Origin of the sequence: Undibacterium sp. 5I2 (genome assembly GCF_035019605.1) — a bacterium.
Lineage (GTDB): Bacteria > Pseudomonadota > Gammaproteobacteria > Burkholderiales > Burkholderiaceae_D > Undibacterium.
Window position 1 is genome coordinate 1 of the sequence record NZ_JASJVS010000034.1, and the last position, 46,993, is coordinate 46,993.

A 46,993-nucleotide genomic window follows, 5' to 3' on the forward strand; every position below is an offset into this window, starting at 1 on the left:
ATCGTCCCTGCGGACGATTTTTAGCCTTCAAGCTCCGTGCGCATACTTGCGCACGGTGGATGATGCCCGGCGTTATACCAAGTTAGTTTTTCGATTGATCGACGAGTTTGTTTTTAGCGATCCATGGCATCATGGCACGCAATTTCGCCCCCACTTCTTCAATCGGATGCTCAGCAGTCAAGCGACGACGGGAGATCAGTGTCGGTGCGCCGGCTTTGTTTTCCAAGATGAAGCTTTTCGCGTATTCACCGGTTTGAATATCTTTCAAACATTGGCGCATCGCGTCTTTGGTTGCCGATGTAACGACTTTCGGGCCGGTTACATATTCGCCGTATTCGGCATTGTTCGAGATCGAGTAATTCATGTTGGCGATACCGCCTTCATAGATCAGATCGACGATCAATTTCAATTCATGCAGACATTCGAAATACGCCATTTCAGGTGCATAACCGGCTTCTGTCAATGTTTCAAAACCAGCTTTGATCAGTTCTACGGCGCCGCCGCAGAGAACTGCTTGTTCACCGAACAAATCAGTTTCAGTTTCTTCACGGAAATTAGTTTCGATGATACCGGCACGACCGCCACCATTGGCCATGGCATACGACAAAGCGATGTCGCGGGCCGAACCGGATTTGTCTTGGTACACGGCGATCAGGTGAGGCACGCCGCCGCCTTGAGCGTAAGTACCGCGCACAGTGTGGCCTGGTGCTTTCGGTGCGATCATGATGACATCGAGATCGGCACGTGGCACGACTTGACCGTAATGAACGTTGAAGCCATGGGCGAAGGCCAGCACCGCGCCTTGTTTCGCATGTGGTGCGACGTTTTCAGCATACACTTGAGCGATGTTTTCATCTGGCAGCAAAATCATGATGACATCAGCTGCTTTGACCGCGTCATTGACTTCGGCTACATTGAGACCGGCATTTTTTGCCTTATCCCATGAAGCGCCGCCTTTACGCAACGCAACCGTGACCTGGCAACCGGAATCATTCAGATTCTGTGCATGGGCATGGCCTTGCGAACCATAACCGATGATGGTGACTTTTTTGCCTTTGATCAGGGAGAGATCACAATCTTTATCGTAGAAAACTTTCATTTTATATCCTGTTTAATTTAAATGATTTTTGCAAACGGCTGTGTGAACAGCCCGGTTCATACTTTGAGAATGCGTTCGCCGCGTCCTATGCCCGAGCCGCCGGTACGCACGGTTTCGAGTATGGATGCGCGATCGATGGAATCGATGAAGGCGTCGAGCTTGCCTTTGTTACCGGTCAATTCTATCGTGTAGGTTTTTTCTGTGACGTCGATGATGCGGCCGCGGAAAATGTCGGCGGTACGCTTCATTTCTTCGCGTTCTTTACCAACTGCTCTGACCTTGATGAGCATGAGCTCGCGCTCGATGTGCGCACCTTCGGTCAGATCCACCACTTTGATCACTTCGATCAAACGGTTGAGATGCTTGGTAATTTGTTCGATGATGTCATCCGATCCGCTGGTGACGATAGTCATGCGCGACAAGGTGGCATCTTCGGTCGGTGCGACGGTCAGGGTTTCGATGTTGTAACCGCGGGCCGAAAACAAACCGACCACGCGCGACAAGGCCCCTGCTTCATTCTCAAGGAGAATGGAAATGATATGTCTCATCACAGATCCTCCGAACCGAGCAACATCTCCGTGAGGCCCTTACCGGCTTTCACCATAGGCCACACATTTTCAGTCTGATCAGTAATGAAATTCATGAACACCAGTCTATCCTTCATCGCAAATGCTTCACGTACCGCACCGTCAACGTCGGCTGGGTTTTCAATTTTCATACCGACGTGACCGTAAGCTTCGACCAGTTTGGTAAAATCAGGCAAAGAATCCATATAGGATTCCGAATAGCGCGAACCGTAATCGATTTGCTGCCATTGTCTGACCATGCCGAGCACACGATTGTTGAGCAGAATGATTTTCGGTGTCAGGTGATATTGTTTACAGGTTGCCAGCTCTTGGATGCACATTTGTATCGAGCCTTCACCGGTAATACAGGCGACCGTCGCATCAGGATTGGCCATTTGCACGCCCATCGCATACGGCAAGCCGACACCCATGGTGCCGAGGCCGCCGGAATTGATCCAACGACGCGGTTTGTCGAAACGATAGTACTGCGCTGCCCACATTTGGTGTTGGCCGACATCAGAGGTCACGAAGGCATCGCCTTTCGTTACTTCCCATACTTTTTCCACTACCGATTGCGGCTTGATGAGCAAATCCGAGCTTGGATACTGGAGACAGTCGCGACCACGCCATTCATTGATCTGCTTCCACCAGGCCGCCAAGGCTTTCGGTTCCGAACGCGTATCACTGGCACTCAGTTGGGCCAGCATTTCCTGCAACACGTCTTTGACATTGCCAACGATAGGAATGTCGACTTTGACGCGTTTCGAAATCGACGATGGGTCGATATCTATATGGATAATCTTGCGCGGGACTGAAGCGAAATGCTTGGTATTGCCGATCACACGGTCATCGAAGCGCGCGCCGATAGCAATGAGCACGTCGCAATGTTGCATGGCCATATTGGCTTCGTAGGTACCATGCATGCCCGGCATACCGACGAATTTATCGTCGCTGGCACGGAACGCCCCCAAACCCATCAGGGTATTGGTACATGGAAAACCCAAGGTGTCGACCAGTTTATTGAGTTCCGGTGAAGCGTGCGCGAGAATCACGCCGCCGCCGGTGTAAATCATCGGGCGTTCAGCTTGCAGCAACAATTGCATCGCCTTGCGAATCTGCCCGGCATGCCCTTTGTCGACTGGCTTGTACGAGCGCATCTCGACTTCTTTAGGATAAGAAAACGTGGTTTTGTGCATGCTGATATCCTTAGGGATATCCACCAGCACCGGACCAGGCCTACCTGTCGTGGCAATGAAGAAGGCTTTTTTGATCGTATCTGCCAGATCGCGCACATCCTTGACCAGGAAATTGTGCTTGACGCAGGGGCGGGTAATGCCGACGGTGTCGCATTCCTGGAAGGCATCTTGCCCGATCACGGCACTGGGCACCTGACCGGAAATGACGACCATCGGTATCGAATCCATATACGCAGTGGCCAGACCGGTCACTGCATTGGTGACACCGGGACCCGAAGTCACCAGCGCCACACCAACTTTATCAGAGGAACGAGAGTAAGCATCGGCCGCATGAATCGCCGCCTGTTCGTGGCGCACGAGAATATGCTGAAACTTATCTTGCTTATAGATTGCGTCGTAGATATAGAGTACGGCACCGCCCGGATAACCGAACACATGCTCCACACCCTCTTCGGCAAGACACTTGACCAGTATCTCTGCGCCTGTAAATTCTGTACTCATTTTATATTGTCCTTTCAAGGTCCATAGGAGATTGATCGGATGTTCTTTCCTGGCGAAATCGCCGTTCCAAAGCTTTTGAGCTGATCTTCCTTTATGCAGTTTCATCTTTTCCTTTACCTCTCCGTTGGAGGGGGTTCCAGACCAGACTTATCTGCTCGTTCAATCAGCGACAGGGCCAGACAACGACAGACTTCTCACGCTTGTGGCATGGGGCAGAACAAACAGCTTCTAATTTAAGCGCACCTGCTGGCACTGACATTGTGGTTCAGTCCGTACAGGCATTGGTTGCTCCCAGATTGAGGAGCCGACTGATAAGGTAATGCGTCGCAGCATTTTGGTCAAGTGACTTTATCGATATAATTTCGCCGTTGTCGTACAGTTTTGCTTACATTCACAAAATTTGAGACACTTTGGACTATTTTTGCTAGCATATGCGCAATTTTAAAACCATCTGCGGCCTTAGTGCTTAATGCACATTTCTGAGAATCGCTGACTAAAATATGACTATTGCCAACAATGGCTACTGATAAAGAACTATCCAACTTCCTTGAGGGGGTCGAAAGACGCGCCTTCAAGCATGCCTTGTATACGGTCAGAAATGAAGAATCGGCGCTGGACATCGTTCAAGAAGCCATGATCAAAATTTCTGAAAAATACGGTGACAAGCCCGCCAATGAGCTGCCGATGTTGTTTCAGCGTATTTTGCAAAACACCATACTTGACTTCTTTCGCCGCGAAAAAGTCCGCAATACTTGGGTCAGCCTGTTTTCGAGCATGACACCAGCCGGAAGTGATGAAAATGACAACTTCGATTTACTCGAAAATTACGCCTCAGAAGAAGGCTCGCAAGCTTCGGAATCGACCGCCGACAAGCTTGAACGCGAACAAGTTCTCAATATTATCGATGATGAAATAAAAAAGCTCCCGGGACGTCAACGGGAAGCATTCCTCATGCGTTATTGGGAGGACATGGATGTGGCAGAAACCGCCTCCGCAATGGGCTGCTCGGAAGGCAGCGTGAAAACCCATTGTTCCCGTGCAACTCACGCATTGGCCGCATCACTGAAGGCGAAAGGAATCCAGCTATGAACTACTCACAACAAGCGCAAGATCTCGACTTTGCGTACAAAATTAAGCGCGCGCTCAATGAGTCTTCCGAGACTCTGCCAGCCGCAACCTTGCAACGGCTGGCACAATCGCGTCAATTGGCACTGTCACGTAAAAAAGCTGCTCCCAGCCGTGTTTTGGCTTGGCGCGGCGTATTGGCCGGTGGTGCCAATTTATCCTTCTCAGGACCGGCGTCTTGGCTCGGTCGGCTTGGTCTGATCATTCCTTTGTTGGTACTGATCGTCGGACTCATGGGAATTTACGAAAATGAGAAACAGCAAGGCATCAGCGAACTGGCCGACATCGATGTCGCTGTATTGGCCGATGAATTGCCGCCGGCCGCGTATATCGACACGGGCTTTAGTGCCTATCTGAACAAAACAGGGGAGTAAGCGTGCTGAGTTTGCGTCATTATTTGTTGAGCTTCTTGATCGCCTGCTGCATGCCGGCGTTGGCCCTGGCCAACGGTGCAACGTCTGCTACGCCTGCCGCTACGCCAGTGACCGCGGCCGGCAAGCCAGCGCAACTCGCAGCGCTCAATACTAAACCCGCCTGGGGCGACCTGTCCATGCAGCAACGCGCGACGCTGGCACCACTGGTTGGCGAATGGCCGCGCATGTCAGAATTTTCCAAAAAGAAATGGCTGGAGATCGCGACGCGCGCGGTTCAGATGAAACCGGATGAGCAAGCGCGCCTGCAAGAACGCATGCGTGACTGGGTAAAATTGAGCCCGGAACAACGGGCCGCCGCGCGCGAAAATTTTGCTCATGCCAACTTGGTCAAGCCGGAATTGAAGTCTGCACAGTGGCAGCAGTACCAGCAGTTGAGTGAAGAAGAAAAGAAACAATTAGCTGCAGAGCATAAAAAACCAAAAAATCTGACAAATTTATCGGTACAAAACATTAAGAATCCGCAGATATTGGCGCCAATCAAGGTTGGCCCCAAGCCTGCGCCTGTCGCGAAACCGCTGAAACCTGTCGTGCCGGCCGGCACGCCTGCCGCCATTCCAGCCTCGACCAGCTTGGTCTCGGCGATGCCGTGAAGCCAAGCTTAACTACGCCGGCGCTGCGACGTCGTTTGCTCTGTATGGTGTATGAAGCGATGCTGTTGTTCGGCATCGTTTTTTCTGTCGGCTTCGTATTCGATGTGCTCAGTCAAAGCCACAATGCCTTGGCTTTGCGGCATGCACGGCAGATCTGTCTGTTTGTGGTGATCGGTGCGTATTTTGTATTTTGTTGGAGTCGCAGCGGTCAAACGCTGGCGATGCAAACCTGGCGTATCCGCGTCACCGATCTCGACGGCAGCCGTTTGCCGCTGCCGAAAGCCGTACTGCGGTACTTGCTGGCCTGGCTGTGGTTCGTGCCGGCCTTGGCCTTGGCGTATCAATTTGAACTGCAAGGCTGGAACATGGTGATCGCGCTGGCGCTCGGCATGCTGGCTTGGGCCATGACGGTGCGGATGTCGCCCGATGGTCAATTTTTGCATGACAGACTGGCCAAAACCCGCCTGACTGAGGTCGCCGTAAAGAATAATTCTCTCACCAGTTGATCAGCGTAGTTTGCGCGCGGCCTGATCAATGCTATTCTGCTGAAATAATTTAACGAGTAGAATGACATGCAACACAAAGCTCCGCGCCGCACGCGTGAACGTATTCTCGAATTATCGCTACGCCTGTTCAATGAATTCGGCGAACCGAATATCACCACGACCGTGATTGCCGAAGAAATGAACATTTCTCCTGGCAATTTATATTATCATTTTCGCAATAAAGACGATATCGTCAATTCCATCTTCACGCAGTTTGAAGCGGAAATTAATAAAAAACTGGCATTTCCTCATGGCCGCAAAGCTAATATTCAGGATATCTGGACCTATCTGCACCTGACTTTTGAGTTGGTGTGGCGCTATCGCTTCTTTTATCGCGACCTCAATGATTTATTGTCGCGTAATCGCACACTCGAACTCAACTTCAAACTCATCCTCGCCCACAAGATCAAAGTCGCGACCGAACTGTGCAATGATCTGCGCGCCGATGGAGAATTTGCCGCCACCGATAGGGATATTGAATCGCTGGCAACCAATATGGTCGTCGTGGCGACTTACTGGCTATCGTATGAATACGTGCGTAATCCGCGTAAGTACACGGAATTACAAACTATGTCGGAATCCCTGGCACGCGGTTGCTACCAAGTCATTTCGCAGATCAGCCCGTATCTGCGCGGTGAAACCAAGCAAGTCTTTGAACAGTTGTCGCAAGATTACTTACGGAAGATCAGCCCCCAATGAAATCTATCTGCGTCTATTGCGGCTCTGCCGCCGGCGTCAGCCCGGCCTATGCCGCGGCGGCGCGTGAGCTCGCCGCCACCTTGGTAGCACAAGACTTACACCTGATTTACGGCGGCGGCAACGTCGGCCTGATGGGCATTGTAGCCGATGAAGTCATGCGTCTCGGTGGCCGTGTGACGGGTGTCATACCGCAAGCGCTGATGGATAAAGAAGTCGGCCATACCGGCTTGACGCAATTGCATGTGGTTAACAATATGCACGAACGTAAAGCATTGATGGCGCAGTTGTCGGATGCCTTCATTGCGCTGCCGGGCGGCATAGGTACGCTGGAAGAATTGTTTGAAGTGTTTACTTGGGCGCAACTTGGCTTCCACAACAAACCTCTGGGCTTACTCAATGTCGCCGGTTTTTATGATGGCTTGCTGACTTTCCTCAGCCATGCGCAAACCCAAGGTTTTTTACTCAGTACGCACCTTGATTTGCTGTTTGCAGAAACTGAAGCCGCCGCCTTATTGGAAAAATTTTCCACTTACCAAGCGCCGACACGGCACAAATGGGTCACACAGCGCGACTTGTAATCGCCGCGCTGGCGCTGGCGGTCTTAAAATGCGGTTTTCCGCCAAATACAGAGTAAAATGCGGCTTCATTCGTCTTTTTAAGTGTTTATTTCAAAATCATGAAATTCTCCAAGCAATTCTCTCTGTATCAATCCGAAGCCACGCAATTCATACAAAGCTTGAAAGCCGCCAATCCAGCGCTTGAGCAAAGTCAACGCGATGGTCGCGCCCTGCTGTGGGACAAAGAACCGGTCGCATTGACGGTACAAAAAGAGTATCTCGCTGCGGATGTGCCGCAAGCCGCCTACGTTTATCAAAACAAAGGCTGAGTCGGCTCGGAAGTAATCCGGTGAGCACTGCCGATCTCGCTGCCATTACCCTACCCGAACTGGTCGGCGGTGACAGTACGCCCGACGTGGTCGATGGCATGGCGTTTGCGCGCCTGTATGGCGAACCCTTGTTTAAATTACCCAACGATTTATACATACCGCCAGACGCGCTCGAAGTCTTCCTCGAAGCATTTGAAGGGCCGCTGGATTTACTGCTGTACCTGATACGCAAACAAAATTTCAATATTCTCGATATTCCGATGGCGCAAGTCACCAAGCAGTATCTGAAATATGTTGAGCAAATCCGTGAGCATAATCTGGAACTGGCGGCCGAATATCTGCTGATGGCGGCCATGCTGATTGAAATCAAATCACGCATGCTGTTGCCATCAAATAAGGCCAGCGATGGCGATGAGGCCGGTGATCCGCGTGCCGAACTGGTGCGCCGCTTGCTCGAGTACGAGCAAATGAAACTGGCGGCCTATGATCTCAACAGCGTGCCGCAACTTGGCCGTGATTTTCTACATGCCCAAGTTTTCGTCGAGCAGCATACGGTGTTGCACTGGCCTGAAGTCGACATCGCCGATATTCAATCGGCTTGGGCCGATATTCTGAAACGCGCGACTCTGGTGGCCCATCATAAGATCAGCCGCGAAGAATTATCGGTACGTGAGCATATGAGCAGTATTTTACGCAAGCTGCAATCAAGCAAGTTCGTCGAATTTTCCGATTTATTCGATCCCAGTCGCGGTGCACCGGTGCTGGTGGTTAACTTCGTCGCCTTACTCGAATTGGCTAAAGAAACTCTGATAGAAATTACCCAAGCGGCCGCCTTCGCGCCCATTTATGTCCGCCTCGCCTACTCGCCCGCGTAAACGCCGGCCGTACGCATTGTTACCTTTAACCGACTTACTCCCTGACCATGAAAATCATTTCATCCATTGAAGAATTGCGCGACCAGCTCAGCGGTCAGTTGCGCACCGCCTTTGTACCGACCATGGGCAATTTGCATGAAGGCCATCTGTCCTTGATCCGTCTGGCAAAGAAACATGGCGACCCGGTGGTCGCATCGATTTTCGTCAATCGTCTGCAATTCGGCCCGAATGAAGATTTCGATAAATATCCACGGACCTTTCAAGACGATGTAGAAAAGCTGGAAAAAGAAGGCGTGTACGTGCTGTTCGCACCAACCGAGAAAGATTTGTATCCGGAACCGCAAGAATTTCGCGTTCGCACCCCTGACCATATCGGCAATATTCTCGAAGGCGAATTCCGCCCCGGTTTTTTCACCGGCGTGACCACGGTGGTATTGAAATTATTTTCTTGCGTACAACCGCGGGTGGCGGTGTTTGGTAAGAAAGATTATCAGCAATTAATGATCATCCGCAATATGAGCAAGCAGTTTGCCTTGCCAACCGAAATCATCGCGGCCGACACCTATCGCGCCGAGGATGGCTTGGCGCTGTCTTCACGCAATATGTATTTATCGCAGCAAGAGCGAGCACAAGCACCGGCCCTGTATGCAGCGCTACAAGAAGTCGCGCTGGAAGTCCGCAACGGTCAGCTCGATCTGTGTGAACTCGAACGCAATGCGATGGCCAAACTGGCGCAGCATGGCTGGCAGCCCGATTATATTTCGATACGCAAGCGTGCTGATCTGCAAGCGCCGTCAGCCGACGATTTGGCGCAGGCCAGCCAGTTAGTGGTTTTGGCGGCAGCTAAGCTCGGCAATACCCGCCTGATCGATAACCTGGAAATTTGATGCAGCTCCCGGCGCGTCTGGCTCTGTGTATCCTTACCCTACTGGCCAGTTCTGTGGCTAGTGCGGCACTGTGCGTAATCGACGATGCCGGCCGCAATGTCTGCCTGGAGCGGCCGGCGCAACGTATCGTCAGCTTGGCACCGCATGCGACCGAATTATTATTCGCCGCCGGTGCCGCCACGCGCGTCATTGCCGTCAGCGACTACAGCGATTACCCGCTGGCAGCGCGCAACTTGCCTTCGATAGGCAATGTGTTCGCCATCGATACTGAGCGCTTGTTGGCAATTCAACCGGATTTGGTCGTCATCTGGGGTACCGGCAATGCACGTCAATTGGCGCAGCAGTTGCGTAACAAGCATATCCATGTGTTTGAGAGTGAACCGCGCGATTTTGAGACGGTAGCCAGTTCCATCGAACGCTTGGCCTTGTTGGCCGGTACCGAGGCGCTCGGCCGACCGGCTGCGGCCCAGTTTCGGCAACGCTTGGCGGGGCTGCGTGAACGCTACCGCCAACCGGCTTCAACGCCGCCGCTGACGGTGTTGTATCAAGTCTGGAAGCAACCGTTAATGACTCTGAATGACGAGCACCTGATTTCTGCCGCGATTCGTTTATGCGGCGGAAAAAATCCTTTCGGCCTGCTCAAGGAAACCAGTCCGACCATCACGACCGAGGCCGTGCTGGCTGCCGATCCGGCGATGATCGTCACCGGTGCCGACAATACCGACAGTCTGATGCAGTGGCGCACATTGCCGGTCTTGCAAGCGGTACGCAAGAATCATTTGGTGGCCATCAAGGCCGACTGGCTCAATCGTGCCGGTCCCCGTATTCTCGACGGTACTGAGGCGCTGTGCAAAGAGATCGCTCAAGTACGCAAACCATAGCCAGCTCTCCTTCCGAGCACAATACGACCGCTCTCAGCGACCTTACCCCGCAAGCTACAACACTCCTTTTTTTCAGAAAGCAAAAATGCGTAAAGGCATACTCTTGGCCGGCTCGGCTTACACGCTGTGGGGTTTATTCCCAGTATTTTTCAAATTACTGCACACCGTGCCTTCGCTGGAAATTTTATTGAACCGCATGATTTGGTCCTTGCTGTTCTTAATGATGGTGTTGGCCGCACGCCGCCAATGGAGTTGGATCGATGAGGCGCGACGCCAGCCGCGCTTGATCGCGCGCTTTATTTTCAGCGCACTATTTTTGTCGAGTAACTGGTTTGTGTATATCTGGGCCATCAATGATGGCCGCGTCATCGATACCAGCCTCGGGTATTTCATGACGCCTCTAGTGAATATTTTGATCGGTTCGGTGTTTCTCAAGGAAAGACTGCGCACCGGCCAATGGATCGCCATCGCCTTAGCTGCCGTCGGTGTGTGTTGGATGACGCTGCAAACCGGTCATCTACCTTGGGTGGCACTGGTGTTGGCAGCCACCTTCGGCACCTATGGCTTGCTGCGTAAAACCGCGCCACTCGGTGCACTCGAAGGCTTGTCGCTGGAAACGGCCTTGCTGTTCCCATTTGCCATCGCCTATCTGGCGTGGCTGACTTGGCATGGTCAGAATGCGCTACTGAGCAGCAGCACCGAGGTCAGCCTGTTACTGGTGCTGGCCGGGCCGGTCACGGCCATTCCGCTGCTCTTGTTTGCCGCCGGTGCGCGCCGCTTGCCGATGACCACACTTGGGTTTTTGCAATACATCGCTCCCTCGGTACAGCTTTTGTTGGCTATTTTGGTCTTCCACGAAGTGCTCGATCCGCATAAATTGCTCGGCTTTGCCGCCATTTGGTTAGGACTGCTGATCTTTTCAGCCGAAGGTTTATGGGTAGGTTGGCGCAGCGCAACACGCTGACAAGGCAATCAGGGGGAGTAGCCTGGAATCAGGCAAGCTCCTCCTTTTTATGGTAAAGTCGCGCTTCGCTAGGGGTCCTGGAGTATTTTCCGGGTGAGAGAGTCCCTTCTACCTGATCTGGATAATGCCAGCGAAGGGAAGCGCAAAGTCTCCCCCTGCTTTGTCTGCTCCCACGCCGGTCATTACCGCCTTGAGAGCCAAACACCATGTTCCCCCCCATTCCCTTGTCGTCCCGTCTGCTGCGCCGCTCTGTGCTGGCCTTCTCCATCCTTGAGGCTTGGTCATTGGCACCGCAGGCGCTGGCAGCCGACAATGCTGGTGTGGCAGCCGTCACCATCAGCGGCAACAAGGCAGCGGTAGCCGACAATAGCTATGGCGGCGGCTACCTCGACACACCCGCGTTAGAAGTACCGTTTTCAATCAATGCTTGGTCAGCCCAGAAAATGCAAGATTGGCAAGTACGACAAAGCACCGACCTCATGAAGTACGATGCCAGCGTCAATGAGGCCTACAATGCGATCGGCTATGCCGAGCAATTTTCGATACGCGGCTTTGCACTCAACAATGAGAGCAGTTACCGCAAAGATGGCTTTGCGATTCCGGGTGATGCCTCGATCCCCTTGGAAAACAAGGAAAGAGTCGAGATACTCAAGGGCTTGTCCGGTTTCCAATCGGGCTTGGCGACACCGGGCGGTATACTCAATTACGTCACCAAGCGGCCGACCACGAGCGATTTACGCACCATCAACACCGAAATATCGGAACGCGGCACACTCTATGGTGCGGCTGACCTCGGTGGCATGTTTGGCAATGGCCAATTCGGCTACCGCTTCAATGTCGCCGAGGAACGCCTGCGCTCGTATGTGAAAGGCGCGAACGGCGAACGCCAATTTTTCTCGGCAGCATTCGACTGGCATTTGTCGCGCCAAGCATTGCTGCAACTTGACGTCGATTACCAGCACAAATCTCAGCTTTCGGTGCCGGGTTTCCAATTGACCAATGGGACTAATCTGCCGCAAGGTATCCGTGCCGACACGATGCTCAATAACCAAGCTTGGGCCAAACCGGTCGATACGCGCGACAGCAACCTCGGCGCACGTTTTGAATACCGTTTCAACGATGACTGGAGCGCCAGCGCCGCGGCCAACACACATCAATTCAAACGCAACGATTACACGGCATTTCCCTATGGATGCAACGGTGCGGCTGGTTATTGTGCCAACGGTGACTACGATGTGTATGATTATCGCAGTCTCAATGAATCAAAAACTTTAAGCGCCATGCAAGCCTTGCTCAAGGGTCGTTTCGTACTCTCTGGGCAGCAGCATGAATTCGCCAGCGGTATCAGCAGCAGCGAGCGACGCGACTATTTCGCCGATTATGTCTATGATTTTGTCGGCACCAGTAACATTTACCAAACGGTCGCACTGCCAGCGTCGCCCAATCAACAGGGTGCCGCCACCTGGCGTCGCACCGACCGTGAACGCGCCGTGTTCGCGCAAGATATCGTCAGCTTGGCACCGGACTGGAAATTACACTTAGGCTTACGCCATGTTCAGATCGAACGGCGCGAGCTCGACAATCCCGGGTATAACAACAACTATCTGCTGTCGAATGGCGCCGTGGTCTACCAACCGGTTCAGAAACTGGCTTTGTACGCATCGTTTGCACAAGGTTTGGAACATGGTGGCATTGCCCCGTTCGGTACCGTCAATGCCAACAATATGCTCAATCCCAGCAAGTCCAAGCAATGGGAAATCGGCGTCAAGCGCGAAGTCTCGCGCGACGTCAGTGTGAATCTGGCCTTGTTCGAAATTAAAAAAACACTCGAGTACATCAATGGCAGCAATGTCTACGTACAAAATGGCACGGCCAGACATCGTGGTATGGAATTGACCACCCAAGTCAAACTGGCACCGCAATGGCAGCTCGGTGCCAGTGCAGCCTGGCTCAAAGCCACCCAGCGCGATACCGGTGAGGCTATGCTCGATGGCAAACGCGTGCTCAATGTGCCGCAATGGAAGTCGACCGTATATGTCGACTACGCCGTCGCCAACGGCGTCAATCTCAATGCCAGTTGGCAGTACAGTGGTAACAAGGCGTACAACCCCGACAACAGCGTGATCGTGCCCGGTTACCAAGTCTTCAACCTCGGCGCACGCTATGTGACGATGATCGGCCATACCCGCACCACACTGCGTTTGAACATCGATAATGTCTTCGATAAATTCTACTGGCGCGATGCGACGCAATCCTTGGGCGGCTATTTATTCCCGGGCGCGCCGCGGATTGCCAAATTGTCGGCGCAGTTTGAGTTTTAACTCACGCCCTTGATGTTGATGTTGATGCCGATTGGCAATCTTGGCAAAACTTGGTTCCAAGCGACCGTCACGTCGCTCCTGCGCGCTTTTGGCAGAAATCCAGCGACGTTCGTGCTTAACTGAAAATGCCGGAAATTATCGCGTTTTCAGTGCGAAAAACGACACTGGGTTCCCGCCAAAAGCATGCGGGAATGACGAGGCTGCGGCATGCGGGAATGACAAGGTGTGCGGTGTTTCAGGTATAAAAATGCGTCCATCAGACTTTTGCGACAGCCTCTTCAGGGCGGCGATGGATAGCTCCCTTCCTGATGATTCCAAACCAGTCACCAACACCCGAGTGTTGCACCTCGTCAGACATTGGCACGCACCAGAAAGTCAACCCCGACTTCGCGCCAGCATTCTATTTCTTTCTGCAACCAATACGCCACGGTCGGATGCACGGTGACCCAAGCGCGGCGCATTTCGAGTTCTATGCCTTTTTTCATCTTCAGGCGTATGTCTTGGTAATCGATCTCGGCGCGCGAGTGCATCAGCATCACGGCCAGCCGCATGCTCAACACCGCCTTGGCAAAATCGGGATCGGTCAAACCCTCGCCGATCTTGCGCAGATTCCCTTTTTGACAGAGTATCAGTTTGCTCATGATGCGCTGCTCGCTGGTGGTAAAACCGGCCAGATCAGCGTTTTCTATCATGTACGCACCATGCTTGTGGTAACCGGTATGCGACACCACCATGCCAACCTCATGCAATTTGGCGCTCCAGATCAGCACCGGCAGGTACTCATCGCTGGCCGGTTTGAGTTGCTGGTACAGTGACTTCACCATGTCGGTCACGCGATTGGCGCGTGCCAGATCGGTGTGAAACAAGGCGGCCATCTTTTGCACCGAGACTTCGCGGCGATCACGCTTGGTCGAGCGTAGATAGAGATCCCACATGACGCCCAAACGCAAGCCGGCTTCGATCGGTTGCAGGATTTCGATATTGAACTCGCTCATCAAGCCTATCAATACCGCCAAACCGCCAACCAGCATGGCCACGCGTTCCGGCTTGACACCGTTTAATTCCAAGGCGTCGATGTGACCACATTGTATGCAGTACTGTCTGAGCGCATTGAGGCCAGCCAGCGTCAATTTGCCGTCGCCCAGCCCATTTCGGGCAATCGCATCGGCAATCGCACGCATCGTACCGGACGAGCCGTAAGCTTTACGCCAGTGCTGTGGTTGATAAAAATGCGCGGCATCTTCGAACATCGAACGGGCCGATAAGACGGCAGCGGCAAACGCCGCTTCGGTGAGCCTGCCATCTGGAAAAAACTGTGCGCTGGTTCGCACCGTACCGATGCTGAACGATTCGACCCGCAGAATGTCTTGTCCACGCCCGAGTATGACTTCGGTCGAGCCCCCGCCGATGTCCATGACCAAGCGCCGTTCGCCGGCAATGGCGACGGCATTGGCGACCCCCATGTAAATCAGTCGGCCCTCTTCTTCGCCGGAAATAACTTCAATGCTCGAACCGATCGCCGCTTCGGCCAGCGGCAGTAAAATCGCCGCATTTTTAGCGATGCGTATCGTATTGGTCGCCACCACGCGCAGTTGATCGATCGGGTAGGCATTGAGAATGGCACGGAAACGGCCCAGGCAAGCAATTGCCGCACGCATGGCCTCCTCAGTCAGATTACCGTCGGCATCGAGCCCTGCGGCCAAGCGTAGCGGTTCACGGGCACTTTTCACCACACGAATCACCCCGCCTTCGTGGCGTGCGATGTGCATACGGAAACTGTTGGAACCCAGGTCGACGGCAGCCAGCATGGCTCTATCCTTTTTTAACGGTAAATTCCGGGGCTAAGCTGAGCCCGCGTATTAAATGATACTAATCATTCTTTATGACCTCATGGTGACCCGCTGACAGCGCCGGCGCTTCACTCGGGCGTAAAAAAGCGCTGGCCCATCGCGTCGAGTCCGGTGCTGCTCAAAATTTCAGCGAGACGTTCACCGGGGCGTTTCGCCGGGGTCCCCTTGTATTGCGCGATGATTAATTCGTTTTTCATCGAATGTTCCCATCCTACCAGCTCAGTGACACGCACTTGATAACCATGTGCTTCCAGCTGCAAACAACGTAACACATTCGTGATCTGGCTACCGAACTCGCGCGCATGGATGGGGTGACGCCACATTTCCGACCACGGATTATCACGTGCCACAAGTGTTTTCAGGCTGCGCAGATGCGCCGCTACTTCGGCTTGGCAACACGGTACCAAGACGATGAATTTGGCCCGTTTTTTCAGGGCAAACTCAATCGCATCATCGGTCGCAGTATCGCAGGCATGCAGCGCGGTGACGATGTCTATGCTAGCAGGCAAAAGCGCCGAGGTGGTGGAGGCGGCCACCGACAAATTCAAAAACGACATGCCGGGAAAGCCCAGCCGCTGCGCCAGCTCGGTCGATTTTTGCACCAACTCGTCGCGTGTTTCGATACCGTAAATACGCGCTTGGCTGTTAGCCTGCTGCGCTTTGAAAAACAAGTCGTACAGGATGAAGCCAAGGTAGGATTTGCCAGCGCCATGATCGACCAAACTGATGGCAGCATGATCTTGCTGCAATTCGAGCAGCAACGGTTCAATGAATTGATATAAATGATAAACCTGCTTGAGCTTGCGGCGACTGTCTTGGTTCAATTTACCGTCACGCGTAAGAATATGCAATTCTTTGAGTAATTCCAGCGATTGACCAGGACGAATTTCGTGTTTTTCCGCCGCAGCACTCGTGGCCGCGATGTCTTTCCGCTTTGGTTTGGATACAGATTTGGCTGCTGACTGTTGCATAAGAAAGATTCCGTTGAACTGATCAGGAATGATAGGCGATTTGAGCCGGCAAGAAGCGGCCGACGATGAATAAATAGCACTCGCCAAAACACCGGCTGAAAAACAAAAAGGACTCAGGTTTTCACCTGAGTCCTTCGTCTTGGTAGGCCGTGCGGGATTCGAACCTGCGACCAACGGATTAAAAGTCCGCTGCTCTACCAGCTGAGCTAACGACCCAAAACTTGCTGAAAAAAATCTATTTGTCCAACACAATAACAATCGTGTGTTGAACTGTTTGTATTCGTGGTAGGCCGTGCGGGATTCGAACCTGCGACCAACGGATTAAAAGTCCGCTGCTCTACCAGCTGAGCTAACGACCCGAAAGACCGAGATTATATGGCGTTCCGGCCTCTCTGTCAATCCCTGCAATGGGATTAGTTCCTGCGCCCTGCTTTGCGCCGGTTTCCTTCACATTGCAGCGTGTCTTTTTCAGCTGATTCGGCGGCTTACTTCTGCGTCGCCAAGCGGTTCTTAGCCGCCTGTGCGGCTTCGCTGTCGGGGTAGTGAGAGATCAGGCTTTCCAGCGTTTTCTTACTCGCCTGCTTGTCTTTCAATTCGCCATAACAAACTGCCGTATTGAGCATGGCATCAGGCGCTTTCGGATGATCGGGGAAAGTTTTACTCAACTGCTGCATGGCGACGATGGTGTTCTTACAATCGCGTTGTGCGTAATAGGAATTGCCGAGCCAATACAAGGCCGAGCCGGCATAGGCCGATTGCGGATAGGTCGTCATGAAACTGCCGAAAGCGCTGCCGGCGTTTTTATAATCGCCATCTTTGAACAAGCTCATCGCATTATCAAAGCTGCGTTGTTCGTTGACTTCGACCACGGCGTCTTTCCCATCTACCGTCACGCGTTTGGGTTCGATCTTGCGCAAGCGATTATCGAGGTCGACGTAGAAATCTTGCTGGCGACGTTGGGTGTTAGCGACATCATTGGCCAGCACTTCGATTTGGCCACGTAATTTGGCTATATCAGCGCGCAATTGTTCATTATCATTGGCTAATTCCAGCGCGGTGTTTTTGTCGGCCTTGCGCTCGAGGGTGCTATCGAGACGCGCGTTGACCGCCTCTATCTTGGCGCGCACATCGAGAATCGCTTTACGCGCCTCATCATCATCAAACAAGCCGGCCGATGCCAGTGCAGGAGTGAGAGCAGCAAGCAGAGCGGCAAGCAAAACAGGCGTACGGAAACAATGAATTTTCATGGCAATCTGAAATAAGTACAGCAGGTATGCAGAGGGAAAAACACGCCGACCCGAAGAGCGCAGTCGGCGTACACGGATCAGGCCAATTATCCTGGCGCTGATCAGACACAACAATTACTTGTAGACGATATCGGCACGACGGTTTTCCGCCCATGAGGCTTCATCATGACCACTGGCTTTTGGTTTTTCTTTGCCCAGCGATACCGCTTCCAATTGCGCTTCCGGCACACCGAGCAAGCTCATCGATTTACGAACGGCTTCGGCACGTTTCTGACCGAGCGCGAGATTGTATTCGCTGCCACCGCGTTCATCGGTATTACCTTGAATCAGAATGGTGCGCGCTTTGTTCGAGCTCAGGTATTTCGAGTGCGCTTCGACCACGCCCTTGTAATCATCTTTGACGGCATAGCTGTCGTAATCGAAGTACACGCTGCGTTTGGCCAGCACACCTTGAGGATCATTGAGCGGATCGGTGGAACCGGTATCAACCGTGCGAATCGCGTTCGGATCTGCTGGCGGCGGGGTGGTGGTCGCGATTGGTTTGTCTTCGATTTTTGCCTTTGCTTCCAACGGTACATTGGAAGTACAAGCAGCCATCAACACGACACTCGAGGCGAGCAAAGCCAGAGTTTTGGATTGGGAAGTAAAGCGCATAGTTTCTCCTGGTATAAAAAATGACTACAGTTCAAAGCCGCTCTGAATAAATGTCAGAACCACCTATTTCATGAAAGGACCCCAAGTGGGTTCCCGAATATCTCCGGCCTGCACCGTCAATTTCTGTTTTACCTTGCCATCGACACTGACCACGGCCAGTGCACCGCGCCGCCCGGCTTCGGTAGCGTACATGATGTAGCGTCCGTTAGGAGAAAAACTCGGCGATTCGTCCTTGCTGCTGTCGGACAGGCGCTGCTCCTGGCTGCTGCCGAGATCGAGTGCATAGAGTTGGAATTTACCATCGCGCCGGGAAATATACGCCAGCGTGCGGCCATCCGGTGAAATACGTGGAGTGATGTTATAGCTGCCGTTGAAGGTAACTCGACTGGCTTCACCACCGCTGGCATTCATGCGGTAAATCTGCGGGCCACCACTGCGATCACTGAGAAAATAAATCGATTGGCCATCGGCAGAAAATTGCGGCTCAGTATCAATGCTGTTGCTGTTAGAGAGACGACGTAGCCCGGTACCGTCGGCATTGACCGAATAAATTTGCGTCAGGCCGTCGCGCGATAAGGCGATCGCCAAGCGGCTGCCATCGGGTGCCCAAGCTGGTGCCGAATTACTGCCCTTATAGTTGGCGACGATGCGGCGTTCACCGCTGAGCAAGTTCTGCACCCAGACCACCGGCTTTTTAGTCTCGAATGAGACATAGGCCAGCTTACTGCCATCGGCCGACCACGCCGGCGAAATGATAGGTTCGTTCGAGCGCAGCGCTACTTTCACGCCCTCGCCGTCGGCATCGGCGATTTCGAGGCGGTACTGGGCACCGGATTTCGTCACGTAGGCGATGCGGGTAGAAAATGCACCGCGCACGCCAGTCAATTTTTCATAGATATCGTCGGCGATTTTATGCGCGCTCTGGCGTAGGCCAAGCGCCGGGGCTGCCACGGCAAAACCCGACAAGGTGTTGGCTTTCAAGGTATCGAGCAACTTGTAACGGACATCAAAGCGGCCGTCAGCCAAGCTATGGACACTGCCGATCGCGAGTGCCTCAGCACCCTGCTTTTTCCAGGCGTCGAAATTGATCAACGCGGTTTCGGCCAAAGGCGTATCGCTGCTGATGAGTTTAAAATAGCCGCTGCGGCTCAGGTCGTCGCGAATAATGCCCGATATTTTTTGCGGTGCCAGCGCTTCATCGGCAAAATCGGCCAGCGCCAAGGGAATTTGGTTCGATCCGACGCCAGAGACTTCGATGCGTAATTGTGCCTGAACCGGCGCACCGGCCAGCAGCAGGACCGTGCCGGCCAGCACTCCACCGACTGAAATTTTTTTCATCCAAGGCATCATTGAGAATTACTCTTCTTTCATTTTGTAATGCAGATCCAAATTCACGGCGGCATTGCCCGATTTATCTTTGGGAAATGGCTGAGACTTTTCTATACCCTTAGCGACGGCTTCATCAAAGCCGGGAATACCGGACGATTTGAGCTTGCGAATAGGGCCACGTAAAGAACCATCTGGTAATAATTCGATATGATAGTCGACGGCAGGATTACCGGCGACCATATCTGGCACATTGTAAATCGTGTTAGCGCGAATTTTGGCCGCAATCGTTGCGCCGTAACTCGGATCGCCGCGATTATTGCCCGTCGATTTGGCCGCCGTCCCATTACTGCCGTTGCCACCGGCAGCGCTGACGCCGGCTTGAGCGTTGAGACGCGACATATTTTCTTTGAATGCCTTGTCACGGGCAGCTTGGTCTTTCGCCAATTGCTGCTTGCTCGCTTGATCCTGGCGCTCTTTATCTTGCACTTTTTGCTTGTCATTATCTTTTTTAGCTTGCAAAGCGCGTTCTTTATCTCGTTTTTGCAATTCTTTTTCTTGCGCCAGCAAATCGGCGGCACGTTGCTCTTGCTTGCGCTCTTGTTCACGCGCTTGTTCACGTTCCAGTGCCAGTTTCTTCTGCTTGGCCAGATTCAATTTTTGTTTTTCTTGCTGAAGAGCAATTTCTGGATCTTCCAGCACTGGCTCGGGCGGCCGTGGTGCGGCCACGATTTCACGTTCTACCGGAGTTGGCGGTGGCGGCGGTGGCGGCTCTGCCAGCGGTGCGGCAGCTTCACGCGTAGTCAGATCCCAGACTTCGGCTTCGACGGCGACAGATTGCTCATTTTGCCAGTGTATGCCTATCCATAAGAATAAAATCAAGAATAAATGAACCAGTGCGGCCAGCACAGGCGCACGCCATTGCCCCGTTTTCTGCCGAGAAAAGTCATCGTAGTGAGGCGAAGGTGTTTGAATCATAAGCTTGTTTGACTTGCCGACACAGTCATGGTTCCGCAAAAAATGCACATAAATACTGAAATAAGCCCTGACAGGTGATAATTGCAATGCAACATCGCTGCGGCTGAAATTATAAACCCGTCACCCGAGATTGCTGCAAGATAATTCCGACTATCAGCTACTTTGATAATAAGCGAGGAATAAACCCAGCGTTACACTGAGTACTTGCTCTTGCTGCACCGCATCCAACGCCGCCTGCCCCATCGCAACTTGGGGCCAAAAAGCCAGCGATTTCAATTGCCCAAGCAACATATCGGCCATCAGTACCGGATCAGCGGCACGTAGTTGCTGGTCGGCTTGGGCCGCGCGCAGCCAACTGACAATCGCAGTTTCACTCCCGCGCAGGCGGTCGACGATGTCGCGGGCACGCTCTGGTGTATGAATCGTCGCCGCGACGGCAACGCGAACCAGATCGAGGAAGTCCAGATCGCCGAACATGTGCAGTTTGCTTTGCAGAAAAGGCCGCAATTGCTCACTGAGCGCCACGCCGTGCTGATACAGCAAATGTTGCTCGGTCGTGGCACTGTGCCAGAGCTGCAGCAATATCGCCTCAAACAAATCTTCCTTACCGGGAAAATGGTTGTACACGGTACGCTTGGAGACACCGGCCGTGGCAGCAATCTGATCCATGCTGGTGGCGGCAAAACCGTTGCGGCGAAATTCGGCTATCGCAGCCTGCAAAATGGCGGCGCGTTTACGATCAGTCTGACGCTCTGGTACAGTCATAAAAAAAATCCATCGAGAAACACCTGCAATGCAAGTATTTTACACTAGCTGGTTTACTTCTCCTTAAAATAAAACTACACTGTGTAGTGTAATATTGCCGAACGGAATCTCACAGGCACCCGCTTTCATTTCTGCAGCAGCCCTACGCGCACTGCCTCAACCAGGATGACCATGAACACCGCACGCACTCAGCACGAAATGGCACCAAACCCGGCACCAAGCCCGGCACTGAAACAAGGCAAAAAATTTCTCAACCAGCGCCGTATTAAAGAGCCAAGTTTTTTGAAAACACTGCGCATCGCCTGGCGTTTCCTGTTTAATAAGCCGTCGAACACTGTGCCCAGTGGCAGCATTCCTGTGCATGAATTGAGCTTGGCTCAATTGCTCGCCGCCCCCGACCAGACCCTGTACCGGCTCGGTCACTCGACCCTATTAATGAAATTGCACGGTGCTTTTTTCCTCACCGACCCGGTGTTTTCTGAGCGTGCCTCGCCATTTCAATGGATGGGACCGCAGCGCTTCCACCAAGCACCAATCAGCATCGCCGACCTGCCACCGATCAAAGCGGTACTGTTATCGCACGACCATTACGATCACCTTGATCGCGCTGCCATTCTGCAACTGGCCGATAAAGTCGAATTTTTTCTCACGCCCATCGGCGTTGGTGAGCGCTTGATCAGTTGGGGCATTGCCGCGGAAAAGGTCAAACAATCGAGCTGGTGGCAAAGTCGCCGCTTGCATGAAATCGACTTCGTATTCACGCCGGCACAACATTTTTCCGGGCGCAGCCTGAGCGACTGCGATCAATCTTTGTGGGGGTCTTGGACTATCCTGACGCGCGACCAAAGAATTTTCTTCAGCGGCGACTCCGGCTATTTCCCCGGTTTCAAGCAAATCGGGGATGCCTACGGGCCCTTCGATCTGACCCTGATAGAAACCGGTGCTTATGATGAACAATGGCCCGACGTGCACATGCAGCCGGAACAATCGCTGCAAGCCCATCTCGATTTGCGCGGCAAGTATTTGCTGCCGATTCACAACGGTACCTTCGATTTGTCGTTGCATGCCTGGTACGAGCCGTTCGAGCGTATCGTGGCACTGGCGGCGGCCCAGCAAGTACGCATCAGTACGCCACAAATGGGGGAAGCGGTCGACATCAGCGAGCCGCAAGTGGGCCAGCGTTGGTGGTTGTTTCCCCATACCCGGCGCGAACCGATGGCCTTGCAAGCGGCACTGGCAGAGTAAACCAAGCTGGCAGAAATGGTCAAAATCTGAAAGATTTCTCGCAAGCAATTCGAGACAATGGATTCCTCGCTACTTCCCTGCGCCGCCATGCCCCATCCCTTCTCCCCCTCGGCTTTCTCATCCCGCGCGGCCAGCGCTTGGGCCGCAATCATAAAATCCGCACGAACACTCAAGCGACCATTCGTGCGTCTGTTGCGTGCGGTGCGGAACGAAGCCAGTGTAAAACTGGAAAAACCAAGCAAAGCCATGCGCGACGGTGCCTTGTATCTGCCGGAATTCCGTGGTCGTTTGGTGAAACAATACGCCTTTGATTCCAATCAACTCATTATGTCGAATGGCCAGTTGCTTCTGATACCAACAAAATCGCTGGCTGTGCCGCCCCTTACTGTCGCAGCACCTGCACCAGCAACTGAGGCTCGCATTGACAACAACACGCCGGTGCTTGAGCCTACGGCATCATCGAGTTCCTCGCTTGACGACACCTCGCTTAACGAGGCACTGTCTGAAATATCGTCTGATCCGTATGTCTACACCGACGAAGATTATGGGTTCAGCCAAGCTGACATCAAGGAATTGAGCAGATTAAGTCTGCCCGACCAGCTCGATGTCGCCGCCAGCCCAGCGCCACTCGCGCTGCAATTCACGCTCAGCGAAACCGATGCCACCCTGCCCAAGGCGCAGCACAATTGGCCGCCACTCAAACCGCAACATCATTTATCACTCCTGCGGGTGCGCAGTTGTCCGCAATTTCGGCTCTCCAGCCACCACGCCACGCGCCCGAGAATCGAGCCGATGCTATTCGGGACTAGAAATCCGGAACTCGATGTCCTCGTCACTCACTTGTAGCAGCCGAAAAAAAAGCCGCGATCGCGGCTTTTCTTCTGCTTTACTGCTGAACAACTTAATGGATCGTCGCAAGCGACGATGGAAAAGACTCTGGAAGCGGTTTGCATCCCCTCCCATCGCGTCGCTCCTTCGTCGCTCACCGGCCAAAAGAGGCTGTCGCAAAAGGGTAGTGAGTCGGTATCATTACCCTGACTGGTGGCCACGTCATTCCTGCGCGCTTTTGGCAGGAACCCAGCGGCGTTCGTGGTTAACTGAAAATGCCAGAAATTGTGGCATTTTCAGTGTAAAAAACGACACTAGGTTCCCGCCAAAAGCATGCGGGAATGACGAGGTATACGGTGTTTCAGGTGTAAAAAAAGCGTCCATCAGGCTTTTGCGACAGCCTCTGAAGGCCGGGGTTTCAAACCCTAGTCAGATTTTTGATGATAAGCAGTAACGCGTTCCACCTCATTCTTGGAACCGAGGAAGACCGGTACCCGCTGATGCAAAGCCGTCGGCTGCAAATCGAGCATGCGCACGCTGCCATTGGTGGCAGCACCACCGGCTTGTTCGACGATGAAGGCCATAGGATTGGCTTCATACATCAGACGCAATTTGCCGGCCTTGTCCGGTTCACGCAAATCGGCCGGGTACAGGAAAACCCCGCCGCGATTCAGAATACGATGTACGTCAGCCACCATGGAGGCGACCCAACGCATATTGAAATCGCGTTCGCGCGGGCCGGTTTTACCCGCCAACAGTTCATCGACATAGCGCGTAACCGGCGCATGCCAGTGACGCATATTCGAGGCATTGATAGCAAATTCACTGGTTTCCTGCGGAATTTGCATATTGCGCTGAGTTAATACCCAAGAACCCATTTCACGGTCGAGCGTGAAGCAATTGACGCCGTTCCCTGTGGTGAAAACCAGTACGGTTTGTGGGCCGTAGACGGCGTAACCGGCGGCGACTTGCTTGCTGCCAGGCTGGAGGAAATCTTGCTCAGTCGGTGCCGCCATCCCATCCGGTGCTTTGAGCACGGAAAAAATTGTTCCGATCGACACATTGACGTCGATATTGCTCGAACCATCCAGCGGATCGAACAACAACATGTATTCGCCCATAGGATAACGGTTAGGAATAGGATGGATGGTTTCCATTTCTTCCGATGCCATCGCAGCTAAATGGCCACCCCACTCATTGGCTTCGAGCAGAATCTCATTCGATAAAATATCGAGTTTCTTCTGTACTTCACCCTGAACATTTTCACTGCCTGCCGTGCCGAGAACTTCTCCCAGCGCACCCTTGCCGACCGCATGGCTGATGGTTTTACAGGCGCGCGCAACCACTTCTATAAGAAGCCGCAATTCGGCCGGAATCGAATTGTTGAGGCGCTGTTCTTCGACCAGATACTGGGTCAGGCTGACACGTTTCATAATGATCCTTATTGAGAGACAAAAGATGCGCTTCGTGCAGGGCGAAGCGCAGATAACACAAGCCGAAGCTTAAGCGGCGGCGGCCAAGGCTTTACTGACCACTTCCAGCACATCGTTCGAGAGTTTTTTACTGTCGGCCACTTTGCGTAAAGCGGCTTTCATTAATTCTTGCAAGGCCAACGGGTATTTCTGCCAGCGGTCGAGACTGCGTGCCAGACGGGCCGCCACTTGCGGGTTGGTTTTATTAAGAGCAATCACCAGTTCAGCCCATAAGGCGTAACCGCTGCCATCGGCAGCATGAAAGCGCGCCGGATTCGCGTTGCAAAAGCTGAAAGTCAAGCTGCGCGCGCGATTCGGGTTACCCAGTGTGAACGCGGCGTGCGCCATCAAGCCGCGCACCACGGCGACATCAGTGGTATCGGCCACGGCTTGCAAGGCAAACCATTTATCGATGACCAAGGCTTCTTGTTTGAAGTCGCGGTAAAATTTCTTCAGGCAGGCCAGCGCCTGTATGCGTTGCCTTGCATTGCCTTTGAAATTCGTCAGTGCTGCCAGCGCCGCCAAACGGTCTGTCATATTCTGCGCCTCGTCGAACTGCGTCAGTGCCAGCGCGAACGTGCTGCTGTCAGCCCACTCAAGCAAATAAGACAGGGCCAGATTTTTCAAACCGCGCTTGGCCATGGAAGCGGCATCGGGGCTGTACTTACCGGGCGTCAGATTACTTTCATACGCACTGAGCAATTCGACGCGTAAATGCTGCGTCAGCGTGCTGCGCATGAATTGCCGCGCGCGATGAATCGCTTGCGGATCGACTACCTCAAATTGTTCGGCAATCATCAATTCCGATGGCAGGGTCAACACCAGTTCGCGGAACGCCGGATCGAGCGTCGTGTCAGCGAGGGTGCTGCGTAGGGCGGCAATGAAGGCTTCATCGAGTTCCAGCGGCAGCTCGTCTTGCACGGCGCGAGTGAGCTTGACCAAACGGCGTGTGGCCAGACGCTGGCCGGCTTCCCAGCGATTGAACGGGTCGCTGTCATGCGCTAACAAGAGGCTGAGATCGGCATCGCTGTAGTCGTAGTCCAGCACCACTGGGGCTGAAAAATTACGCAACAGCGATGGCACCGGCGCGGCTGCCACATCGGTAAACAGGAAGCTTTGGCTGGCTTGGCACAATTCCAGCACCAGCGACGTGGCACCGGCCGTTTGTGGGTAAGCCTCGCAGTGCAACGCGATATCATTGCCGGCAGCATCGAGCAAGCCGAGCGCGACCGGAATATGGAACGGCAGTTTTTCTGCCTGCCCTGGCGTAGCCGGGCAAGATTGCGTCAGCGTCAGCGTATAACTGCGTTGTTCCGCATCATAGCTGCCGACGGCATGCACGCGCGCGGTGCCGGCTTGGCTGTACCAACGTTCGAATTGACTCAGATCGCGGCCGCTGGAATCGGCCATGGCGGCACGGAAATCATCGCAGGTCACGGCTTGGCCATCATGCCGAGCGAAGTACAAATCCATGCCTTTGCGAAAGCCATCATGACCGAGCAGGGTGTAATACATGCGCACCACTTCGGCGCCCTTTTCGTAAATCGTGACGGTATAAAAATTATTGATTTCCACAAAGGAATCAGGCCGCACCGGATGCGCCATAGGACCGGCATCTTCAGAGAACTGCACCTGACGCAATACCCGCACGTCTTCGATGCGCTTGACGGCGCGCCCGGTGGCACTGCCGACCAGGTCGGCCGAAAATTCTTGATCGCGGAAGACCGTCAAACCCTCTTTGAGCGAGAGTTGGAACCAGTCGCGACAAGTGACGCGGTTACCGGTCCAGTTATGGAAGTACTCATGTCCGACGACCGATTCAATGCCGGCGTAATCGATATCGGTTGCCAGACTCGGGTTGGCCAGGACAAACTTGGTGTTGAAAATATTCAAACCTTTGTTTTCCATCGCACCCATATTGAAGTCGCTGGTAGCGACGATCATGAAGCGATCGAGATCAAGCTCCAGACCGAAGCGTTGCTCATCCCAGTGTATGCTGTTTTTAAGTGAATCCATGGCATGCTGGGTTTTATCCAGATTTCCCGGCTCAACCCAGACTTGCAGCAAAACTTTGCGGCCCGACTGCAGACGATAATTTTCTTCTTGACACACCAACTTGCCGGCGACCAGCGCGAACAAATAAGAAGGTTTGTTGAATGGGTCTTCCCATTTGGCGAAATGGCGGCCATCACCGAGATCACCGTGATCGATCAAATTGCCATTACCGAGCAAGACCGGGAATTGTTTTTTATCACCGCGCAACATCACGGTGTATTTCGCCATCACGTCGGGACGGTCGGGGAACCAAGTGATCTTGCGGAAGCCTTCGGCTTCGCATTGCGTGATCAAATTGCCATTGGACGCGTACAAACCCGAGAGCGAGGTGTTTTTCTGCGGATTGATGAGGGTTTCAATTTCGAGCAAGATTTCATCAGGAGCATTACTTATACGCAATGTTTCGCCATCGATGCGATAAGCCGATTTTTTCAGATTCACGCCGTTCATGCGTAATTGCAATAACTTCAAGGAAGCACCGAACAACACCAGATCGCGCTCGCTGCTGTCATGATTGCGGCGCAGAGTGATGCGGGTAGCGACATGGGTTGCCTGCAAATCGAGGTCAAAACCCATTTCCACGGTGTCAACCCAAAAGCCGGGGGCGACATAATCTTTGCGAAAAATGCTAGTCGGGGTAGTCGCGATATCGTTACGCATGGGAGTGGTCTCTGGAAAATTAGGGAAAGATCAAAGTCTCGTGAACCTTGCTCAGACCCGCATTTTACCAATTGATGAAGCGCAAGGCATAAAAACCACCAAAATTTCGACGATTTAGCCTTAATCGACCAGACAAGGGCAGATTTTCAGCCATTGTGTGCGTTCTGAGGAACCGTTTGCGTGCGCCGCGGTCTGATACTTACACACCGATACAGCAATGCCGCCGCTTTCGCTCTATCATAGAGATCAGACCAAAACTGTCACCAGATACGGAGTTGATGATGAAACGTTTTATCCCTGCCGGGGTCATGCTGCTCACTTTATTCTTGAGCGGCTGTGCCAGCACCTTTACCAGTCAGGTCAGCAGTTTTCATGAATGGCCGGCCAATGCGCAGAACACCACATATATTCTGGAACGCGCGCCGGCGCAGGAAAATAATCCTGAATACAAATTTTATGAAAATACACTGCGCCAGCAGTTAGGCTTACATGGATTCTCCGAAGCAGCGCTCGGTGCCAAGCCGAATCTGAAAATCGGCATGCAATATGCAAGCAGCTTAAGCGAAGTGCAAGTTATGCCGCTATGGCAACCGAGCATGTATGACCCGTACTGGCGCATGCATTTCAGCCATGTCTATTATTACGGCCCCTACGGCAGCTACGGACCCTACTTCGGTCTGCGCCAATTTGCGCCGCGTCCGCTTGAGCTCAGCGTCAACCCTTATTATCTGCACCAACTCGACATCACCATGAGTGAAGTCGACAGTGAGCGCAAACTGGCGAACATCAAAGTCAGCAGCGAACAAGTATCGCCGCACATCAGTGAGTACATGCCTTATCTGATCGAGAGTGCGCTGTACGGCTTTCCGCAAAAAAATGGCAGCACCGTGACACTGGAACTGCCCTTGCACAAAGCCGAACCGGCCGCGGCCAGCAGGTAAGGGCAGTGCCGATGGAAAAGACTCTGGAAGGGGTTTGCATCCCCTCCCATCGCGTCGCTCCTTCGTCGCTCACCGGCCCCAAGAGGCTGTCGCAAAAGCCTGATCATTACCCACAAGTCAGGTCGATTACGCGCCCACCCATTCGCCCAATTCGTCATTGCCGCGCAGGCGGCAATCGAGTGGCGCGTACACGCCCTTTATATCTGTGATATCTGTGCTGCTCAGGCGCAGCAGGAGGTGTTCATTTCACAGAAAAAAAAGTGCCCTTGATCGACCTCTTACCCTGAAGGCACTGACGTGCCACTCGATTCCTTCCTACGCAGGAATGACGAGGCGAGAGCACGGGGAGTGACATGTCTGCCGTTAGGGTATTGAGTCGGTATCATTACCCTAACGGGTGGCCACGTCATTCCTGCGCGCTTTTGGCAGGAACCCAGCGGCGTTCGTGGTTAACTGAAAATGCCAGAAATGATGGTGTTTTCAGCGCTGAAAACGACACTGGGTTCCCGCCAAAAGCATGCGGGAATGACGAGGCTGTGGCATGCGGGAATGACGAGGCTGTGGCATGCAGGAATGACGAGGCTGTGGCATGCGGGAAAGACGCGGTATGCGGTGTTTCAGATATAAAAATCGTCCATCAGGCTTTTGCGACAGCCTCTGAAGGCCGGGGTTTCAAACCCTAGTCAGATTTTTGATGACTAAATAGTACAAACGTGTCGAGCCCCATAGCCAGCACGCTGGCTTCAGACCGAGCTGCTCTCAGGTAGAGACGTCCTGTTCGCCGCTGCCGCCAAGGATTGCGGCGCACTTCTGCGCGCACTTTAAAAACCAGTTTTCTAGCCATTTCAGCATCATTTTTGACGCAAAAAAAAATCGCAACGGTAACACCGTTAAATAAAAACGCGCAAACCCCTTGAAACATTTCAATACGAATCCTATTGATTCAATCTCAAAACCAGTAACTGTCTGATCGTAAGAGATGTGAGCCGTCTTTACAATTATACATGCATATTAGGTATCTCGACCCGACACTGACAGCGCTTTTCGTCTTATCAGCAAGTGTGCCGAAGTCAACTGCGAACAGCCGCGATTACCCCCTGTATGTATGCCGCACAGACGGAAGAAAGCAATGCAGATCAGAAAATAATCTGCGCTTTCCTCTAAAAAAACTTTTTTTATCACATGAAAAATTTTATGGAGCCATCTACTTTGAAACAGAAAATCAAGCTGCCAACTTCTCAGGAAATGACTGACAAGTCAGCCCCACACGGCACAGCAGCACCGGCGCTGGCCGTCTCCACTCACACCATTGAAGCAGCACGACCACCCCGTCCATCCGCCGATAAAGCCAAGTCCAAGCTGCTCGCCGATGTCGACGCCGCCCCAACAGTCACCGCGCCGGCCGCCACCGCAACGCCAGTCAATCTCGCAGCGCCCAGCGCACCGGCCTTCCGCCTGCTCGATAACAAAGGCAAGCAAACCGGCCAAATTAACAATGGCGACCGCACCGACGACAATACCACCATGATGATGGGCAACGCCAGACCAGGCGACACCATCGCCATCTACAACCATGGCCAGCAGATCGCCAGCGTCAAAGCCAAGGCTAACGGTTCCTGGACCTACGTGCCAACCCTTGAAGATGGCGCGCACACCCTCTCCATCGTCGTCAGCGGCATTGGCCGCGCCACTGGCCTCGCCAGCGAAGCCGTCAACTTCACCGTCGCCACCAAAGCAGCCCCAGTGATTGCACCACCCGCCTTCGAAATGTTCGATGATCTGGGCGCATTGGTGCAAGCCAATGGCTATGCCAGCTCGATTCAGCCGCAACTGAGCTATACCGATCCAACGCTGGCCAAGCACACCATCCATATTTATATCGATGGCAAACTGAGCGGCACAGCCGAGGTCGATGACAGCGGCTTCTGGTTTTACGCCCCGCCCGAGGAACTCTCACTCTCCGAAGGTCAGCACAGCGTCAGCGTGAGCGCCAGCTACCAAGATAATGTCAGCGCAGCAAGCGCGCCCTTCCAGTTCACCGTCGACATCACGCCGCCGGCAAAACCAACATTTACGGTCACCGACGAGCAAGCGCAACCGCTGTCAGAACTGACTGACTGCATGCTGCCACAACTGCAAGGCCAAGCAGAAATCGGCGCTACCGTCACCATCTACAACGGCGTCACAGAACTCGGTATTGCCACCGTCAATCCGGACGATAACAGCTGGAAGTTCGAGTTCGATGCACCACTTGATGATGGTGAATACCACTTCAAGATCCGGGTAAGCGATGCCGCCGGCAATCACAGTGAATTCAGCGAGCAGTTTGATTTCAACCTCGACACCAGCGTACCGCTGATCCCCCCCGCCACCCCCACCATTGCCATCGAAGGCGTGGTCGAGGCAGCGCTGAGCAACCATTCCCAGCCTACCCTCAAAGGCACGGGCCCGCGCAACACCCGCGTCAGCATTTTTGCCAACGATACAGAAATCGGCAGCGCCGACGTCGATCAAAATGGCGACTGGACTTTCCCGCTCAGCGCCGCGCTGAAAGACGGCACCTACCGCTTTAGCGCCATCGCCATCGACACCAGCCAGGCGCAAGTCATGCACAGCGCCGCCAGCGAGCCGGTCTACTTTACACTCGACGCCACCGCCACGGCCACACCAAGCTGCAGCGTCATCAATGAAGCCGGCATCGAGCTCGCTTCCGGCGGCACGCTTGCCAGCACCCACACCCGCCCTGTTTTGCATGGCAAAGGTACGCCCGGTGACTTTATCCGTATCGAAGGCCAAGGTGATGTGGTACTCGGCCGCGTGAAAATCGATAGCGCTGGCAACTGGACTTTCCCGCTCCCGCAAGCCCTGTCGAGTGGCGAGCATAGCTTCCAGATCAGCGCTTACGACTTGGCCGGCAATCCAGAGCAAACCATCAGCATGGCCTTCAGTATCGCCCCCGTTCCACTGAACATACCCGCAGCCCCCACCATCTTCATCGAAGGCATGGCAGCGGCAGCGCTGAGCAACCATTCCCAGCCCACCCTCAAAGGCACGGGCCCGCGCAACACCCGCATCAGTATTTTTGCCAACGATAATGAAATCGGCAGCGCCGACGTCGATCAAAATGGCAACTGGACTTTCCCGCTCAGTAGCGCGCTGACAGACGGCACCTACCGCTTTATTGCCATCGCCATCGACGCCAGCCAGACGCAAGTCGTGCACAGCGCCGCCAGCGAGCCGGTCAGCTTCACTCTCGACGCTACCGCCACGGCCGCACCGACGGAGGTCTTCATCACCACGGGTGCCGGCATCGACGTCACTTCCGGTGCCACGCTTGCCGCCACCGATACCCGCCCTGTTTTGCACGGAAAAGGTACGCCTGGCGACTTTATTCGCATCTCAGACAGTCGGCGTGTTCAATACGGCACCGTTCAAATCGATGACAACGGCGACTGGACTTTCCAGTTCAAAAACCACCAGTCGATTGGCGCGAAGAGTTACATAATCAGCGCTTACGACTTGGCCGCTAATCCGGTGCAATCCATCATTGTCGATTTAACCATCCCGCCCGCAGCGCCCACCATTGCCATCGTCGGCCTGGCCGAGGCAGCGCTGAGCAACAATTCCCAGCCTATCCTCACCGGCACTGGCCTGCGCAACACCCGCGTCAACATTTCTGCCAACGATACAGAAATCGGCAGCGCCGACGTCGATCAAAACGGTAACTGGACTTTCCCGCTCAGCGCCACGCTGACAGACGGTAGCTACAGCTTTAGCGCCATCACCGTCCACACCGCCAAAGCGCCAGGCACGCAAAGCCCCCAAGTCACACACAGCGCCGCCAGCGAACCGGTCAGCTTCACTCTCGACGCTACCGCCACGGCCACACCAAGCTGCAGCGTCATCAATGAAGCCGGCATCGAGCTCGCTTCCGGCGGCACGCTTGCCAGTACCCATACCCGCCCTGTTTTGCAAGGCAAAGGTACGCCCGGTGACTTTATCCGCATCGAAGGCCAGGGCAATGTGCTACTCGGCCGCGTCGAAATCGATGGCGATGGCAACTGGACTTTCCCGCTGCCGCAAGCCCTGTCGAGTGGCGCGCATAGCTTCCAGATCAGCGCTTACGACTTGGCCGGCAATCCGGAGCAAACCATCAGCATGGATTTCAGCATCGCCGCAGCGCCGGTGATTACCCCTGTCGTCGAGATCGACATTGATGCACCGGCGAAACCGAGCTTCGACGTCTGGGATAGAATCAAGGGCTACAGCCAACTGCAAGAAGGTGACACCATTGATGATCCGCGCCCGGTCTTACAAGGCAGCGGCATCCCAGGACATGTGATTCGCATCTACGATGGCGACACCCTGCTGTTGACCAACGTCATTAATTCATGCGGTAAATGGCGCGCTGATCTGATGCAGGATTTAGGGAATGGTGCCCATCAGTTCCGCATCACCGAAACCGATCTGAACGGCAAGACCAGCCAATTCAGCGATCCGCTGAACTTCCAACTCGATGCCACCGATTATCTGGCCAGCGTTGATCATCTGAGCCTTGTCGTACGACATGCGGTAGCGGACGATGATTTTCCGCGTATCTATTTCACCTCATCGCACCGTGGCAAGCTCCACATCAAAATTTACGATGACGGCGGTGATCTGATACAGGATAGCGTTGTCTCGCTGCCGGAAGGGAATTTCAGCTACGGACCAGGCTGGCTGCTGGAAGGCAATTATCGTTTCGAAGCTTCGATCAGCAACGATACCACCGGTCAACCCGGCGACTGGAACGCCGCGCATGCTGACGCCACTTGGAGTCGCCCGGTCAGTGGCACTTTTGCCAGTGTCGCGCCGGAAGGCTCAAGCTGGCATCGCGCCGCGCCGCTCGCGCAAGAAGAACTGTCCGGTATCGAACAACTGGCCGATGGCGAACGCAGCACCGCAGAACCGCAAACGGCCGAAGCAACACTGCCGGTCGGCGCAGAGGTCGCAGTCAAGCAACTCGCAACACTGCCGTTTTCCATCGAGCAACTGTTGGCAGCCGCGCCAACAGAGTTCAGCGATCTGCCAGTCTTCGCGCCGGCGTCCACGCCAGCATCGCTATCGGAAACGCTGGCGGCCGCCTCCAGCGCCGCTTATCTGAGCGCTTGCCAAATCGAGCAATTGATGCAGCAACAAGAGGCCGGCCTGATGTATTGATACGACTGAGCACCAAGCAGCCCATCCGCGGCCAACTCACAAACAACTGAGCACGCTGCGGTAACAGGTTTGCCGCCAGTTTCATCGCCACGGTCAGCATGGCAGCAATGTGATGCTGACAAAATTTGATGGTTCTAACAGCACGCGATCCAGCCAGCAGCACTCGCTTGATCGCAGGGGATAGTGCGGCTTCCGCCATGGCGCGGCACCCCAATGCCTGAGCTGACCGAGCTGACTATGGCCTGCACCTGCAGCCGCCATAGTCATGCCGCTTAGCTTGAAGTAAGCCGAAAAAAATGCAAATCAGAAAATAAGCCGCTTTTTTAAAAAAATGCGCTTACCCCTAAATTTTTATGGAGCAATCCACTTTGAAACAGAAAATCAAGCTGTCAACTTCTCAGAAAATGACTGAGCAGCCCCCCCACACCACAGCAACAGCGCTGGCCGGCGCCAACCACAACATTGCGGCACCACAGCCGCTGCGTCCGGCCTCGAGCAAGGCCAAGCCCAGCCTGCTCGCCGAGGTCGACACCGTGCCAGTAGCCGCGACTGGCAGCGCTGCCAGCGCAGCGCCAGTCACCGTCGCCGCACCCAATGCACCAGTGTTCCGCCTGCTCGATAACAAAGGCAAGCAAACCGGTCAAATTAAAAATGGCGATCGCACCGACGACGACACGACTATGATGATGGGCAACGCCAAGCCCGGCGACACCATCGCCATCTATGACCATGGCCGCCAGATCGCCAGCGTCAACGTCAAGGCCAACGGTTCCTGGACTTATGTGCCCACGCTCGACGATGGCGCGCACAGCCTTTCCATCGTCGTCAGCGGCCCTGGCCGCGCCACTGGTGCAGCGAGCGAAGCCGTCAGCTTCACCATCGCCACCAAAGAAGCCTCAGCGATTGCGCCACCCGTCTTCGAGATAGTCGACAATCTGGGCCAAGCAATCGAAGCCAACGGCTATGCTGGCTCAAACCAGCCGCAATTGAGCTATACCGATCCAGCACTGGCCAAGCACACTATCAACGTTTATCTTGACGGCAAGCTGATCGGCTCAACCGATGTCGATGAAACCGGCTTCTGGTCTTACTCGCCCAACTTCGAACTCGACGCAGGCCAACACAGCCTCAGCGTGAGCGCCAGTTACGAAGCGCATGTCAGCGCAGCGAGCGCGCCGTTCCTGTTTACCGTTGACATCACGGCACCAAAGCTGCCCGAATTTCATGTCAGCAACGCTGCCAGTGAAGTCATCGCCAATGGCGCGACCATCGACACCCTGCGCCCTACGCTGTCAGGCAGCGGCGAAGCCGGCAACATCATCTATGTCTTCGGCAATAGTGGTGAACTCGGTACTGCTGAGGTCGATCAATTCGGCAACTGGAAGCTTGATCTCGCCACCGATCTTGAGCTCGGTGTCAATGATCTGACCGTGTATGCCATGGATGCTGCCATGAATTCCAGCGCGGCAAACTCGCTGAGCTTTACCATCGTCGACAGCCTCGCAGCTGTCATTGAACCTGTCGTTGAACCTGTCGTTGAACCTGTCGTTGAACCAGTGACAGAGCCGGTCATTGCGCCTGTCACCGAAGCAGTCGTCGTTGCCGGTGCACCGGACAAACCGACATTTTTCGTCTACGACAATGAGGGTGCTTACAGCAATGCTGGTCATTTTGGCATACTCTTTGACGATGGACTGACCGATGACAATACGCCGGAAATTTTTGGCCAAACCGAGGCACCAGCCGGTAGCCTGGTCACCATCTACAACAAGGGCGAGGTAATCGCCATCACCCGTGTTGAGCCCAATGGAAACTGGAACTATAAACAAATCACCGCGCTGGACGATGGCCAATACCAACTGAGCGTCACTATCACCGATCTGGAAAACCGTGTCAGCCCTCACAGTGACATCATGCCCATGACGATAGACACGCAGGCACCAGAGAAATTAAGCGACATCCTCATCACTGATGGCGTCGGCTACCAATACGGCGGAATCGCCCAAAACGCTAGCAGCGACGACGCACGACCAACTTTGTCCGGCCGCGGCACACCTGGCGACATCATATCTATTTTTGAACTCTTTTACCCTAGCACACCTGGCAATGGCACACCTGGCGACATCATATCTATTCCTGGACTCCAGGACCCTGGCACATCTCTCGCCCATGCCAAACCCGGTGCCGATGGTAATCCCTTGCCCAGAAAAGTATTTGTCGCCAATACCGAAGTCGATGCCGATGGCAATTGGTCGGTGCGTGTCGACAAGCTGGCCGATGGCGCACACCGTCTGGTAGCCGAAGCCACCGATGCCGCCGGCAATAACAGCGTACAGAGCGAGGAACTGCATTTCACGACCGACACCACGTATGACGTCCACCCTATCGTGGCAGGCAAACCAAACTTCAACGCCCCCGACTGGTTCGCCAATGGCACCACCAATCTTGTGCGCCCACAATTTTCCGGAACCGGCAAGCCAGGCGAGCAAATCACCCTGATCGGCAATGCCGGTATCGCGCTCGGCACGGCCGAAGTCAATCCGCAAGGCATCTGGTCGCTGACCATCAGCGCCGATCTGCTCTCGGGTGTACAACGCCTGAGTCTGCGCGCCGTCGATGCCGATAACAATGTGACTATCCATGCCAATGCCCTGTCCTTCGTCAGTGACTTTGAAGCACCAGAGCAGCCCTACTTTCAGATCAATGACACCGTTGGCGAGATTCAGGGCGGCTTGCTCGACCACGCGAGCACCGATGATCCGCGTCCACTGCTGAACGGCTTCGGCGAACCGGGCGGGCGCGTTGACATCTATGACAATGGTGATTTCCTCGGGCAAGCCACGGTGACACCCGAACGCGTATGGTCGTTCCAACCGCTGACTGATCTGGCCGATGGCAAACACGATCTCACCATCAGCATCACCGATCTGGCCGGCAATGTCAGCGAGATGAGTCGGCCGCACAGTATCACGATCGACCCAACACCGGCCATCGTCGAACCGGCACCAGTGCTGGACGCAAGCCAAGCCTTCCATGTTGTCAATGCCGCCGGAGTAGAAATACTCAACGCCGACACCAGCACCGTGAAGCAGGTCAATCTGTCGGGCAACGCGATAGCCGGCGCCACCATCTCCATCTATCACAACGGTACCTGGATCGCCTCGGTGCCAGTCGACGCACAAGGCACCTGGTCGCTGCCAAATAATCTACAGCTTGAGGACGGGGCGCACATTTTGTCAGCCAGCGTTACCGCCCCCGGCAGCGCCGTCAGCACCCCGCTCGGCGAACTCGACTTCAATATCAGCGCTAACTTACAAGCTGGTTTTGCCGTAGGCGGCGCGCACATCGATGGCTTCAGTGCGCATCCTACGCTCTCAGGCTACGGCATACGCGGCGACAAAATCACTGTCTACACCCAGGATGGTCAAGCACTGGGCGAAGCCATAGTCGGCCGTGACGGCAGCTGGACGCTGACCACAACGGTCGCCGTGGCACAAGGCTATCAAAGCTTGAGAGTGCGCGCCACCACCGCGGACGGCGAACCGCGCGAGGTTCCTTACCACCATAGTTTTGTGAGTGTCGTGGTCGATACGATCGCGCCGGGCAAATCTAGCATCGCGCTGCAGCCAAGCGATAGTCATGACGGTGATGCCGAGAGCACGCTTAACTCGCGTCCTACCCTTTGGGGTAGCACTACTGAAGGCGCGCCGCGCGATAGCTCGCTGTACACCGCCACCATCTACGATCAGCAGGGTGGCATTCTGGGCCAGAGCGAGGTTGACGGGGATGGTACGTGGTTCTTCCAACCGAGCGCAGATCTGCCAGAAGGCACGCACGCTCTGACCGTAATCATTCGCGATCAAGCCGGCCATGTCAGCGAAATCAGCGATGTGCTGAACTTGAGCATATTGCCGGGCGCAAGCGCGAGCAAACCAATCGAGACGGACGACAGCGCGCTGGTGTCCACCGCCTGGCTGATCAATGGCATGAGCAACACGGCCCGGCCTACCCTGTCCGGCGCTGGCATCAGCGGCGACAAAATTGTCATCTACGACCAAAGTGGCATAGAACTCGGCCGCACCAGCGTCGGCGAGAATCAGCGCTGGACCTTCACGTTCGATCACAACCTGGCTGAAACCAGCCATACGCTGAGCATCGTTGCTCTCGACAGCAACAATGACTACCGCGCCATCGAAGATCTGCTGTTTACCATTGATACCGAGCGGCCGGATCAGCCTTACTTCAGTGTGTCCATCGATGAGGGAGCGGGAGGCAGCGTCGGCGTGCTGAGAGGGGACAGCACCGAAGACCGCCAACCCATCCTGCACGGACGAGAAGGCCGCAGCGGCAATGATGTCCATAGCATGATCATCATGGACAACGGCAAGCAAATCGGCAGCAGCCTGGTTGATCCAGACGGCAGTTGGTCTTTCACGCCGAGCGAAGATCTGAGCCTAGGCTCACACCGCTTCACAGTGATCGCGGTCGATCTGGCTGGCAATCATAGTCTGGCCAGCACGGCCAAAGAGTTCAGCATCGTCGATAGCGATGCCACACAGTCAGCGCGCACCAGTATGGAAAACAGCGAGCAAGATCTGCTGAGCCAACTGTTGCACATGGCCAGTCAGCCCACAGAAGCGCCATCTGACACCGTACTCGCGCAGTCCGATCTGCTGGCTCAAGGCGCTATCGATCTGCTGCCACCGTACCAAGCAGTCGACCACGTTGCGCCAGCCACGGCAGAAATGGCCGCGGCAATGACACATTATCAGTCGATGACACTGATCGATGAGTTGCAGTTACAGCAGGATCTCAGCTTGTCTCTGTAAACCATTGCCGACGTGTTAACAACACCCGGCATGCAACAAGCCGGAGGCGTCAGCGCCTCCGGCACAAATCAGCAACACACCAAGCCGCCTGCCGATGCAGGCGAACTAATACAAGATTTTTATAGGATTTTTATGATGCACTCCACCTTAGCACGCCAACCATGGCGCCCGGTTTCTTCGGTCAGCGTCTTGCTGGCAGCCTTAGTGTTATCCGCCTGCGGCGGCGGCACGGATAGCCCGGCCGTCAATGCCGACGCGCGCAGCGGCTTGATCGGCGCAAGCGATGAACTACACACCGCCTCACCGCAACCAGACGACACGTCCACGCCCGTCATCGCCGCCGACGGCGCGGTACCGGCCTCGGCCCCGGCCGCATCCGCCACACCGAGTTTCACCCGGATCAGTCGCCAGGCACAGCCGCCAGGTCTGAGCTTTATCTCCATGATGCCTAAGCTGCCCAAACCAGGTAACGCCGTAATCATCAATGGCAGCGGTTTTTCCACCGGCATCAAATTATTCTGGGGCGAAACCGAATTGCCGGTGACCTATGTTTCTGGCAACCGCATTACCTCCAAAATACCGGCTAATACACCAGGCGGCACGTTCGCACTGCGCTTGCAGCGCGAAGATGGCGCAACGGTTAACGGCCCCTATGTCGGACCACCGGTAGCACCGAAAGTCAGCGCGATGAGCCATGCCAAGGCTCAGGTCGGACAAGCCGTGCGCATCACCGGCGAGCGCATGTATCTGGTCGAACGCATCAGCATGGGCGAGCAAACCGCAACGATACAAAAACGCAGTAATACGGAAGTGGAATTCCTGGTACCGACCGGCGCCGCCAGCGGCTCGGTCGTCCTGCACCATCGCCGCGACGATGGTATGGGCAGCGCTACCGATTCTTTCTCGGCCGGCATACTCACCGTAGAAAACCTCGCCGCCAGTCTGCAATTAGGCGATATCGATCTGGCGCAAAGCTATATGCACTCGGTTAACCAACCCCAGCTCAGCCCCTATCTGCGGATTGTTCCTGGCCGTGCCATGATGATACGTGTGCGCTTCAAAGAAGGCAGCGTCAACTCAGAAACCAAACCGGACGTACGCCTGACTGTCAAAAAAGGCGATGCATCGAAAGGCACACAACAGCAAATGACCGTGCGCATGAATGGCCCAGCAACCGGCAGCCCTGAAATTCCCGCTCATGGTGCCAGCCTCGAGAGCAGCCACAGCTATGTCATTGCGGCCGAATGGGTGCAACAGGGCTTCGAGTTTTCCATCGAAGCCAAAGACTTGCGCACCCCAGATAAAATCGAACGCTTTGCTTACGTGCCCGCTCCCGGCGTTCTTGGTCTGGCAACGTATAAGAAAGTGCATTTTATCCCACTCAAAAGCAATGGTAATCCGACGATGACAGCGGCGACGATGGAAAACTTGAAAAAGGAAATTCGCCAAGCCTTCCCGCTCAGTGAAATCGATTTTGTCACGGAAAAATCCGACCCTCTCGCCTCGCTGTACGCAGCGCAGCATGATGATGTAAAAGCTGTCTACCGCATCAATCAAATCCGCGAAGCATCGAATCCGAAAAGCTACGATTTGTATTACGGAATTAAGACCAACTACAACATTAGCTCTGGGAGGGCATTCTTTGGCGGCAACGCTGCCGTCGGTGGCCACGGCCGCGGTGTGACGCTGCATGAACTTGGCCATACTATGGGGCTGCACGACCTGTATAACCAAGAGTACTGGTATCCATACACAAATGCCAGCGCAAGCTCACCAGCTGATATGTCTCAGATCACAGCCGCAACACCGCTTTACCCTATCTGGCTGGGGCCAGACGCGTTCATCAGCGCAGCGACTGGGAAAAATAATTATCCTCTGGGACCCACTGGAACCGGTTGGATTATGCGCTCGCTGGATAACTGGCAATTCCAACGCAGCGATGGCGGCGGCCGCGACCTGATGGATAGCGGTTCGAATTTGGATAGTTTTTCCGATTATTCATTTGCCGCGATGTATGCGCATCTGGAACGCACCTCACCGCTTAGCGCCAAGCCAGTTGGACATTCGCAAGAAGTCGTCAGCCCCGTCATTCATGTAACGGGTACCATCGACAGCACGCAATCGCGCAGTCGATTGTCGCCGCTCATGCGCAAACTCGGCACGCCTGACACCTATGCCGTCTCACCCGTCGTGGCGGCCAAAAAGAACGATGTCATGCTGGAAGTGCAAACCAATCAGGGCGTCTACCTGTATCCATTGACGATACAAAAACCGACACATAGCAAAGCCACCGATGATGCGTATTTTTCAGCCACCATTACCGCCATCGACCAGATCAAATCGATACAACTTGTTCGCGGCAACAACAAGCTGGCAACGGTGGGCGCACAAGCCGCGCCGCTGGCAAGAAATGCCCTGCCAGTGCCAGTATTGGCAGGTGCCAAAACAAGCTCATGGGGCAGCTACCACATCGACGGCAAGCAAATGACGCTGAACTGGGATGCCAAACGCTGGCCATGGATGAGCCTGACAAAAATCACCGATCAAGGTATTCAAGCCGTGGCGGTGATGGAAACCGGCGGGGTGTTCCAGACCGAATGGAGCGCCGATGCACGCAGCATGACGATCGGCCTGAGCGACGGTATCAACACTAAAATAGAAGAAGTGCAATTCTGAGCAGCGCCATAAACTGAGGCGTACTTTCGGGCCAATCTTTTCCACCCCGCCTTCTATTTTGAAGTGCGGGGTTTTTTTAGGGGTTCGGCGCGGCCAGTTACCCTGAACTGGCCTTGCCGTTGGCACCCTGTTCCAGCCAGTCGACGAATTGTCCGCCAGCCTTGTAGATACGGAATACTGCCCCATAGCTATCGTAGCGGCTATTGACTTGGTTGACCTGGTTGGCATAATTATCGCTCTCGGCCGAAAGCACGTCGAGCAGGCTGCGCTTACCAAGGTAATACCATTGTTCAAAAAATGCCTTGCGCACGGCGGTGGTTTCTCGCGTCAGGGCAGCATAAGAGCGCTGCCGTTCGGTCTGGGTTTGATTATCTTGATGAGCGGCGCGGACCATGAATTCCTGATCGAGCAAAATCTGCTCGCGCCGCTCGCGACTCGCGCCAGCGCGCAGCTTGGCGGCCGCCACCGAGGCCGAGCTCGCACCACCGTCGAAGCCAACCCAGCTGAGCGTCAGCTTGGTATTCCACGGTTGTGAGCGGCCGTAAACGTCATCGCCGAAAGCCTTGTTAAAAACCCAGTTAAGCTGCGGCTTGGCAGCGGCGCGCAGCGCATCGGCCGAGGCATCAGCGGCAGCGGCTTCATGGCCGGCCTGCAGCACCAGCGGATTGCTGTTGGTCCGCGCCAACACCTCGCTCAGCTGCGGGGCCTGCGGCTCGCTGTCGGCCGGGCCGAGCATTTTGGCATAGTCGGCACCACTGAGCTTGCGTAGATTGAGCTCGGCTTCGCGCACCTTGGTGGCATAATTATCCCGCCCGATTTCGGCTTGCAGCAGCTTGGCTTTCGACTGTATCAGTTCGCTCAGACGACCGCGATCGGCCTTGACGATTTCTTCCATCATGGCCACCAAAGCGCGCATGCGCTCGACATAGGCAACGCTGATATCGGTCAAAATTTGGGCGCGGCGTAGCTCAAGCACGCTACCGGCCACTTCATAGGCCGATTCTTCGAGCGCGCTACGGTAACGTTGGCGCGCCGCGTTTTCGGCGTGGTTACGGCTTTTCTCAGTTTGGTCGATGCGGCCCCAGTCAAATACGGGAATGACGGCACTCATGCTGAGCTGCGCCACGGCATCGGGCATTTCGGCCTCGGGCGAGCCACCGAAGCGGGCCTCGGGACTGGCGGCATTAATTTCTAATTTTGGCCAGCGTTGCCCCTTGACCGCGGCCACATCAGACTGCGCCGCATACCATTCCGCCTGATATTGCCGTATGCTGGGATTATGCAGCATGGCGGTCTGGACTATCGGCACCAAGTGCGGCAAGCCAGAGCGGCCGGCCGGGTCGCCGGCAGCGTCATCACCGACCCAGCGCTCGAGCACAACGGCGAATTCGTCGCCAGCACCGCTGCGCAGCCGGACTGCCGGTTCGCTTGGCAGCGCGTCAGCGCCGTCGGCCGAGGCAAGCTTCTGTCTGGCACTCCCGTGTAATCCGGCGAATGTCGAGTTCGCCGATGGCAGCAGCTCATGCATCATTGTGATGCGGCCATGAGCCGGTTGTAGCAGAAACAACAGCAGACCAGCGCAGCACAGCAGCGGGGGTAGCGCTTGTGGGGGCAGATTTTTTTTCAACATGGTCGAATTACTCATAGCATTTTGTTCTGACGGGTCTATCCGTATCACCGTTCCCGGAACGCTTCGCGGGCTTTCAAAATCGGCTTGAGCAGATAGTCGAGTATCGTCTTCTCGCCAGTGCGAATTTCCACTGTCGCGGTCATGCCGGGAATAATGGGCAGCGATTTGCCGCCGGCTTCCAAGCTGCCGTGCTCAGTCAAGACCAACGCGCGGTAATAGGTTTCATCTTCAGCGCCGGCGACGCGTTGCTCATTATTGAAGGTGTCCGGACTGATGTGTTGTAAAGTACCTTTCAGTCCGCCGTAGACGCCATAGTCGTAGGCGCTGATTTTCACCGTCGCCGCCAAACCAGGTGTCAGGAAAGCAATGTCGCCCGGCTTGATCTTGGCTTCTACCAACAGCTGGTCTTCGAGCGGTATAATTTCCATGATCACTTCGCCAGGCTGGATCACCGCACCCAGACTACTGACCCGCACATTCTTGACGGTGCCACGTACCTGCGCCAGCACGGTGGCCTGGGTCACCATGTCGGCTTGGCCGACCACCCGTTCTTCAGTCTGGTCGAGTTCGGCTTCGGCGCGCCCAAGTTCCGTATTCGCATCGGCCTGAAAGCGGTTGCGTAATTCCGTCATCTGGGTGCGCAAATCATTGGCCTGCCTTTGCATGCGTAAAATTTCCACCTGTGAAATGAGTCCCCGTTCTGCCAGCGGCGTCGTCAACGTCAATTCATTCATCACCAATTCATAACTGTTTTGTACCGCAGCGATGCTTTGTTCCAGCGCCTGGCGGCGCGACTGATAGGACAGTGTTTGCTGCTGCACTACGGCTTTATGTTCCGCCACATCATCCGGAAACTGCAAAGGCTGGCGATACGCTTCGGCTTTGAGGCGCGCAATATCGGCCTTGAGGCTGATTTTTTTTGACAGCCCCTCGCGATAGGCGGCATTGGCGCGAGTCGGATCGATTTTGAGCAGAATCTCGCCCTTCTCGACCACTTGCCCTTCGCGCACTTTGAGATCGACCAGAATACCGCCGTCGACGCTTTGCACCACTTGTTCGCGGCTTTTAGAAATAATTTTAGCATTGCCGCGGGTAACTTCCTCGACCCGTGCAAAATACGCCCAGACCAAGCCAGACAGCATGACCAGCGCGACCAAATAGAGCACCAGGCTGCTGCTGGTCGGCGACTGCGCCATCATGGCATCTTGGATGTCATCGATGAAGGCGGCGTCGCCGGCGCGTAAGCCGGGGCGTTGCTCGGCGCGGCGCGCGGGCTGGCCGAGCGAGAATCTGAATTGACCGCGCCAAGCGCTGAAGGCAGTCCGAAGAGCGGCGATTTGACTGCTAATTTCCATCATGCTGCTTTCTTTGCCGGGGCAGCCAAAGCCGCCAACACTTCAGTCTTGAGTCCATCGGAGACTACCTTGCCATCGTCGATGACGATGATGCGCTCGACCAGCGCCAGCAGCGAGGGCCGATGGGTAACGATGAGCACGGTCTGCCCTTCGATCGAGCGCGCCAGATGCTCCATAAATTTGCTTTCGGTCTGGCTATCCATGGCACTGGTCGGCTCATCGAGCAGCAGCAGTTTGGGGCGACACAGCAGGCAACGCGCCAGCGCTACCAATTGGCGTTGTCCACCCGAGAGCGATTGTCCCATTTCACCGACTGGCAAGTTAATCCCGAGCGGATGTTTTCTGACCATCTGCTCCAGCCCGACCAGTTGCAGTACACGCATGATTTCTGCGGCGCTGGCCCCCGGATGGCCGATCGTGATGTTCTGCCGCAGGGTACCGTAAAACAGGCGACTGTCTTGACCAACATAGCCAACCGCACGGCGCCAGTCGGCCGGATCGACCTGAGCGGCGTCGATGCCGTCACATAACACCTTGCCTTCGACCGGCAAGTACAAACGCGCGATCAGGCGCAACAGCGTCGATTTACCGCTGCCGACGCGACCGAGCATGGCCACCCGTTCACCGCTGCGTATCTGCAAATTAATATCCTGCAAGATGGTCGGGGTGGGCTGGTTGCCTACCGCAGGATAAGCAAATTTCACTTCTTGCAGAGTGATCTGGCCAGTCAACTCTGGTTTGGGCAAATAATCCGTTTGCGGATCGCGGTCAATCGGCATTTCCATCAAGCGGTTCAGCGAAGTCAGAGCTGCCTTGGCTTGCTGAAATCGCACTGCCAGACCAACCACTTGCCCAAGCGGCGCAATGGCGCGGCTGGCCAGCATCACCGAGCCGATCAAGGCACCCTGAGTCAGGCTACCGTCCTTGATCAGATACACCCCAACGACAACCATAATGACGGTTTCAAATTGCTGCATGAAGGTGAAAAAATTGGTCGTCAAAGTCGACAAACGCTTCGATTTCATCGAGGTCGCCGACGACAATGCACTGTAACGCTCCCAACGCTGCTGCATAAAACCTTCGCCGCTGACGGCTTTGAGTGCTTCCATGCCGTCGATGGCTTCAATCAGCACGCCCTGCTTGAGCGAGGATTCCTGTAGATTTTCTTTCATGGCACGCGCCAGCGGCCATTGAATAATGACACTGACGATAATGATAATGGGAATCATCATCAAAGGAATCCAGCCCAACGGCCCACCGATCATAAAGATCACACCGACAAACAGTAAGGTGAAGGGCAGATCGGCAATCGAGGCGAGTGTCGCCGAGGTGGCAAAATCGCGCACCGATTCGAATTCGCGCAATTGGTTGGCAAAGGCACCAGTCGAAGCCGGTTTGTGTTCCATACGCACCGATAGTGCTTGTCGAAATAACATTGAGCCCATGATCAAATCGGCTTTTTTACCCGACAAATCGAGCAGATAGGCCCGTACGAAGCGCGCCAGAAATTCAAACAGCATCGCGCAAGATACGCCGATGGCCAGCGACCACAAGGTCACGAAGGCATTATTAGGCACCACGCGGTCATACACATTCATGGTAAAAAAGGTGCCCGATAAAGCCAGCAGATTGATCAGCAAGGTCGCCAGCGCGGCACTCAGATAGGCGCGCTTATAACGCCACAGGGTGCGCAGCAGCCAGTGGCCGGCTGCTTCCGGTTCGGGTTCACCGGCGCGGCCGTCAGCCATGGCCTGCGGCTTGACCAGAATGGCAAAGCCGGAATACGCTTGGTTCAGTTCGGCAATCGTCATCAGGGCCGGTGCATCGCCGAGTTCTGGCATCCACACGCGCGCCAAGGTTTCCCCCTCATCATTGCTATCAAAGCCGAGCAACATGCAGCCGCCATGATCCTTGCGCAGCAAAACTACCGGCAACAGTAGCGTCGGTAAAGCCAGTACTGCACGCTCGACAATGCCACCGGTCAAACCGGCATTGGCCAATGCTTGCAAGGCCAGCGATGGCGTAAACTTGCGACTTTTCGGCAGACCGGCACACAGCGCGGCTATACTGCGCGACAATTTATAGTGTCCACACAACCACGCCACGCAGCGTAACAAACTGTCGGAATCTGACAGCGCATCATGGTCGGCATGGATGCTCGCCTCGAGTTGTTCACTTGTTTCAAGTTCTGTCGTCGGCGCTTTCGCGCGGTTCAATTCACTCATCATTCTTCCTTACTGCCAGTCGGTACACTACTGACTGGAATTCCGCCAAAGTAAGTACACTGGCGATAACAATTCGCTCGCACCTGCGCCTCAATTGCCTGCACTGGCAGCAACTTTTGAGGGCGGGCGGCGGGATAGTGATGCATCCGGAATCAGGCAAGGCTGCGATGCCGGCATAAAAAAATTCAAGCAAGCAATACATCGCCCGTATCAGACAATCACCGGAGATATCAGCAAGATGGCTATGCGTTTGCTAGAAAATGGCGCAATACATTGAGTATAGGCATAATTATAAAGGAGGCGAATCACACAATCGATATGACAAGTATGAATTGAATTTCAAATTAATAAGACTTGTATCAAAATATTCTCAAACCATTTTTATCCAGCCGATTCGGATCAGAGAAACCGCGCTACAACATCCAACAACTTAATGGATCCTCGCAAGCGACGATGGAAAAGCCTCTGGAAGGGGTTTGCATCCCCTCCCATCGCGTCGCTCCTTCGTCGCTCACCGG

34 protein-coding genes, 2 tRNA genes and 1 riboswitch are annotated in these 46,993 nt (G+C 54.6%); of the genes, 18 read left to right on the forward strand and 18 right to left on the reverse strand.

Going from position 1 to position 46,993, the window contains the following annotated elements; translation table 11 throughout:
* Positions 1-82: 82 nt before the first annotated feature.
* From ilvC to QN359_RS12665, 3 genes are read right to left on the reverse strand one after another with little or no spacing between them, the layout of a single operon-like run.
* Positions 83-1,099 carry a ketol-acid reductoisomerase gene (gene ilvC, locus QN359_RS12655; protein WP_322247454.1) on the reverse strand — a complete coding sequence of 339 codons (1,017 nt, stop codon included), beginning with the start codon at positions 1,097-1,099 and terminating at the stop codon, positions 83-85.
* 56 nt (positions 1,100-1,155) lie between these two features.
* Positions 1,156-1,647, reverse strand: coding sequence for an acetolactate synthase small subunit (gene ilvN, locus QN359_RS12660; RefSeq protein ID WP_322247453.1), 492 nt, complete (start codon positions 1,645-1,647; stop codon positions 1,156-1,158).
* Positions 1,647-3,362 carry an acetolactate synthase 3 catalytic subunit gene (locus tag QN359_RS12665; protein WP_322247452.1) on the reverse strand — a complete coding sequence of 572 codons (1,716 nt, stop codon included), beginning with the start codon at positions 3,360-3,362 and terminating at the stop codon, positions 1,647-1,649. Before QN359_RS12665 ends, ilvN begins: the two co-directional genes overlap by 1 nt.
* Before the next feature lie 516 nt (positions 3,363-3,878).
* On the opposite strand from QN359_RS12665, the gene QN359_RS12670 reads away from it, so the two are divergent.
* The 12 genes from QN359_RS12670 (at position 3,879) to QN359_RS12725 (ending at position 13,569) form a co-directional block, all read left to right on the forward strand.
* Positions 3,879-4,451, forward strand: a complete 573-nt coding sequence (locus QN359_RS12670) for an RNA polymerase sigma factor (protein ID WP_322247451.1) — start codon at positions 3,879-3,881, stop codon at positions 4,449-4,451.
* Complete coding sequence (locus QN359_RS12675) at positions 4,448-4,861, forward strand: DUF3619 family protein (protein ID WP_322247450.1); 414 nt, start codon at positions 4,448-4,450, stop codon at positions 4,859-4,861. The genes QN359_RS12670 and QN359_RS12675 overlap by 4 nt, the downstream gene beginning before the upstream one ends.
* Positions 4,862-4,863: 2 nt before the next feature.
* Positions 4,864-5,511 carry a DUF3106 domain-containing protein gene (locus QN359_RS12680; protein ID WP_322247449.1) on the forward strand — a complete coding sequence of 216 codons (648 nt, stop codon included), beginning with the start codon at positions 4,864-4,866 and terminating at the stop codon, positions 5,509-5,511.
* Positions 5,508-6,017, forward strand: a complete 510-nt coding sequence (locus QN359_RS12685; protein WP_322247448.1) for an RDD family protein — start codon at positions 5,508-5,510, stop codon at positions 6,015-6,017. Before QN359_RS12680 ends, QN359_RS12685 begins: the two co-directional genes overlap by 4 nt.
* 66 nt (positions 6,018-6,083) lie before the next feature.
* Positions 6,084-6,755 (forward strand): TetR/AcrR family transcriptional regulator, encoded by a 672-nt coding sequence (locus QN359_RS12690; RefSeq protein WP_322247447.1) that lies wholly within the window; start codon positions 6,084-6,086, stop codon positions 6,753-6,755.
* A complete protein-coding gene (locus tag QN359_RS12695; protein WP_322247446.1) occupies positions 6,752-7,333 on the forward strand; it encodes a TIGR00730 family Rossman fold protein in 582 nt (193 codons plus the stop codon). Before QN359_RS12690 ends, QN359_RS12695 begins: the two co-directional genes overlap by 4 nt.
* 98 nt (positions 7,334-7,431) lie before the next feature.
* Positions 7,432-7,641, forward strand: a complete 210-nt coding sequence (locus tag QN359_RS12700) for a DUF3460 family protein (RefSeq protein ID WP_322247445.1) — start codon at positions 7,432-7,434, stop codon at positions 7,639-7,641.
* A gap of 98 nt (positions 7,642-7,739) precedes the next feature.
* Positions 7,740-8,516 (forward strand): ScpA family protein, encoded by a 777-nt coding sequence (locus QN359_RS12705; RefSeq protein ID WP_322251096.1) that lies wholly within the window; start codon positions 7,740-7,742, stop codon positions 8,514-8,516.
* A 47-nt stretch (positions 8,517-8,563) separates the two neighbouring features.
* Positions 8,564-9,403 (forward strand): pantoate--beta-alanine ligase, encoded by an 840-nt coding sequence (gene panC, locus QN359_RS12710; protein WP_322247444.1) that lies wholly within the window; start codon positions 8,564-8,566, stop codon positions 9,401-9,403.
* Entirely contained in the window at positions 9,403-10,284 is an 882-nt protein-coding gene (locus tag QN359_RS12715; RefSeq protein ID WP_322247443.1) for a cobalamin-binding protein, read from the forward strand. Before panC ends, QN359_RS12715 begins: the two co-directional genes overlap by 1 nt.
* Positions 10,285-10,369: 85 nt before the next feature.
* Positions 10,370-11,248, forward strand: a complete 879-nt coding sequence (gene rarD / locus QN359_RS12720; protein WP_322247442.1) for an EamA family transporter RarD — start codon at positions 10,370-10,372, stop codon at positions 11,246-11,248.
* Positions 11,249-11,308: 60 nt separating this feature from the next.
* Positions 11,309-11,404, forward strand: a riboswitch (TPP riboswitch).
* 50 nt (positions 11,405-11,454) lie between these two features.
* Positions 11,455-13,569 (forward strand): TonB-dependent siderophore receptor, encoded by a 2,115-nt coding sequence (locus tag QN359_RS12725; RefSeq protein ID WP_322247441.1) that lies wholly within the window; start codon positions 11,455-11,457, stop codon positions 13,567-13,569.
* A gap of 350 nt (positions 13,570-13,919) precedes the next feature.
* Here the strand turns inward: QN359_RS12725 and QN359_RS12730 are convergent, their stop codons facing one another.
* The 9 genes from QN359_RS12730 to QN359_RS12770 form a co-directional block, all read right to left on the reverse strand.
* The gene (locus QN359_RS12730; RefSeq protein WP_322247440.1) at positions 13,920-15,377 is read right to left on the reverse strand and encodes a Ppx/GppA phosphatase family protein; all 1,458 of its coding nucleotides are present in this window, start codon (positions 15,375-15,377) and stop codon (positions 13,920-13,922) included.
* A gap of 110 nt (positions 15,378-15,487) precedes the next feature.
* The gene (locus QN359_RS12735; RefSeq protein ID WP_322247439.1) at positions 15,488-16,390 is read right to left on the reverse strand and encodes an SAM-dependent methyltransferase; all 903 of its coding nucleotides are present in this window, start codon (positions 16,388-16,390) and stop codon (positions 15,488-15,490) included.
* A 140-nt stretch (positions 16,391-16,530) separates the two neighbouring features.
* Positions 16,531-16,606, reverse strand: a tRNA-Lys gene (locus QN359_RS12740).
* A gap of 67 nt (positions 16,607-16,673) precedes the next feature.
* A tRNA-Lys gene (locus QN359_RS12745) sits at positions 16,674-16,749 on the reverse strand.
* A gap of 126 nt (positions 16,750-16,875) precedes the next feature.
* Positions 16,876-17,637, reverse strand: a complete 762-nt coding sequence (ybgF, locus tag QN359_RS12750) for a tol-pal system protein YbgF (RefSeq protein WP_322247438.1) — start codon at positions 17,635-17,637, stop codon at positions 16,876-16,878.
* A gap of 114 nt (positions 17,638-17,751) precedes the next feature.
* On the reverse strand, positions 17,752-18,291 hold the full coding sequence (gene pal, locus QN359_RS12755) for a peptidoglycan-associated lipoprotein Pal (RefSeq protein ID WP_322247437.1): 540 nt from the start codon (positions 18,289-18,291) through the stop codon (positions 17,752-17,754).
* Positions 18,292-18,354: 63 nt separating this feature from the next.
* The gene (gene tolB, locus QN359_RS12760) at positions 18,355-19,638 is read right to left on the reverse strand and encodes a Tol-Pal system beta propeller repeat protein TolB (RefSeq protein ID WP_416200234.1); all 1,284 of its coding nucleotides are present in this window, start codon (positions 19,636-19,638) and stop codon (positions 18,355-18,357) included.
* Positions 19,639-19,647: 9 nt separating this feature from the next.
* On the reverse strand, positions 19,648-20,595 hold the full coding sequence (locus QN359_RS12765) for a cell envelope integrity protein TolA (protein WP_322247435.1): 948 nt from the start codon (positions 20,593-20,595) through the stop codon (positions 19,648-19,650).
* 153 nt (positions 20,596-20,748) lie between these two features.
* Positions 20,749-21,360 (reverse strand): TetR/AcrR family transcriptional regulator, encoded by a 612-nt coding sequence (locus tag QN359_RS12770; RefSeq protein ID WP_322247434.1) that lies wholly within the window; start codon positions 21,358-21,360, stop codon positions 20,749-20,751.
* A gap of 165 nt (positions 21,361-21,525) precedes the next feature.
* Here QN359_RS12770 and QN359_RS12775 point away from each other — a divergent pair, with 165 nt between their 5' ends.
* Positions 21,526-22,605: an MBL fold metallo-hydrolase gene (locus tag QN359_RS12775; protein ID WP_416200176.1), complete on the forward strand. Its 1,080-nt coding sequence runs from the start codon at positions 21,526-21,528 to the stop codon at positions 22,603-22,605.
* A gap of 183 nt (positions 22,606-22,788) precedes the next feature.
* A complete protein-coding gene (locus QN359_RS12780) occupies positions 22,789-23,451 on the forward strand; it encodes a hypothetical protein (protein WP_323493303.1) in 663 nt (220 codons plus the stop codon).
* 407 nt (positions 23,452-23,858) lie between these two features.
* Here the strand turns inward: QN359_RS12780 and QN359_RS12785 are convergent, their stop codons facing one another.
* Together QN359_RS12785 and pepN are read right to left on the reverse strand one after the other, a co-directional pair.
* Positions 23,859-24,866: a class 1 fructose-bisphosphatase gene (locus QN359_RS12785; protein ID WP_322247431.1), complete on the reverse strand. Its 1,008-nt coding sequence runs from the start codon at positions 24,864-24,866 to the stop codon at positions 23,859-23,861.
* A gap of 69 nt (positions 24,867-24,935) precedes the next feature.
* Positions 24,936-27,620, reverse strand: a complete 2,685-nt coding sequence (pepN, locus tag QN359_RS12790; RefSeq protein WP_322247430.1) for an aminopeptidase N — start codon at positions 27,618-27,620, stop codon at positions 24,936-24,938.
* Between the two features lie 281 nt (positions 27,621-27,901).
* Between pepN and QN359_RS12795 the strand changes: the two genes are divergently transcribed.
* Positions 27,902-28,561, forward strand: coding sequence for a DUF4136 domain-containing protein (locus QN359_RS12795; protein ID WP_322247429.1), 660 nt, complete (start codon positions 27,902-27,904; stop codon positions 28,559-28,561).
* 679 nt (positions 28,562-29,240) lie between these two features.
* Here QN359_RS12795 and QN359_RS12800 read toward each other — a convergent pair.
* Positions 29,241-29,483 carry a hypothetical protein gene (locus QN359_RS12800; RefSeq protein ID WP_322247428.1) on the reverse strand — a complete coding sequence of 81 codons (243 nt, stop codon included), beginning with the start codon at positions 29,481-29,483 and terminating at the stop codon, positions 29,241-29,243.
* A gap of 272 nt (positions 29,484-29,755) precedes the next feature.
* Here QN359_RS12800 and QN359_RS12805 point away from each other — a divergent pair, with 272 nt between their 5' ends.
* The 3 genes from QN359_RS12805 (at position 29,756) to QN359_RS12815 (ending at position 41,265) form a co-directional block, all read left to right on the forward strand.
* The gene (locus QN359_RS12805) at positions 29,756-33,760 is read left to right on the forward strand and encodes an Ig-like domain-containing protein (RefSeq protein WP_322247427.1); all 4,005 of its coding nucleotides are present in this window, start codon (positions 29,756-29,758) and stop codon (positions 33,758-33,760) included.
* A gap of 404 nt (positions 33,761-34,164) precedes the next feature.
* Positions 34,165-38,589 (forward strand): Ig-like domain-containing protein, encoded by a 4,425-nt coding sequence (locus QN359_RS12810; RefSeq protein ID WP_322247426.1) that lies wholly within the window; start codon positions 34,165-34,167, stop codon positions 38,587-38,589.
* Between the two features lie 135 nt (positions 38,590-38,724).
* The gene (locus QN359_RS12815) at positions 38,725-41,265 is read left to right on the forward strand and encodes an IPT/TIG domain-containing protein (protein WP_322247425.1); all 2,541 of its coding nucleotides are present in this window, start codon (positions 38,725-38,727) and stop codon (positions 41,263-41,265) included.
* A 97-nt stretch (positions 41,266-41,362) separates the two neighbouring features.
* On the opposite strand, the gene QN359_RS12820 is transcribed toward QN359_RS12815, so the two are convergent.
* Genes QN359_RS12820 through QN359_RS12830 form a run of 3 tightly spaced genes read right to left on the reverse strand, consistent with a single transcriptional unit; the run spans position 41,363 to position 46,475 of the window.
* A complete protein-coding gene (locus tag QN359_RS12820; RefSeq protein WP_322247424.1) occupies positions 41,363-42,910 on the reverse strand; it encodes a TolC family protein in 1,548 nt (515 codons plus the stop codon).
* Positions 42,911-42,939: 29 nt separating this feature from the next.
* A complete protein-coding gene (locus QN359_RS12825; RefSeq protein WP_322247423.1) occupies positions 42,940-44,253 on the reverse strand; it encodes an HlyD family type I secretion periplasmic adaptor subunit in 1,314 nt (437 codons plus the stop codon).
* Entirely contained in the window at positions 44,250-46,475 is a 2,226-nt protein-coding gene (locus QN359_RS12830) for a type I secretion system permease/ATPase (protein WP_322247422.1), read from the reverse strand. Before QN359_RS12830 ends, QN359_RS12825 begins: the two co-directional genes overlap by 4 nt.
* Positions 46,476-46,993 lie beyond the last annotated feature (518 nt).

Excerpts from the sequence above, each read along its gene's own strand:
- QN359_RS12815 (WP_322247425.1), top strand. The coding sequence starts at position 38,725 with ATGCACTCCACCTTAGCACGCCAACCATGGCGCCCGGTTTCTTCGGTC.
- ilvN (WP_322247453.1), bottom strand. The coding sequence starts at position 1,647 with ATGAGACATATCATTTCCATTCTCCTTGAGAATGAAGCAGGGGCCTTG.
- QN359_RS12765 (WP_322247435.1), bottom strand. The coding sequence starts at position 20,595 with ATGATTCAAACACCTTCGCCTCACTACGATGACTTTTCTCGGCAGAAA.
- pal (WP_322247437.1), bottom strand. The coding sequence starts at position 18,291 with ATGCGCTTTACTTCCCAATCCAAAACTCTGGCTTTGCTCGCCTCGAGT.
- QN359_RS12770 (WP_322247434.1), bottom strand. The coding sequence starts at position 21,360 with ATGACTGTACCAGAGCGTCAGACTGATCGTAAACGCGCCGCCATTTTG.
- QN359_RS12830 (WP_322247422.1), bottom strand. The coding sequence starts at position 46,475 with ATGAGTGAATTGAACCGCGCGAAAGCGCCGACGACAGAACTTGAAACA.
- QN359_RS12805 (WP_322247427.1), top strand. The coding sequence starts at position 29,756 with ATGGAGCCATCTACTTTGAAACAGAAAATCAAGCTGCCAACTTCTCAG.
- QN359_RS12735 (WP_322247439.1), bottom strand. The coding sequence starts at position 16,390 with ATGCAACAGTCAGCAGCCAAATCTGTATCCAAACCAAAGCGGAAAGAC.
- QN359_RS12795 (WP_322247429.1), top strand. The coding sequence starts at position 27,902 with ATGAAACGTTTTATCCCTGCCGGGGTCATGCTGCTCACTTTATTCTTG.
- QN359_RS12715 (WP_322247443.1), top strand. The coding sequence starts at position 9,403 with ATGCAGCTCCCGGCGCGTCTGGCTCTGTGTATCCTTACCCTACTGGCC.
- QN359_RS12825 (WP_322247423.1), bottom strand. The coding sequence starts at position 44,253 with ATGATGGAAATTAGCAGTCAAATCGCCGCTCTTCGGACTGCCTTCAGC.
- QN359_RS12800 (WP_322247428.1), bottom strand. The coding sequence starts at position 29,483 with ATGTTTCAAGGGGTTTGCGCGTTTTTATTTAACGGTGTTACCGTTGCG.
- QN359_RS12705 (WP_322251096.1), top strand. The coding sequence starts at position 7,740 with ATGGCGTTTGCGCGCCTGTATGGCGAACCCTTGTTTAAATTACCCAAC.
- QN359_RS12675 (WP_322247450.1), top strand. The coding sequence starts at position 4,448 with ATGAACTACTCACAACAAGCGCAAGATCTCGACTTTGCGTACAAAATT.
- ybgF (WP_322247438.1), bottom strand. The coding sequence starts at position 17,637 with ATGAAAATTCATTGTTTCCGTACGCCTGTTTTGCTTGCCGCTCTGCTT.
- QN359_RS12665 (WP_322247452.1), bottom strand. The coding sequence starts at position 3,362 with ATGAGTACAGAATTTACAGGCGCAGAGATACTGGTCAAGTGTCTTGCC.
- ilvC (WP_322247454.1), bottom strand. The coding sequence starts at position 1,099 with ATGAAAGTTTTCTACGATAAAGATTGTGATCTCTCCCTGATCAAAGGC.
- QN359_RS12690 (WP_322247447.1), top strand. The coding sequence starts at position 6,084 with ATGCAACACAAAGCTCCGCGCCGCACGCGTGAACGTATTCTCGAATTA.
- tolB (WP_416200234.1), bottom strand. The coding sequence starts at position 19,638 with ATGCCTTGGATGAAAAAAATTTCAGTCGGTGGAGTGCTGGCCGGCACG.
- QN359_RS12670 (WP_322247451.1), top strand. The coding sequence starts at position 3,879 with ATGGCTACTGATAAAGAACTATCCAACTTCCTTGAGGGGGTCGAAAGA.
- QN359_RS12700 (WP_322247445.1), top strand. The coding sequence starts at position 7,432 with ATGAAATTCTCCAAGCAATTCTCTCTGTATCAATCCGAAGCCACGCAA.
- panC (WP_322247444.1), top strand. The coding sequence starts at position 8,564 with ATGAAAATCATTTCATCCATTGAAGAATTGCGCGACCAGCTCAGCGGT.
- QN359_RS12810 (WP_322247426.1), top strand. The coding sequence starts at position 34,165 with ATGACTGAGCAGCCCCCCCACACCACAGCAACAGCGCTGGCCGGCGCC.
- QN359_RS12820 (WP_322247424.1), bottom strand. The coding sequence starts at position 42,910 with ATGAGTAATTCGACCATGTTGAAAAAAAATCTGCCCCCACAAGCGCTA.
- QN359_RS12775 (WP_416200176.1), top strand. The coding sequence starts at position 21,526 with ATGACCATGAACACCGCACGCACTCAGCACGAAATGGCACCAAACCCG.
- QN359_RS12725 (WP_322247441.1), top strand. The coding sequence starts at position 11,455 with ATGTTCCCCCCCATTCCCTTGTCGTCCCGTCTGCTGCGCCGCTCTGTG.
- QN359_RS12695 (WP_322247446.1), top strand. The coding sequence starts at position 6,752 with ATGAAATCTATCTGCGTCTATTGCGGCTCTGCCGCCGGCGTCAGCCCG.
- pepN (WP_322247430.1), bottom strand. The coding sequence starts at position 27,620 with ATGCGTAACGATATCGCGACTACCCCGACTAGCATTTTTCGCAAAGAT.
- rarD (WP_322247442.1), top strand. The coding sequence starts at position 10,370 with ATGCGTAAAGGCATACTCTTGGCCGGCTCGGCTTACACGCTGTGGGGT.
- QN359_RS12785 (WP_322247431.1), bottom strand. The coding sequence starts at position 24,866 with ATGAAACGTGTCAGCCTGACCCAGTATCTGGTCGAAGAACAGCGCCTC.
- QN359_RS12730 (WP_322247440.1), bottom strand. The coding sequence starts at position 15,377 with ATGCTGGCTGCCGTCGACCTGGGTTCCAACAGTTTCCGTATGCACATC.